Annotated in this window: 48 protein-coding genes, 1 tRNA gene and 1 pseudogene; 25 read left to right on the plus strand and 25 right to left on the minus strand. The window is 67.0% G+C overall.

Features of this window, described 5'->3' with window-relative positions; all coding sequences use genetic code 11:
* Nucleotides 1–78: 78 nt before the first annotated feature.
* Both D3654_RS16815 and D3654_RS16820 read right to left on the minus strand, forming a co-directional pair.
* Entirely contained in the window at nt 79–1002 is a 924-nt protein-coding gene (locus D3654_RS16815) for a carbohydrate kinase family protein (protein WP_120522609.1), read from the minus strand.
* Nucleotides 999–2123, minus strand: coding sequence for a LacI family DNA-binding transcriptional regulator (locus tag D3654_RS16820; RefSeq protein ID WP_245413297.1), 1125 nt, complete (start codon nt 2121–2123; stop codon nt 999–1001). Before D3654_RS16820 ends, D3654_RS16815 begins: the two co-directional genes overlap by 4 nt.
* Nucleotides 2124–2261: 138 nt before the next feature.
* Between D3654_RS16820 and D3654_RS16825 the strand changes: the two genes are divergently transcribed.
* On the plus strand, nt 2262–2678 hold the full coding sequence (locus D3654_RS16825; RefSeq protein WP_120522611.1) for a metallopeptidase family protein: 417 nt from the start codon (nt 2262–2264) through the stop codon (nt 2676–2678).
* Nucleotides 2679–2710: 32 nt separating this feature from the next.
* A complete protein-coding gene (locus D3654_RS16830; protein ID WP_120522612.1) occupies nt 2711–3631 on the plus strand; it encodes a cation diffusion facilitator family transporter in 921 nt (306 codons plus the stop codon).
* 19 nt (nt 3632–3650) lie between these two features.
* Here D3654_RS16830 and D3654_RS16835 read toward each other — a convergent pair whose 3' ends face one another.
* The 6 genes from D3654_RS16835 to D3654_RS16860 form a co-directional block, all read right to left on the minus strand.
* Nucleotides 3651–3995 (minus strand): DUF6510 family protein, encoded by a 345-nt coding sequence (locus tag D3654_RS16835; protein WP_245413298.1) that lies wholly within the window; start codon nt 3993–3995, stop codon nt 3651–3653.
* Nucleotides 3992–4729 (minus strand): FAD-binding oxidoreductase, encoded by a 738-nt coding sequence (locus D3654_RS16840; RefSeq protein ID WP_245413299.1) that lies wholly within the window; start codon nt 4727–4729, stop codon nt 3992–3994. The genes D3654_RS16835 and D3654_RS16840 overlap by 4 nt, the downstream gene beginning before the upstream one ends.
* Before the next feature lie 10 nt (nt 4730–4739).
* Nucleotides 4740–5243, minus strand: coding sequence for a molybdopterin-dependent oxidoreductase (locus tag D3654_RS16845; protein ID WP_245413300.1), 504 nt, complete (start codon nt 5241–5243; stop codon nt 4740–4742).
* A gap of 206 nt (nt 5244–5449) precedes the next feature.
* Nucleotides 5450–5833, minus strand: coding sequence for a carboxypeptidase-like regulatory domain-containing protein (locus D3654_RS16850; RefSeq protein ID WP_162943773.1), 384 nt, complete (start codon nt 5831–5833; stop codon nt 5450–5452).
* Nucleotides 5834–5856: 23 nt separating this feature from the next.
* Entirely contained in the window at nt 5857–8586 is a 2730-nt protein-coding gene (locus tag D3654_RS16855) for a PEP/pyruvate-binding domain-containing protein (RefSeq protein ID WP_120522616.1), read from the minus strand.
* Nucleotides 8587–8632: 46 nt separating this feature from the next.
* The gene (locus D3654_RS16860; protein WP_120522617.1) at nt 8633–9649 is read right to left on the minus strand and encodes a universal stress protein; all 1017 of its coding nucleotides are present in this window, start codon (nt 9647–9649) and stop codon (nt 8633–8635) included.
* 329 nt (nt 9650–9978) lie between these two features.
* On the opposite strand from D3654_RS16860, the gene D3654_RS16865 reads away from it, so the two are divergent.
* The 3 genes and pseudogenes from D3654_RS16865 to D3654_RS16875 all read left to right on the plus strand — a co-directional run.
* On the plus strand, nt 9979–10614 hold the full coding sequence (locus D3654_RS16865; RefSeq protein ID WP_120522659.1) for an NAD(P)/FAD-dependent oxidoreductase: 636 nt from the start codon (nt 9979–9981) through the stop codon (nt 10612–10614).
* Nucleotides 10615–10807: 193 nt separating this feature from the next.
* Nucleotides 10808–12568 carry a hypothetical protein gene (locus tag D3654_RS16870; RefSeq protein ID WP_162943774.1) on the plus strand — a complete coding sequence of 587 codons (1761 nt, stop codon included), beginning with the start codon at nt 10808–10810 and terminating at the stop codon, nt 12566–12568.
* A gap of 144 nt (nt 12569–12712) precedes the next feature.
* A pseudogene (locus D3654_RS16875) lies at nt 12713–13331 on the plus strand (transposase); the annotation flags it as partial.
* A 50-nt stretch (nt 13332–13381) separates the two neighbouring features.
* Here the strand turns inward: D3654_RS16875 and D3654_RS16880 are convergent.
* The gene (locus D3654_RS16880; RefSeq protein ID WP_120522619.1) at nt 13382–13978 is read right to left on the minus strand and encodes a copper resistance CopC family protein; all 597 of its coding nucleotides are present in this window, start codon (nt 13976–13978) and stop codon (nt 13382–13384) included.
* A 133-nt stretch (nt 13979–14111) separates the two neighbouring features.
* Here D3654_RS16880 and D3654_RS16885 point away from each other — a divergent pair, with 133 nt between their 5' ends.
* The 5 genes from D3654_RS16885 to D3654_RS16905 all read left to right on the plus strand — a co-directional run bounded on the left by D3654_RS16885 (nt 14112) and on the right by D3654_RS16905 (nt 19859).
* Nucleotides 14112–15554, plus strand: coding sequence for an NCS2 family permease (locus D3654_RS16885; RefSeq protein ID WP_120522660.1), 1443 nt, complete (start codon nt 14112–14114; stop codon nt 15552–15554).
* 87 nt (nt 15555–15641) lie between these two features.
* Nucleotides 15642–16601, plus strand: a complete 960-nt coding sequence (gene hutG / locus D3654_RS16890) for a formimidoylglutamase (protein ID WP_120522620.1) — start codon at nt 15642–15644, stop codon at nt 16599–16601.
* Nucleotides 16602–16717: 116 nt separating this feature from the next.
* Nucleotides 16718–17548, plus strand: a complete 831-nt coding sequence (locus tag D3654_RS16895; protein ID WP_120522621.1) for a ribose-phosphate pyrophosphokinase — start codon at nt 16718–16720, stop codon at nt 17546–17548.
* A complete protein-coding gene (locus D3654_RS16900; protein ID WP_120522622.1) occupies nt 17545–19116 on the plus strand; it encodes a nicotinate phosphoribosyltransferase in 1572 nt (523 codons plus the stop codon). Before D3654_RS16895 ends, D3654_RS16900 begins: the two co-directional genes overlap by 4 nt.
* A gap of 50 nt (nt 19117–19166) precedes the next feature.
* A complete protein-coding gene (locus D3654_RS16905; RefSeq protein ID WP_120522623.1) occupies nt 19167–19859 on the plus strand; it encodes an NUDIX hydrolase in 693 nt (230 codons plus the stop codon).
* Nucleotides 19860–19913: 54 nt separating this feature from the next.
* Here D3654_RS16905 and D3654_RS16910 read toward each other — a convergent pair whose 3' ends face one another.
* The 6 genes from D3654_RS16910 to D3654_RS16935 all read right to left on the minus strand — a co-directional run bounded on the left by D3654_RS16910 (nt 19914) and on the right by D3654_RS16935 (nt 27390).
* On the minus strand, nt 19914–20669 hold the full coding sequence (locus D3654_RS16910; protein WP_120522624.1) for an SDR family NAD(P)-dependent oxidoreductase: 756 nt from the start codon (nt 20667–20669) through the stop codon (nt 19914–19916).
* 40 nt (nt 20670–20709) lie between these two features.
* Nucleotides 20710–22368, minus strand: a complete 1659-nt coding sequence (locus D3654_RS16915; protein ID WP_120522625.1) for a D-apionate lactonase family protein — start codon at nt 22366–22368, stop codon at nt 20710–20712.
* A 2-nt stretch (nt 22369–22370) separates the two neighbouring features.
* Nucleotides 22371–24137, minus strand: coding sequence for a DUF5605 domain-containing protein (locus tag D3654_RS16920; RefSeq protein WP_120522626.1), 1767 nt, complete (start codon nt 24135–24137; stop codon nt 22371–22373).
* Nucleotides 24138–24177: 40 nt separating this feature from the next.
* The gene (locus tag D3654_RS16925) at nt 24178–25062 is read right to left on the minus strand and encodes a carbohydrate ABC transporter permease (protein WP_120522627.1); all 885 of its coding nucleotides are present in this window, start codon (nt 25060–25062) and stop codon (nt 24178–24180) included.
* Entirely contained in the window at nt 25059–26036 is a 978-nt protein-coding gene (locus D3654_RS16930) for a carbohydrate ABC transporter permease (RefSeq protein ID WP_245413301.1), read from the minus strand. The genes D3654_RS16925 and D3654_RS16930 overlap by 4 nt, the downstream gene beginning before the upstream one ends.
* Nucleotides 26037–26121: 85 nt before the next feature.
* Nucleotides 26122–27390: an ABC transporter substrate-binding protein gene (locus tag D3654_RS16935; protein WP_120522628.1), complete on the minus strand. Its 1269-nt coding sequence runs from the start codon at nt 27388–27390 to the stop codon at nt 26122–26124.
* Between the two features lie 211 nt (nt 27391–27601).
* Here D3654_RS16935 and D3654_RS16940 point away from each other — a divergent pair, with 211 nt between their 5' ends.
* Nucleotides 27602–28636: a LacI family DNA-binding transcriptional regulator gene (locus tag D3654_RS16940; protein ID WP_162943776.1), complete on the plus strand. Its 1035-nt coding sequence runs from the start codon at nt 27602–27604 to the stop codon at nt 28634–28636.
* 17 nt (nt 28637–28653) lie between these two features.
* Here the strand turns inward: D3654_RS16940 and D3654_RS16945 are convergent, their stop codons facing one another.
* The gene (locus D3654_RS16945; protein WP_120522662.1) at nt 28654–29397 is read right to left on the minus strand and encodes a FadR/GntR family transcriptional regulator; all 744 of its coding nucleotides are present in this window, start codon (nt 29395–29397) and stop codon (nt 28654–28656) included.
* 208 nt (nt 29398–29605) lie between these two features.
* Between D3654_RS16945 and D3654_RS16950 the strand changes: the two genes are divergently transcribed.
* From D3654_RS16950 to D3654_RS16990, 9 genes are all read left to right on the plus strand, one after another.
* Nucleotides 29606–30973 (plus strand): MFS transporter, encoded by a 1368-nt coding sequence (locus D3654_RS16950; RefSeq protein ID WP_120522630.1) that lies wholly within the window; start codon nt 29606–29608, stop codon nt 30971–30973.
* 121 nt (nt 30974–31094) lie between these two features.
* Nucleotides 31095–32837, plus strand: a complete 1743-nt coding sequence (locus tag D3654_RS16955; RefSeq protein WP_120522631.1) for a dihydroxyacetone kinase family protein — start codon at nt 31095–31097, stop codon at nt 32835–32837.
* Nucleotides 32834–33304 carry a ribose-5-phosphate isomerase gene (locus D3654_RS16960; protein WP_120522632.1) on the plus strand — a complete coding sequence of 157 codons (471 nt, stop codon included), beginning with the start codon at nt 32834–32836 and terminating at the stop codon, nt 33302–33304. The genes D3654_RS16955 and D3654_RS16960 overlap by 4 nt, the downstream gene beginning before the upstream one ends.
* Complete coding sequence (locus D3654_RS16965; protein WP_245413302.1) at nt 33288–34097, plus strand: triose-phosphate isomerase family protein; 810 nt, start codon at nt 33288–33290, stop codon at nt 34095–34097. The genes D3654_RS16960 and D3654_RS16965 overlap by 17 nt, the downstream gene beginning before the upstream one ends.
* Entirely contained in the window at nt 34094–34906 is an 813-nt protein-coding gene (locus tag D3654_RS16970) for a sugar phosphate isomerase/epimerase family protein (RefSeq protein ID WP_120522634.1), read from the plus strand. The genes D3654_RS16965 and D3654_RS16970 overlap by 4 nt, the downstream gene beginning before the upstream one ends.
* Before the next feature lies 1 nt (nt 34907).
* Nucleotides 34908–35768 carry a phosphogluconate dehydrogenase C-terminal domain-containing protein gene (locus D3654_RS16975; RefSeq protein ID WP_120522635.1) on the plus strand — a complete coding sequence of 287 codons (861 nt, stop codon included), beginning with the start codon at nt 34908–34910 and terminating at the stop codon, nt 35766–35768.
* A gap of 126 nt (nt 35769–35894) precedes the next feature.
* Nucleotides 35895–35965, plus strand: a tRNA-Cys gene (locus D3654_RS16980).
* Nucleotides 35966–36102: 137 nt separating this feature from the next.
* A complete protein-coding gene (locus tag D3654_RS16985) occupies nt 36103–41001 on the plus strand; it encodes an NAD-glutamate dehydrogenase (protein WP_120522663.1) in 4899 nt (1632 codons plus the stop codon).
* 101 nt (nt 41002–41102) lie between these two features.
* Nucleotides 41103–41324 carry a hypothetical protein gene (locus tag D3654_RS16990; protein WP_120522636.1) on the plus strand — a complete coding sequence of 74 codons (222 nt, stop codon included), beginning with the start codon at nt 41103–41105 and terminating at the stop codon, nt 41322–41324.
* A gap of 143 nt (nt 41325–41467) precedes the next feature.
* Here the strand turns inward: D3654_RS16990 and D3654_RS16995 are convergent, their stop codons facing one another.
* Complete coding sequence (locus D3654_RS16995; protein ID WP_162943777.1) at nt 41468–42574, minus strand: LacI family DNA-binding transcriptional regulator; 1107 nt, start codon at nt 42572–42574, stop codon at nt 41468–41470.
* A gap of 260 nt (nt 42575–42834) precedes the next feature.
* Between D3654_RS16995 and D3654_RS17000 the strand changes: the two genes are divergently transcribed.
* From D3654_RS17000 to D3654_RS17015, 4 genes are read left to right on the plus strand one after another with little or no spacing between them, the layout of a single operon-like run.
* Nucleotides 42835–44115: a sugar ABC transporter substrate-binding protein gene (locus D3654_RS17000; protein WP_120522638.1), complete on the plus strand. Its 1281-nt coding sequence runs from the start codon at nt 42835–42837 to the stop codon at nt 44113–44115.
* Between the two features lie 2 nt (nt 44116–44117).
* Entirely contained in the window at nt 44118–45065 is a 948-nt protein-coding gene (locus D3654_RS17005) for a carbohydrate ABC transporter permease (protein WP_120522639.1), read from the plus strand.
* Nucleotides 45066–45073: 8 nt separating this feature from the next.
* Entirely contained in the window at nt 45074–45970 is an 897-nt protein-coding gene (locus tag D3654_RS17010) for a carbohydrate ABC transporter permease (RefSeq protein ID WP_120522640.1), read from the plus strand.
* 30 nt (nt 45971–46000) lie between these two features.
* Complete coding sequence (locus D3654_RS17015) at nt 46001–47866, plus strand: glycoside hydrolase family 3 protein (protein ID WP_245413303.1); 1866 nt, start codon at nt 46001–46003, stop codon at nt 47864–47866.
* A gap of 51 nt (nt 47867–47917) precedes the next feature.
* Here D3654_RS17015 and D3654_RS17020 read toward each other — a convergent pair whose 3' ends face one another.
* The 8 genes from D3654_RS17020 to D3654_RS17055 form a co-directional block, all read right to left on the minus strand.
* Nucleotides 47918–48331 carry a (R)-mandelonitrile lyase gene (locus D3654_RS17020; RefSeq protein WP_120522641.1) on the minus strand — a complete coding sequence of 138 codons (414 nt, stop codon included), beginning with the start codon at nt 48329–48331 and terminating at the stop codon, nt 47918–47920.
* Entirely contained in the window at nt 48288–49529 is a 1242-nt protein-coding gene (locus D3654_RS17025) for an MFS transporter (protein WP_120522642.1), read from the minus strand. The genes D3654_RS17020 and D3654_RS17025 overlap by 44 nt, the downstream gene beginning before the upstream one ends.
* Nucleotides 49526–50449, minus strand: coding sequence for a helix-turn-helix transcriptional regulator (locus tag D3654_RS17030; protein ID WP_120522643.1), 924 nt, complete (start codon nt 50447–50449; stop codon nt 49526–49528). The genes D3654_RS17025 and D3654_RS17030 overlap by 4 nt, the downstream gene beginning before the upstream one ends.
* Before the next feature lie 151 nt (nt 50450–50600).
* Nucleotides 50601–50849, minus strand: a complete 249-nt coding sequence (locus tag D3654_RS17035) for a hypothetical protein (protein WP_115787121.1) — start codon at nt 50847–50849, stop codon at nt 50601–50603.
* A gap of 193 nt (nt 50850–51042) precedes the next feature.
* Complete coding sequence (gene hutH, locus D3654_RS17040; RefSeq protein WP_120522644.1) at nt 51043–52635, minus strand: histidine ammonia-lyase; 1593 nt, start codon at nt 52633–52635, stop codon at nt 51043–51045.
* A 9-nt stretch (nt 52636–52644) separates the two neighbouring features.
* A complete protein-coding gene (locus tag D3654_RS17045; protein WP_245413304.1) occupies nt 52645–54444 on the minus strand; it encodes a urocanate hydratase in 1800 nt (599 codons plus the stop codon).
* Between the two features lie 226 nt (nt 54445–54670).
* Nucleotides 54671–55477 (minus strand): IclR family transcriptional regulator, encoded by an 807-nt coding sequence (locus tag D3654_RS17050; RefSeq protein ID WP_120522645.1) that lies wholly within the window; start codon nt 55475–55477, stop codon nt 54671–54673.
* A gap of 160 nt (nt 55478–55637) precedes the next feature.
* Nucleotides 55638–56027: a hypothetical protein gene (locus tag D3654_RS17055; protein WP_120522646.1), complete on the minus strand. Its 390-nt coding sequence runs from the start codon at nt 56025–56027 to the stop codon at nt 55638–55640.
* Nucleotides 56028–56188: 161 nt separating this feature from the next.
* On the opposite strand from D3654_RS17055, the gene D3654_RS17060 reads away from it, so the two are divergent.
* Complete coding sequence (locus D3654_RS17060; RefSeq protein WP_120522647.1) at nt 56189–57667, plus strand: amino acid permease; 1479 nt, start codon at nt 56189–56191, stop codon at nt 57665–57667.
* Nucleotides 57668–57671: the final 4 nt, after the last annotated feature.

A 57671-nucleotide genomic window follows, 5' to 3' on the forward strand; every position in this document is an offset into this window, starting at 1 on the left:
ATGTCAGATACCTCCACTAAGCCCCGGAGGTCCTCCTCACTTCAAGACTTCTGTCACCAACGTCATGGCCGAGTACAGCTAGCGCGCCATTCCGGCGAGCAGTTCACGGTGCGTGGGTGGGTTCGCGCCGGGCCGGCTGACGGTGATGGACGCCGCCATTGAAGCCGTCTGGCCGATCCGCTCCAGCACGGTCGGGGCGAGCCCTTCGCTGCCGCGCAGCAGCAGGCCCATGATGAGGGCGGACATGTAGGAATCCCCGGCACCGATGGTGTCGGCCACCACCGAACGAACGGCCGGCACGGTGAGCTGTGTGGCCCGGGTGGCCATGAGCGAGCCGCTGCCGCCGCGGGTGACCACGGCCAGGTCCGCACCCAGGCCAAGGATGCGCTCGGCGGCTTCCTCGAGGGACTTGCCCGGGTAGAGCCAGCCGGCATCGTCTTCGCTGAGCTTCACGACGTCGGACAGCGGAACGAGGCCCTCGAAGATTCCGAGCGCCTCGGCGTGGCTGCCGAGGAGGTCGGCGCGGATGTTCGGGTCGAAGGTGACCATGCAGCCACCCTGGGCCTGTTCCAGCAGGTTCCGCACCACGCGGGCCCCGGGCTCCAGGAACGCTGCGATCGAGCCGGTGTGCAGGATCTTCGGCGCGTACGGCAGGGTGGCCGGGGGAAGCGCCCATTCGATCTCGAAGGTGTACTCGGCTGAACCGTCGGCCGCGATCTCGGCGGTCGCCGTCGCCGTCCGTGCCAGCGACTGGGAGCCCGGCAGCAGCACGACCCCCGCGCTGCCGAGGTGCGCCGCGATGGCCTCGCCGCGGGAGTCGCGGCCGACGGCGGTGAGCAGGCCGACGCTGACGTCGAGCCGGCCCAGGCCGTAGGCGACGTTCGCCGGGGAACCGCCCGGGTATTCGGTCTGGCCGTCGGGCGAGTCGACGATGTCGATGAGTGCTTCGCCGACCACGACGACGTCGAGCGGCTCCGGCGAAACGGCTTCGGTGGGGTTCATGGCTTCCTTCGTTTTTCGGGTTTCCGGTTGCGCGGTTTGTTGGGGGGCGCGACCGACTGGCGTTCGATCAGGGGGCATTCCAGGAGTTCTGTGCGCGGACCGCCGGCTCGCGGACCGGCCGCACCCGATCCAGCCGCGCCCGATCCTGCCGCGCCCGATCCAGCAAGGACCAGTTCGACGGCGCGCCTGCCCATCTCCACGAAGGGCAGTTCCAGCGTGGTCAGGCCGGGCCGCAGGTTCGGGGCGAGCGTTTCCTGGTTGTCGAATCCAACCACCGAGACGTCGTCCGGAACCCCGAGTCCCAGCGAGTCCAGGGCTTGGTACGCGCCCCAAGCGGTGCGGTCGTTGGCGCAGAAGACCGCGGTGGGCGGCTCGTCCAGGGCCATGAGCTCCAGCGTGTTCGCGTAGCCGCCGGCCACCTCGCCCTCGCCGTTGCGCTGCAGGCGCGGATCGGGCCCGACACCGGCGTCGGCGAGCGCACGCAGGTACCCGTTGCGGCGGCCGGCAGCGGCCGGCAGCGCGTCGTCGTCGGGAATCCCGATGTTGATCATCGCGATCCGCCGGTGCCCGGCGTCGAGCAAGCGCCTGGTGGCGGTGTAGCCGCCCAGCTCCTCATCGGGGGCGATGCTGGGGAGCCTGCCGCTGCGGTCGCGCGAGTTGAGCACGACGGCGGGCACCTCGCCCAGCGCCTCGGGCACCTCGAGCACGCGGTGGTACATCCCGGCATAGACGACGCCGGCCACCTTATAGGACAGCATGGTCTCCAGGGAGGACTTTTCGAGCGCCTTGTCCCCTCCGGTATTCACGGTCAGCAGGAGCAGCCCCGCTTCCCAGGCCCGGCCCTGCGCCCCTTCGATGATCTTGCCGGCGAACGGAGCCGTGGCCACGAAGTCCCCCACGAAGCCGATCATTCCCGCGACGCCATCTCGCAGCACCTTGGCGTGGGCGTTCGTGCGGTAGCCGAGCTGCCTGGCCGCGTCCTGAACGCGGTGCCGGGTCTCTTCGGAAAACCGGGTTCCGGAGGCGTCGTTGAGCACGAGGGAAACCGTGGCCTGCGAGACTCCGGCGGCGGCCGCGACGTCATGCATCGTGGGGCCTGTCCTGTTGCCGGCGCGGCTCATGGGGCTACCTGTCTGCGGAGTCCGCGGGGCTGGGAAGATGAAGTTTCAAGGCTTGGGTTATACGCATAACTCGAGCCTCGAAAACTGTATCCTCCGTCACTCTGCAGCGTCAACGGCCGCAGCGGTTAGAGTCGAAGAATGTCCTCCCAACTGCCTCCCGGCCTGCCGATCCGCCCCGACGGGACGCCCTTCGACATGTCCGAGGAAGACTTCGAGGCGGCGGTGAGCGATGCCCTGCTCCTGATCCCGCGCAGGCTCGCCCGGGCCATGGACAACGTGGCGGTCTTCATCGAAGATGACTACGTCCCCGGGCCGGACGAAGACCCGGACACCGTGCTTCTCGGGCTCTACGAGGGCGTGCCGCTGACCGAACGGGACTCCTGGTGGGAGGCCGGTTCCCTGCCGGACCGGATCACGATCTTCCGGCAGCCCATCCTGGACATCTGCTCGTCCCGGCAGGAAGTGATCGATGAGGTGGCGGTCACCGTGGTCCACGAGATCGCCCACCACTTCGGCATCAGCGACGAGCGCCTGCACGAACTCGGCTGGGACTAAGGCGTCCGACAGGCCCGCGCTAGCCTTAGAGCATGGGGCACGACCACAACCACGCGCACGGCATCACGGCAACGGGGAAGCACCGGAAGCGGCTCATCGCTGTCCTGGGCATCACCCTGGCGGTGGTGCTGGTCCAGGTGGCGGGCGCCGTCGTTTCCGGTTCGCTGGCGCTGCTCGCAGACGCCGGCCACATGCTCTCGGACGCGGCGGGCGTCTTCATCGCGCTGATGGCGGCGTGGGTGGCCACCCGCCCGCCCAGCGATCAGCGCACTTATGGCTACCAGCGCGCCGAGGTGCTGGCGGCCCTGGCGAACGCGTTGATCCTCCTCGTCATTTCCGTGGTGATCCTCATCGAGGCCATCCGCCGCTTCGGCGACTCCCCCGAAATCCACACGGACACCATGCTCTATGCAGCGATCCTGGGCGCCGTGGCAAACCTGGTGTCTCTGCTGATCCTTCGCGGTTCCCAGGAGGAGAGCCTCAACCTGCGCGGAGCGTACCTCGAAGTGCTCGGTGACCTGCTGGGATCCATTGCCGTCATCGCCGCGGCCGTGGTCATCATGTTCACGGATTTCCAGGCCGCCGACCCCATCGCGTCCATCCTGATCGCGCTGATGATCCTGCCCCGGGCCTGGCACCTGCTCCGCGACGTGGTGGACGTGCTCCTGGAGGCCAGCCCCAAGGGCGTGGAAGTCAGCATGATCCGCGAGCACATCCTCTCCGTGCACGGCGTGGTGGGCGTGCACGACATCCACATCTGGACTATCACCTCCGGTGTCCCGGTGTTCTCGGCCCACGTGGTGGTGGAGGACAGCATCCTCAACGCCACCAGCACGGACCGGCTCCTGGACCAGCTGACCTCGTGCCTGGGCTCGCATTTCGACACGGACCACTGCACCTTCCAACTGGAGCCCGCCAGCCACTCGGAGCACGAGGCGCACCAGCACGCCTGAGGGGCACGCGTGGGAGCGCCTAGCCCTCGCGGTCGATCTGCAGGTAGCTGAGTCCGCTCACATCAAGCCAGTACCGGGTGGGGGTCTCCACCAGGCGCAGCAGCACGCCCTCGCAGGAATCGCAGCGCACAACGATTCCCGGGCCGTCGGCGTACACCGTTGCCCGGGCAACGACGCTGACGGCGCCGCAGTGCTTGCACCGCCCGATCGCTTGGATGATGTCGAAGCGGAACAGCTCCCACAGCGCTCCTGCGGCCGCGTTTCCGTCAAGATGGGATATCGGATTGCCCGGGACCCCTGCGATGTCCTGGTCCTCGAAGCGCGGGTCTTCGGAGCCCGAAGCCGCACTGCTGTTGCCGCTCATCGCGTCCCTCCCGTCCCGCCGAAGCGCTCGGTCTTGATCGTGGCGGCTGGATACCCGGCCTGCACGAGCCATTCTGCGACTGTTTCGACAAACACCGTCTGGCCGCACACGAAGATGTCCGGGGCGGCATCCACTGGCAGGATGTTCGCCAGGAGGGTTCCTGCGGTGAGCCGCGCCGGAGCGCTTGGCCAGCCCGCGGGCACGCTGCGGGTGTAGACGTAGTCGACCGAGAACCTGGACGATTCGGCACCCAAGGCCCGCAGTTCCTCCTGGTAGAAACCCGCCTCCGGTGATTTGAGTGAGTACAGCAACCGGAACTGCGATGGATTCGACGATGCCTCGTGCGCCCGGACCATCGACATGAGCGGCACCACGCCGGACCCACCGGCGATGAGCTGGACCGGGTTCGGGTCCGAGGGCCGCCAGACGAACCAGCCGCCCACCGGGCCACGGATCTCCAACTGGTCGCCTACCGCCAGGTCCCTGACCAAATACGGAGAGACCTCCCCGTCGGCCAGTTCCGCGACCGTGATCTCGAGGACCTCGTCCATCCGCGCGGTGGCCACGGAATAGGACCGCACCGCCGTGTATCCGTCGTCGGCGGTGAGCCTGATGTCGATGTGCTGGCCGGCGAGGTAGCCGTCCAGGCCGGCCACCCGCAGCCCTATGGTCCTCGATGTCTCGGTTTCGGGAACCCCGCTGACCACGTCCGCGACCCGCCACATGGTGCTCATCGGGCGGGCCTCACGAGTAGCGCTCTTCCCGCCACGGATCACCGTGCAGGTGGTAGCCGTTGGATTCCCAAAAACCCGGAACATCGTCCTGCGTCAGCTCGATGCCGTGGACCCACTTGGCGCTTTTCCAGAAGTAGAGGTGCGGCACGAGCAGGCGGGCGGGACCGCCGTGGGCCCGCTCCAGGGGCTCGCCGTCGAATTCCCAAGCGACCCAGGCACGTCCGCCCAGCAGGTCATTGAGCGGCACGTTGGTGGTGTACCCGCCGTAGGAGTGGGCTGTCGCGAAGCCGCTCCGCGTGTCCACGTCCTCGAACAAGGTATCCAGGGACACTCCCCGCCAGGAGGTGCCCAGCCGGGACCAACTGGTCACGCAATGGATGTCGGCGTGGATCTCGGCCTGGGGAAGCGCCATGAAGGACTCCCACGACCAGGCATGGCGCTGGCCCGTCTCCGTGGTGATGAAGAATTCCCAGTCCGCCAGGGGAATGTTCGGCGCGGGCCCGGCGGTGAGCACCGGAAAAGTTTCCGTCTGGTGCTGCCCCGGCGGTAACGCCGGATTGCCGCCGCGTCGTCTCCCGTGAAAACCGGACGAAATGATTCCCATCATGCACCTCCACTGCGGAAGCTCCGGCCGACTGTGATCGGTTCCCTCACGATAGGGCAAGCGCCCGGCCGGGTCCAGAAGTCCGACCGGTCCAGAAGTTCGCGCCCGGAAAAGGCTCAGCGGATTCCGCTGTCCACAATCAGGGTGATCTGGACTGGACGCTCCGAGATGACCACGTCCTGTGAGGCCACCGACGCGTAGCCGCCGGCGTTCGTTGCCCTGATGACGTAGTTGCCGTCGGGCAGCGTCAGGCTGAAGGCGCCCGCCGTATCGGTGGCCGTCGACCCGCGGACAGTGTCCCCGGCCAGGGCGACGACAGACGCTCCGGACACCGGGCGCGGCGCGCACTCCATGCCCGGGCGCTCCACCGGGCACACCGGTGCTGTGAGGACGTAACCGGTGACCGTGCCGGAGTGGCCGGCCGGCTGCCCGGAGTCGCCGGCGCAGCCACACAGCAATGCGGCAGCTGCGGCCACCAAGGCCAACCCGATCCGTGCCACGACGCCCACCAATCCGAACCGCGTCAGCCTTCCGGCGTCACCGTTCCGGACGCGCCGTCCACGGTGATGGTCTGGCCGCTACGGATCCGGTTCGTCGCGTCCGGAACACCGACGACGGCGGGAATCCCGTACTCGCGCGCAACGACAGCCCCGTGCGAATTGGCTCCGCCCATTTCCATGACCAGCCCGCCGGCGGTCAGGAAGAGCGGGGTCCAGCCAGGGTCCGTGGACGGCGCCACGAGGATCTCCCCGGGCTCCAGCCGGGCGCCCACCGGGTCCAGGATCACGCGGGCCACGGCGGTGACAGTCCCGGCCGAGGCCGGGCTTCCGGCCAAGGTCCCGCCGGCAGCTGCTCCGTCAACAGATGCATGGCGGGCTGCCACGGCTTCGGGTTCGGTGCCGTCTGACAGCAGCACGCGGGGCACGTGGCGTCGCCTGAGTTCAAGTTCGTAGGCCTCGCGCCGCTCCGCCACGAGCGCGCGCAGGTCCGCTCCGTCGAGGGCCCTGTGTGCCTCCGTGAAGTCCAGGAAGAACACGTCCCCGGCGTCGGAAATTCTGCCCCGCTCCGCGAGTTCCCTGCCCACCAGGACCAGCTGTGCGCGGGCCGCGGCAAGGCCCTCCACCAGCCGGTACTTGGGCAGTTCCCGCATGCCCGCGAACGTCCGGGTCCGCGCCAGAGCGCCCTTGACGATCCTGGCGTGGAGCGGCCCCTTCTCCCGCGCGCGCCTGACGAGGACGGCGGCTTCGGCGTCGGCTTCCCGGGAGGCCTTCGCGAACTGCCTGTCCGGCGCGAACTCCGGGTCTTCCAGGCGGAGATAGTTCGCCAGGACGCCGATGATGTGGGTGGGGTCGTCGGCCCAGCGGGGCATACCCAGGTCGATTTCGGCGACGGCCCGGTGGCCGTACTCGGCCAGGAACGCGGCCAGGCCCGAGTGCGCAGCGGCCGGCAGTCCGCCGTCGTGATACTGCCTTGCGAGGTCCTGCGGCGGCATGGAGGAGAACGCCTCCGCGGAAGCGGGGTCAGCCTTGATCGCTTCGGCGAGGTGCCACAGGGCAAGGTCCATCTCGGTGGTCACGTTGTTCGGCAGGCCCCGGATGACCAGCTGCAGCTCATCCCAGGGGGCCTTGTCGCCGAGGATCCGGCGGACAAGTCCCAGCATCGCGAAGCCGGCGAGCGCGGGCGGCAGCGTATTGGGCAGGATGCGGAAGAGTTCACGGCCCAGGATGCGTTCGGCATGCTCGAGCCGTTCACGGGGGCTCGCGTCCGCCGGGACGGCCAGGTGGTCCTGCAGCGTCTCGCCGAAGCGGCGCGCCCGCTCCAGCGCGGCGTCGGGCCGGAACAGGGCGCGCAGCAATGTTTCCGGAACCCTGTACTTGGCGATCACGGGGGCAACATGGCGGATGAGCCGGAACGGGGTCCTGCTGGTGACGGCGAAGCGCGGATCGTCGAACAGGCTGCGCATCACCGCCGCCGAGCGCGCCTCCATCACGTCGAAGACCCGTGGAACGATCTTCCGGCCGGTGCCGCTGCGCAGCACGGCGCTCAGATCGAAGTAGATACGCTGGCCGGCCTCGTAGAACGGCGGGGGCCCGTTCCGCGGCTCCGGCACGTCGAAGCCGGCGGCCTTCGCCACCGACGCGCCGATGAGCCGGATTCCCGCCAGCCCCATCGGGGTGATCGGCCGGGTGAGGCCCTGGGCGAGGCTGAAGCACAGGTACGCGTGCGCTCCCGGCGTCGACGGCGGCCTGGTCACCTGCGGGTAGAGCGTGGTGATCGGGCGGGCCTGGGTGAGCCACAGCTTCCCGTCGCCGTCGATCGCCCATTCGGTGTCCTGCGGGGAGCCGTAGTGGGCCTCCACCCGGCGGCCGAGGGCCGCGAGCGCCCTGACCCGGGAGTCGTCGAGGCAGGCCCCGTCCTGGCCGTCCACGCCAGCCGCGCCGGGAGCCTCCACGCGTTCCGTGCCGCCGCCAGGCAGCGGGCGGATCAGCAGGGTCCGCTCCCCCGTGCGCCGTTCGGTGATGCTTCCCGTCACCGAGTCCACCACGAAATGGTCCGGATTCACGGCACCGGAAACCACGGCCTCGCCCAGGCCCGGGCTGGCGTCGATGACGGCCTCGTGCCGGCGCCCGGTGACCGGGTTGGCGGTGAACAGCACGCCCGCCGTCGCGGCATCCACCAGCACCTGCACGACGACGGCGAGGCTCACCGCGGCGTGGTCGATCCCGTTGCTGGCGCGGTAGCTGACGGCGCGGTCGGTCCAGAGCGAGGCCCAGCATTTGCGGACCGCTTCCAGCACTGCGTCCGCGCCGACGACGTTGAGGTAGGTGTCCTGCTGGCCGGCGAAGCTGGCGAACGGGAGGTCCTCGGCCGTCGCGGACGAGCGGACCGCCACGGCGGCGTCCGGTCCGAGGCTGAGGTACGCGTCCCGCACGGCGGTTTCGACGGCGGCCGGCATCCCGGCGTCGAGCACCGCGGCACGGGCGCGGGCGGCGAACTCCGCCAGGGTTTCGAGGTCTTCCGGCGGCACCGCTTCCAGGGCGGCCAGGACGGCGCCGATCGCGCTGTCCGGCTGCCCGGCCCGCAGGGCCTCGCGGTACGCCTCGGTGGTGAGGCAGAAACCCGGCGGAACCGGCAGGCCCGCCCCTGTCATCTCGCCGAGGTTGGCCGCCTTGCCGCCCACCTCGGCGAGCATGCCGGCCCGGATGTCGTCCAGGCCGAGGATGAACCCGGGAGACGTCTTCGCTTCAGCCATGGTGTCCGCCTTGGGACTGTCCGGAAAAGTCCGTGGCCCGGGAGACCTACGCGGCGCCGAGCATGGGGCCGAAGTCCGCCCGGTCGGCCAGGCGCGGATCCTCGCGGTCCGGGACCACCATGACGGGGCCCTTGGCATGGTGCAGCACGCCGTCCGAGGTGGAGCCCAGAAGCATTCCGGTAAAGCCGCCGCGGCCGCGGGTGCCCAGCACCACCAGTTCCACGTTCCTGCTTGCCTCCACCATCACGTCCACGGGGGAACCGTCCAGGAGTTCGGTTTCGATTGTCAGGCGCGGGAAATGGCTGCGGATCCAGGCCAGTCCGGCGTCCAGCTGGACCCGGATGTCCTTGAAGAGGGCCTCCCGGTCCAAGGGTGCGGGCACCCAGGCGAGGGAGCCGCTGTATTCGGGAACGGCGCAGATGACGCGCAGTTTGGCGCCCATGCGCTCGGCGGCTTCGGCGGCGTCGAGCACAGCCACGCGGGCCTGTTCGGAACCGTCCACGCCCACCGCCACGACGTTTTCGATGGCGCGCTTTCCGGACTTGGCCCGTTCGGCCTTGACGTGCTTGTCCTCCGTGGCCTCGCCGAGCCGGTCCCCGCAGTAGAGCGGCACGGTCACGGTGGGGCACTTGGAGTGGGCCGGGAGGGCGCTGCTCACGGAACCAAGGAGGCGGCCCACGAAGCCGCCGCGGCCGCGGGTGCCGAAGACGAGGAGGTCGGCCGAGGCGGAGAGCTCAAGGAGCACACCGGAAGCGTCGCCGTTCTCCACGGAGCCGTCCACATCGATCGGGTAGACGGCGACCTTCGCCAGGGCCTGGCGCACGATCTCCTCGGCGCCTTCCCGGATCACGGAGTCATCCACGGTGGCGTAGCCGCCGTCCAGGCCGGAGGCGGCGAAAATCGGCACCGAGTAGGCGGTCACAACGTGCAGCGGAAGGTTCCTGCGTTCGGCTTCCCGCGCCGCCCATACAAGGGCGCACTGGCCGTGCTCGCTACCGTCGACACCCACCACGATGCCGCCCGGGGCAATGGTGGGTTCCTGATCGCTCTCGTGCTGGTCCATGGGGCCCGCCTCCTCGCACTGCTGGCTTCTTGTTGCCGTTATTCTGCCAGAGGCCGCTGCCCTGGCTTGCCTTCCCCGGCAGGCCGCGGGTCGGGGCCTCCAATGCTCACTATTCTCGGTTCCCGGTAACGAATCAAGCGGGCTCCCGGGGGCCTCCAGGGCGGCTACCCACGGGCCGGAAAGTTCTGTAGTGTTCGATGCACGGCAAACGGAAATGTGTCCTGGGGCACACTCCGTTTTGTCTTGTGCGGCCGCTTGGGGAAACCGGACGCCACCCCCTGACTGCCTGCGGGCGGGCATTATCCAAGGAGGAACCAAGCGTGCAGTTCATGCTTGCCCCGAATGCGGAGCGCACCACTACCGTGGTGATCGGCGCCGGGATGCCAGGCCTTGCCGTCGCGAGCGAGCTCAGTCGCCGCGGCGTGAACGCCATCGTTGTCAGCGGCCTCAACGGCCAGGCCTTCCCGTTCGCCGGGGCCTCCACGCACACAGGCAAGCTGGGCCGCTGCGACGGTCCGGACGCAGCGTCCCTGCAAGAACGCAACGAGATCCTCCGCCACCTGCGCAACTACGCCGCCAGCCACCACCTGGACGTCCGGACCACCACCCCCGCCGTCCGACTGGACCGGCTGGCGCACCAGCGCCCCGTCGAAGAGAAGGTGTGGGCGATCCACACCGAGCAGGGGGTGCTGCTGGCGGACAACATCGTGCTGACGCGCTGCGGGCAAAGCCAGCTGCGCCGCATGCTCGCGGAGCTGGGCATAGCGATCGGCCAGAACATCACGGCCGCGCTGCGCGCCATGGGCATGTACCTGGTGGGGGTGGGCGAACTCATCAGCCCCACCCCGAAGGAAGTGCTTCGCCAGGCCAAGGTGGTGGGGCAGGCGATTTCGGCGAAAGTGCACCCGGATAATGTGCATGCCGCCCTGACCGGCAGCTTCCCCGCGGTATCAGCGCTGGCCTAAGCGCCGCCCAACTAGCTCGCAGTTGTTGACGCTTCTTGCCGGGGCGGCTTAGGTGACCGGCCAGCGACCCCTCTCCCCCGTTGTTTTGGCTGCTGACGAAGCTTCCCCCCGTTGGGTCTTTCGACGAGACCCTTCTCCCAGTAACGTCTCCCGCAAATGCTGTCTTGGCCGGGCGCAACTTGGGGGGAACACCGTGAAAGCATCGGAACACGAGCGGGCGGCAATAGCCTCCAGGATCGCAGCCGTGGTGCGCGCCGACCCGCGGGCGGATGCTCAGGAACCGGACAAACTGGACGCCTCCCTGGCGCGCCTCGAACAACTCAGCCCACAGACACTGCAAATGCTGGAACTCGAACTGGCCAAGGCAGACAGCATCGTCGCCGAGGGATCAAAATTCTGGGGATTCTCGGGGGCGAAAGGCGGGCCGGCGGAGTTCCTCGTCCGCTTTTGTTCACCGGTCACCCGCCAAGGCACGGAGGTTCCAGTAGCGGAAAATGATGCCCACCTCCTCGACACCTTGGTATTCGGGATCATTCTTGCCGCGCACAGTCCTGTCATGTATGCCAGGGCAGTCTCCCGTGTCAGGAACCTGTTTGGTTTAGGTCCCGATGAGAGCCTCGCCGGCACTGCCGGCGCAAAATACGGGACGGCAAACGTCTTCGCTGTCCTCGATGTTGCCGTTTGCATTGCCACGGTTCAGCTCAGCAAGACTTCCAGCCACATTACAGCCGGGATGGGGCGCGCCGGAGTGGATGCCTACGCTGACGCCCTGGACGCCTGCCATTTCATGACTGCCGTTTTCGCTAACTTCATCATGAGGCAGCGGCCGACACCGGAAAAGCTTGCTTCCTTGATGCGAACCGGGCGACTGTCCCGCTTCGGCATTTCACCCACGGACATCGATCTGCAGCGACTCCGGTCCGAGCTTTCCAAGCTCTCCGCCACCCATCCCACACACTTCCCGGCCCCCGCAAAACTGCTTGAACTCCAGTCTCCCGCGGGCGAGTGCACGGCAGAGGCGGGCCAACCCTGCTACGCCATCTCAGGAATTGCCAATCCCCGGACTGCCGGCGATGCCCTGGAGAGGCACCTTACGCGTCGTAAGACAGCTGTCCGGGCGGCCCGAATCAAGAAGTTCCTAGCGGTGATCTCCCCGTTGGCTGCCATCGGGATTTCCGTGCGGATGTGCTGGCCGTCCCTGGTGACATTGATGGCCCAGCGGCCTGTCCCTGGCCTTCTTGTATTCGCTTCGCTGGTTTTCGTCGAGGGCGTCTGTGGCTACTGGATTTTCCGCTGTGCGGCGGCGCTTCATGACCTGCGCGGGGTGACTTTCTTCCAGCAGGCCAGGGACCTGACGAACTACACGGTCATCCAAGGCAGACGCGACCGGTCTTTCCTCCAATCCTTGCGGCAATTACGGCCAGCGGCATTCGATCAGTCCGCCTCAGCCGGGATTCCACGGCACTTCTCGCTGTTCGCCGACAACCAGGGGGTGATGATTCTCGGCAAGGGATCCCGACCAAGGATAGTGGCGTCGTTCCACTGGTCTCATGTCATTGATACCGACCCCGACGCTGTGGGCCACCGGATCGTCCTCACTATCCAGCAAGACGAGCCTGTACAGGCGGATGAGCGAACGGTTCAACTCGCTTTCGAAGTGACGCGGGCGAAGGTGGCTTGGTCGGAACTGTCATATGTGCAAGAGAAGCCTCTTGAAGCCATGCTTGCCATGTACAACGGTATGAAAGTCCTCGGACGGTTCGAGACGCCTGCCGGCAGTCCGGGAGATGAGGCCCAGGCGGCTGAAGCCTACGAATCCCGAAACCCAGCCCCGCTTTTCTTTGCCGGCACGGCAGGGATTCTGGAACGTCGGCGCGTTCTGCTCCGGGGTCTGTTGCTCACACCCCTGATTTGCGCCTTGATGCCGGCCCTGCCCGGGATCTTGATCGCATGATGGAGGGCCTGAGTGTCCGGTCCGATGTCCCATGATTTGTGCAATCGACTTCGGCCAGTCGACTTCGGAAAATGACAACGTGCCCGGCTCCAGATGAGCCCGATGGAATGTCATCGAAAAGCTGTAGTTTTCCGACGCGCCTTTCTGACCCGGGCCCGGAGGATCATCACCGGGAACGCGCCCGGGAGATACAGCGGCTGGAGAAACTCCTTGAGGACGCGTTCATCAAGCTCTCCTCCGTGGCCTCGAATATTAACGGAGTCTCGGGACGGCTGATGCTCCAGGCCCTGATCGATGGCCAGGACGACCCGGCTGCACTGGCGCAGATGGCCAAGCGGAAACTGCGCCAGAAGATCCCGGAACTCACCGAAGCGCTCAACGGCCGCTTCAAGGACCACCACCGCTACCTGGCAGCCTTGTTTCTGCGCCGGATCGACGCGCACACCGCCGACATCAACGACCTCAGATCTCGCATCGAGGCGGCGATCGACCCTTTCGCCAGGCCCGGGAGCTCCAACACCTATTTCTCAGCGAAACACCGGCGCATCCTCGCCGACGGGGACCCATGAAGGCACTCGTCGCCGTCGAACACGCCATGCTCACCGCGGCCTGGCACATGCTCACCACCGCCGAGCTCTACCAAGACCCCGGCGCCGACTACTTCACCCGACATAGCCCCGGCAGAGCAAAGGCCCGAGCGCTCGGACAGCTCGGATCCCTCGGCTACCACGTCACGCTCGAACCCCTGCGCCAGACCGGATAGACCACCGCTGCCTCGCCGAACTTTCATGTCAAAACGACATCTACTGCCAGTCAGTTGGACTCGGATGCCTCCGGTTCGTCGCTGTTCTCCTCGTCGCGGCCGGCGGCCAGCTTGCGGCGGGCTGTCACGCCCAGGAACACGAGCAGTCCAAGGGCGACGACGGCGAAGCCGACAATGCTCCACGGGAACGGCTCGGACGCGGCGGGCGCCTTTTCGGGCGTCGTGGAAGAGCCGGGGGCGGCCGTGCCTGCCGATGGAACCGTGCCTGCCGCCTGGACAGTGAAACTGAAGGTGCGATCGAGTCGGTGCCCGTCTGAGCTGGCTACACTCCAAACGACCGTGTACTTGCCGGCCGGTGCGTCGGAACGCATTCCCCGCGAGACCACGGTGTCAACGATCTCCACCGGCCCGTCGCCCCAGTCCTTCCCCGAGGCATCGTTTACTGTGATCGACGGCTTGACCGCGAGCGGCCGGTTGTTGAAGGTGACCGAGACCGTGTCCGGGACTTTCGCCACCGTGGAGCCATTGGCCGGCGACCTGGACACATCGGTGTCGTGGGCGGAAGCCGGGGCGGCCCCGAAAAGCACCGTGGCGGTGAACAAAAGAGCGGCAACGGCTGTGGCCACGAGCTGGCGGACGGGACGCATGGTCAGATAACTCCCTTGTGTTGGATTCCTTACAGACTAAGTGAATTTCCTGGGGCTCTTTGCCGAGCGGGCTTAGGATTTGAGAGCACACCCCCACCACTTCCCGGAGATCTCCATGCTCAACCAGGGTTCACTGCTCAAACAGGGTTCGGCCATCGACCGCTATTTCAAGATTTCGGAGCGCGGTTCCAACTATTCGCGGGAAATCCGCGGCGGCTTCGCCACGTTCTTCGCCATGAGCTACATCGTGGTCCTGAACCCGCTGATCCTCTCCGGGGCCGACTCCAACGGCAACAGCCTCGGCTTCACCGCCGTGGCTGCCACCACCGCGTTCGTGGCAGGCATCCTGACCATCCTCATGGGCGCCTGGGCCAAGCACCCCTTCGCGGTGGCCACCGGCCTGGGCGTCAATGCCTTCGTGGCCGTGACCGTCGCCTCGCACCCGGGCCTGACGTGGCCGGACATGATGGGCCTGGTGGTGCTCTCCGGCCTCACCATGCTGATCCTGGTCCTCACCGGCTTCCGCACCGCGGTCTTCAAGGCGGTCCCGGCATCGCTGAAGACGGCGATCGTGGTGGGCATCGGCCTTTTCATCGCCCTCATCGGCCTGGTGAATGCCGGCTTCGTGCGCCGCATCCCGGACGCCGCCGGCACCACCGTGCCGCTGGGCCTGGGCGTGGACGGGAAGCTGCTGGGCTGGCCCACCCTGGTGTTCGTCGTCGGCCTCATCCTGACCATCGCCTTGGTGGTCCGCAAGGTCCGCGGCGCCATCCTGATCGGCATCGTGGCCTCCACCGCGCTGGCCGCCATCCTCGAATTCACCCTGCACATCGGCCCGAGCTTCGACGGCACGAACGTCAACCCGCGCGGTTGGTCCCTCGTGGCGCCGAAATTCACGGAATGGGGCGCCCCGGACCTGTCCCTGATCGGCAAGGCCAACCCGTTCGGCGCCTTCGAGCACCTGGGCGTCATCGCCGCGTCGCTGCTGGCGTTCGTGATCCTGCTGAGCATCTTCTTCGACGCGATGGGCACCATGGTTGGCCTGGCCAACGAGGCGGGCACCGTGGACAAGAACGGCGACATCCCCAACGTGGACCGCGTCCTCCAGGTCGACGCCCTCGGTGCGATCGTGGGCGGCGGAACCTCCGTCTCCTCCAACCAGATCTTCGTGGAATCCGGCGCCGGCATCGGCGAAGGCGCCCGCACCGGCCTGGCCTCGATCGTCACCGGCCTGCTGTTCCTGGTGGCCATGTTCTTCACACCGCTCATCAACCTGGTGCCGTTCGAGGCCGTGGCCCCGGCGCTGGTGGTGGTGGGCTTCATGATGGTGTCCCAGGTGGGCAAGATCGACTGGCAGGACTGGGGCGTGGGCATCCCCGCCTTCCTCACCATCGCCCTGATGCCGTTCACCTATTCGATCGCCAACGGCCTGGGCGCCGGCTTCATCTCCTACGTGCTGATCCGTACTTTCCAGGGCCGTGCCCGCGAGGTGCACCCGCTTATGTGGGCGGTTGCCGCGGCGTTCCTGCTCTTCTTCGGCATCGGCCAAGTGGAGGAAATCCTGGGCATCAAGTAGCCCGCAGAATTGCAGCCGTCCGGGATTCCGGACACGGCTCCGCAGGCCGCGCTGTTTTCGGGGCGTGGTCTGCGGTGTGCTTAAAACATGCAAACGAACACCCTCCCTGTTGATGTCCGCCCCGAGTCCTGGACGGGCCGCTTCGACGGCGACGGCGCCGAGCACCGCCGCTGGTGGCAGGCCATCGCGCCTTACGATGCAGCGGCCGACGGCGACGCAACCGCCCGCACCCGGCCCGCCGTCGTCGTGGGCTTCTGCAGCGACGAAGGTGTGCGCCGCAACAAGGGACGCACGGGTGCCGCGGCCGCTCCGGCCGCGATCCGCGCCGCGCTCGGACCGCTCGCCTATCACCTGGACCGCAGCGTCTTCGACGCCGGCGACGTCGTGGTGGAGGGCGAGGCCCTGGAGGAGGGCCAGCAGCGTGCGGGAACCGTTGTATCCGCACTGCTCGACGCCGGCAACCTCACCGTGGTGCTCGGCGGCGGCCACGAGACCGCGTTCGCCAGCTACCTGGGCGTGGCCGGCTCTTCTTCGGTGACTTCCGGCAAGCGGCTGGGCGTGCTGAACCTGGACGCCCACTTCGACCTGCGCGACGCAGCCGTGCCAAGCTCGGGCACTCCGTTCCTGCAGATGGCCCGCGCGGAAGCTGCCGCCGGCCGCGAACTGCAGTACGCCGTCGTCGGGATCTCGGAGGCGAACAACACCCGCACGCTCTTCGACACGGCCGACCGGCTGGGTGTGAAGTACCTGCTGGACGAGGACTGCTCGGCGGAGGCCGTCTCCGAATTCGTGGCGTCCTTCCTGGCCGGCATCGACGTGCTGTACCTGACGATCGACCTGGACGTGCTGCCCGCGGCGACGGCGCCCGGCGTCAGCGCCCCGGCCGCCTACGGCGTGTCCCTGCCGGTGATCAGCGCCGTGTGCCGCCAGGTGGCCGCGAGCGGCAAGCTCCTCCACCTGGACGTCGCCGAACTGAACCCGGAGTTCGACGTCGACTCCCGCACCGCGAAGGTGGCCGCGCGGCTGGTGAACACGCTGCTCGGCTAGGGGACCCCGCACTCCGGCCCCGCCTGGCGACTCTGCCAGGCGGGGCTTTTTGGCGTTATCCACAGGCACCGGAACATTATTCGTCACTTGACGATTATTTTGTTACCGTGGATCCCATGATCACGATGTTCTCGAAGTCCCGCCAAGGATGGGTCACCCACTCGCGGGCCACGGAGATGCGGTTCCCCGCCGGGGAGTGCCACATCAAGACTGACGCCACAGCGGAGGAAACCCCGCTCTACCTGTACCTCACCGGAACCGACGCCAACGACTACGTCACCGCGGGCATGTGGATCGACTACGCGCACGCGGCCGGCCACGAGGTCAAGGCCCTGATCCCCTACCTTCCCGGAGCCCGCCAGGACCGCGGAGTGCCGTTCGGCGCCAAGGTCTATGCACGGCTCATCAACGCCATGGACGCCGACGAGGTGGTCTGCTTCGACCCCCACTCCGAGGTCATGCCCGGCCTGGTGGAGAAGCTCCGGATCGTCGACTCGGACACCGTCATCGCCCAGGTCCTCCGCAAGCGCATCGGCGACTACGCAGGCGTCATCTGCCCCGACCAGGGAGCGCGCACCCGGACCGAAAAAACCGCGGCCACCCTCGGCCTGCCCGTCTACTACGCCAGCAAGCGCCGCGACTTCGCCACGGGCAAGCTGTCCGGATTCGAGTGCGAAGCCCTGCCGGACACCGGCAAGTTCCTGGTGGTCGACGACATCTGCGACGGCGGCGGGACCTTCCGCGGCCTCGCCGGCGCCACCGGGCTCGGCAAGGAACGGCTGGACCTCTGGGTCAGCCACGGCGTCTTCTCCGGCAACGCGGCGGCCTTGAACGAGCACTACGGCACCATCTTCACCACTGATTCCCACCCCGGCGCCGCCAACCCCGGGGTCGGCGCCCACGTCACACCTTTGATCCCGTACCTCCTGGAAGGCAGCACGCGATGACCACCACCACCTCAGCACGCATCACGGCCCCGGCAATCACCACACCGTCCATCACCGGCGCGCTGTTCGAAACCGACGCCTACAAGCTGGGCCACCGCGAGCTGTACCCCGAGGGCACCACCGGCATCCTGAGCAACTACACCAACCGCGGTTCCCGCATCGAGGGCGTCACCAAGGTGGTCCACTTCGGCCTGCAGGCCTTCCTCCAGTCGTACTGCACCGAGGCCTTCGCCCCGTTCTTTGCGGCGGACGAGGACGAGGCGGTCGCCGAGTACGAGGCAGTCCTCGAGTCGATCCTGGGCCCGAACCACATCGGCTCCGAACACATCCGGGCGCTGCACAGGGTGGGCTACCTGCCCCTGGTCTTCCGGGCCGTCCCGGAAGGCACCCGGGTTCCGCTGCGGGTACCGAGCTTCACCATCGAAAACACCCGGCCCGAGTTCTTCTGGCTGGTCAACTACATCGAAACCGTCCTCTCCGCCGCCGTCTGGCACCCGTCCACCACGGCGACCATCGCGGACCACTACCGCGGCATCCTGGACCAGGCAGCAGACACCACCGGCGTGGACCGGGCCGCGGTGAACTGGCAACTGCACGACTTCTCCTACCGCGGGATGTCCGGCACGGCCTCGGCTGCCGCCAGCGGCGCCGGGCACCTGCTGTCCTTCACCGGCAGCGATTCATTGGCCACGATCGACTGGGTCAACCGCTACTACCCCTCCAGCGCGGGCACGGAGAACGGCCTGGTCCTCGGCTCGGTCCCGGCCACCGAGCACTCCGTGATGTGCGCGGGCATCAGCGAATCCAGCGAACTGGAGACCTTCGAACGCATCCTGGACAAGCACCCGTCCGGCATCGTGTCGGTCGTCTCCGACACCTTCGACTTCTTCCAGGTGCTCAACGGCATCCTGCCGGTACTGAAGAACCGGATCATGGAACGGGACGGGAAGCTCGTGATCCGCCCCGATTCCGGTGACCCTGCGGACATCATCTGCGGGACCGCGTCACGGCCCGGTTTGGCAGACGCTGTTGCAGTCCCCGACGGCGGTGCCCGCACCATGGAAGGCGACCCCGAATACTTCGGTGCGGTGCAGTTGCTGTGGAACGTCTTCGGCGGAACCGTCAACGCCAAGGGATACAAGGTCCTGGACCGGCACATCGGGCTGATCTACGGCGACTCCATCACCATCGACCGGGCCAGGGACATCTGGACCCGGTTGGAAGCCTTGGGCTTTGCCTCCGAGAATGTGGTCTTCGGCGTCGGGTCCTACTCCTACCAATACGTCACCCGGGACACCTTCTCCTCGGCGGTCAAGGCCACCTGGGCAATGATCGACGGCGTCGGGCACAACCTGCTAAAGGACCCCGCGACGGACAACGGCACCAAGAAGTCCGCCACCGGCCGCCTCGCCGTGACCCGCGGCGACGACGGCGAACTGGTCCTCATCGAAAAGGCCACGCCTGAGCAGGAAGCCGCATCCCTGCTCCAGCCGGTCTGGGCGGACGGCGCGTTCACCACCCGCCAGTCCTTCGCCGATGTCCGCGCCGTCCTGGGCAACCTCGCCTGAGCGGTGGGCCAGGCTCGCGATCGTCCCGGGGCTCAGGGAAGAATTGGACCGTGAACTCCGGGACCGCGACCACTGAACTGCCCAAACAGCCGCTGGTCTCCATCGACACCGTGCCGCTGCTCGTCCGCGACGGGCGGCTGCACGTTGTCCTTGGCGAGCGCCTGTTCGAGCCGTTTATCGGGGAGGCCGCGTTGCCCGGCGTCCTCCTGCTGAGCGACGAGCGCATGCACGAGGCCGCACTGCGGGCCCTTGAGTCGAAAATCGGCGTGCGCCCGGCGGATGTCCTTGCGGTGAGCGGCGCCGGCGTTTTCGACAATCCGGACCGGGACCCGCGCGGGCCCACTATTTCGATCGTCCACACGGCCGTCCTCCGCCCGGGCCTGGCCCTTGCGGAGGACGGCGTGCACGCGGTTCCCCTGGAGCAGGCCACGCGGCTGCCGTTCGACCACGAGGCCATCATCCGCAGGACGGCCGGGACGGTCCTGGATACCCTGTGGCGGGACATTCCCCTGACCCGGGCCCTGCTAGGCGAAACCTTCAGCACGGCCGACGCGGCGCGCCGCGAACGTGAGCTGGCCGCCGCCGCCGGCCGGCCGGAACCGGATACGTCCAACCTTGGCAGGGCCTTCGCGAAAAGCCCCCTGCTGGCGAAGGCCGCCGCGGCTGCCACGCCGAGCGGGAAGGGCAAGCCGCCCGCCCTGTGGGCGTGGACGGAGGTTCCAGCCGTCCAAACAGAGCAGTGACAGCCCGACGTCGGGGGTCACCTGAGCCGGATCGGCGCCACCCGGCGCGGGCCGCTACAAGGCGGTCAGGCCGCCGTCGACGGTGAAGATCCCACCGGTGGCGTACGCGGCGTCGTCGCTCGCCAGGTAGACCATAATGCCTTCGACGTCGGCCGCCCGGCCGGGCCTGCGCAGCATGGTGGCGTCGACCAGGCCAGCCCGTTGTTCAGGGTTGTCGGCGATCGTCTGCACCAGCGGAGTTTCGGTGTATCCGGGCACCACGGTGTTGACCCGGATGCCCTCCGCGGCGTAGTCGGCGGCGACCACACGGGCCAGCCCGTGTACCCCGGCCTTTGAACTGGTGTAGGCCGTGAAGGTCTGGCCGCAGGCGACGACGGCGGTGGGGCTCCCGGTGCAGATGATCGATCCGCCGCGGCCGCTCAACGCGCGGACGGCGTGCTTGAGCGTCAGGAATGCGCCCCTCTGGTTGATGCGCACTGTCTTTTCCCAGACGTCGAGGTCGAGTTCGCCCACCCTGGCGTCCTGCCCGAACAGCTGGACTCCGGCGTTGGCCACGACCACGTCCAGGGGTGCTGTTTCGAGGGCCTTGGCGTAGGCGGCCTCAACGCTGGATTCGTCCGCGACGTCCATGAGCAGCGGGATGGCGGCATCGCTCCCGGTGTCCTTCGCCGCTGCTGCCGCCGCCTCGAAGTTGAGGTCCGCGAAAAAGACGGTGGCCCCTTCGGCGACAAACCGAGTGGCGACTGCCTTTCCGATGCCGGACGCAGCGCCCGTTACGAGGGCGGTCTTGGCTGGGAGACGGTGGGACATGGAAGGAATTCCTCTCGGGGGTTGAAGTTCGGTGAAAGTATCAGGGCAACTGCACGGCCACGGTCTGCCATGCGGACAGGTCGAGGTCCAGGGTTGTGCCATCCGGAGCAGCCACGCGGACCGGGACGGGCAGGGGGGTCAGGTTGGCCACGTGGGCCACGAGGCCGTGGCCCCGGCCCTGCCGCACCGGATACACCGCCAGCCCGCTGTCCGGGCCGGTTTCGGCGGCCAGGACCTCCGCGCCGCTGAGTTCCGCGAGCTGCTGGAGGAGCAGTCCGGCCGGGAAGCCGACCTCCGCGACAGTGGCGTAACTGACGGAAGCGATTCCGGGAACGCTCAGGGCGGCGACGCTTCCGAGGAGCCAGGCCGCAGCGAACTCACCCTCGCCGAGGGGATCCGGGGCAGTCGGCTCGCCGTCGGCCGCGGCCTCGATGGCCACGGCGTTGAACCTGGGCGCCAGCATCACGGGACCGACATGCACGGGACGGCCCTCCGCAATGCGCAGCGCCTCGGCCGCGGTAAGGGTCTGCATGGGCAGGGTCTCCACGATGGAAGCCGGCTCCACCGCGTGCATCTTAGGCGTGATCGAGTAGCTAATGCCTGCGGCAACCGCCAAGGCGCTTTCCCGGTTCCGGTTCAGCTCCGTGAAATGGCTGCGCGCTCCGGCCACGAACTCCCCGGCAAAACCCAGCTCCTTGGCTTCCCGGACCAGCGCATACCAGAGCGCCGGCAGCGTCACGTGGCTGCCGCCGTCGTACACGCCCAGGCGATCCACGCGCCCAAGCGGCAGCGAACGCAGCACCTCAACCACCTCCCCGGGCGAACCGGCCACGATCCTGGCATCCAGGCTGGTCCCCAGGGACCCGGCGAGCGCGACGGCTTCGGCCGCTGAGATGGTCGCTGCCGCTGCGCTTGGCCGGACGGCGACCTCAACGAGCAAGGGGCCGAACCCCCGGGGCAGGGACCCCGCGTTGACGGCGGAAGTCCCTGCCGAGGTGCCCAACTGCGGCACGGTTGCCGTGACCTCGTCGCGGATGCGGACGATGCGCCTGGCGCTCAGCCGGATGCTTTGGCGCACCTCGTCGCCGGGGGCGTGCGCCACCGGGAAGGGCCTGGACAGCGGCGTGCTGTACGTCTTGAACGAGGCGTCGGTCCAGTTGCGCTGGTCCTCGGTCTCGAAGACCTCGCCGTCAAAGTCGAGCCGGAACGCCGTGCCGTCCCGTTCCCAGTCCATCGCCGCGATGTCCATGAACGGCTGGTGCGGACTGATGCTGCGGGGAAAGGCGCCGGCGGTGGAACTGCCATCGGGTGAGGTAACGGTCAGCTGCCGCCCGGCGTCGTCGGGCCGGTGCAGCACCACCAGCCCGATGCGGTTGGACGAGAAGTCCTCCATGGCGGTCCCGTGGAAGGTGATGGTGACGGCGGCCGCGTCGAAGAGCAGCGTTGCGGTGCCCTTGTAGCGCGAGGGATCGTTGTGCCATACGGTCTCAAGGACGAGCCTCAGGCCCTCCGGGGTCTCCTCGCTCGCCGCGGACACCATTTCGGGTGCGAGGGTGAGCCAGTTGTGGTCCCGCACCACCGCCCGCAACCCGCGCAGCACCGGCCTGCCGAGGTAGCGGATGTCGGCCAGTTCCTCGCCCCGGAGTTCGGCTGACCACGGCCCGTGGTGGAGGTACCGGGTTGCGGACGGTGTGTGCATGTCTACTCCCCGGCCACCGCAACGGCGCGCAGCCGCAGCGCGATGTACTGGCGCCCCGGCAGCTCGACGCGGAAGCGGCCTGAGTAGGTGCCCGGCAGGGTTTCGACGGTCATGTTCCAGGTGTCGATGACGTCGATCTCGAAGGTCACGTCCTGGGGTTTCACGAAGCGCCGGTACGTGGGCTGGAAGAAGCCGAAGTAAATGAGCTCGTACTCGTTCTCCAAGCCGGCACTGACCACGTCCCAGTGGCCGGGAAGGGGTTCGAACCGGCCGCCGGGGGCTTCTTCCTGGATGCGGCGCAGGAAGCCGATCCGGTCCGGGCTGGTTCCCTTGAACGATCCGCCCTTGGCCCACCACAGCACGTCCTCCGGGTCCATGTAGGTTTCGCCGTGGCCCACGTAGCCGCCGCGGATGGCGCCTTCCCAGAAGCGGCGGGTCATTTCCTCGCCGGTGATGTTGCCCCAGCCCTGGTCGATGTTGCCCTCGTAGGCGCATTCGTCGATGACCACCGGCTTGCCGTACTGCCCGCGCCATTCGGTGGTCATCTCGGCGGTCTTGTAGATGTCCCGGCGCTGGATGCTGCAGTGGGTCACCCACGGGCGGCTGTGGTCGTAGAACTCACGGCAGTTGTGGATGGACAGCAGGTGCGCGTTGGGGTCGTTGGCGGTCACGATGTCCGCGAAGCGTTCCCAATCCTCGGTGGACTTCTCGAACATGAGGTCGTACTCGTTGGCCAGCGACCACCAGATGTTCCGCTTGGACGCGAGCCTGGCGACGGCGTACTTCACGAAGAGGTCGTCCTGGTCCTGGCTCATGGTGGAGAAGCCCCAACGGTCGTAGGCGTGGAAGAGGATCAGGTCCGCCTCGATGCCGAGTTCCTCGAGCTGGTCGATCCGCCGTTCCAGGTGGGCCCAGAATGCGGGGTTGGGGCGCAGGTAGTCGAAGCCCGCGTTCGGCGATCCTTCGTAGGGGTAGAGCTCCGGCTCGTTTTCGTTGAACAGGTAGGACTTGGGGAAGACGCACATGCGCATCTTGTTGAAGGGTCCCTTGGCGAGGGTGGCCAGCGTTTCTTCCTCCAGGGCGTCGCCCTGATGGGTCCACACGTACGAGGTGGTGCCGACCGGCAGGTACGGCGTGCCGTCGTCGTACGCGAAATGGAACTGCTCGGCCACCCGGACGACCCCGCGGGAGACTGCCTGGCCGGCGTCGAACGTCCCGGTGATCGCGTTCAGCGAGCGGGCGTTGCTGGCCGTGGTGAAGGTCCAGGTTCCCTCCTCCGGAACCAGCAGGCGGATGCGGTAGCTGCCGCCGCCGTCGTAAAAGCCCGGGACGGTGAGCTTGGCGCCGCTGCCGCTGCGGAATTCGGCGGAAAGCTCGACGTCGGTGAACGGGTTTCCGTGCTCCGGCCCCTGGAGCTCGATTTCGAAGGGTGCCCACTTGGCGGTCTCCGCCGGGAAACTCACCTTCGCGCTGCCCTCCCGGGTGCTTTCGGCTTCATAGTCCGGTTCGGGGCGGGAGACGTTCGACGGCGGCACGGCCGGCGCGTGCGACGGTTCGATCGCGGTGAGCCGGGCCAGAATTTCGGCCCGGCGGGCGTCGTCGCCCCGGAGCCGTTCTTCCGTGCTCAGGATCAGCCCGAGGGGGTAGTGGTACAGGGTGTGCAGGATGGGGTTGGCCGCAAGTTCCGGAATCTCTGCGGAGATGATTTCGTGCGCAGAAGGGTCGCGCATGACGTCGAACAAGGGCGTCGTCGGAGTGAAGGTAGGCATCTGTTCCTCTCTGGTACTGCAATGGATCGTGTAGGGGTGCTCAGCCCTTGACGGCGCCCGTGAACATGCCCTGGACGAAATAGCGCTGGAACAGCAGGTAGATGATCAGGACCGGGAGGATGGACATGATCGTGAAAGCGTTCAGGGGTCCGTACGAACTGGTGAACTGGGACTGGAAGGACTGGATGGCTAGCGGAACGGTCTGCGACGCCTTGTTCTGCAGGATCACCAGCGCGATGGCGTATTCGTTCCAGGTGGCCACGAAGTCCAGGATGAACAAGGCGGCCAAGGCCGGCTTGGACAGCGGCAGGATGAACTGCAGGAAGAGGCGGAGGTTGCCGCCGCCGTCCACGCGGACGCTCTCGTCAATTTCCTTGGGCACCTGGGTGAAGAAGCCGTGCAGGATGAAAACCTGCATGGGCAGGCCGAAGCCGATGTACGGGAGGATGACCCCGAGCGGGTTGTTCAGCAGGCCCATGTCGAGGATGGTCTTGAACAGCGGGCCGAGGGCCACCTGGATGGGAACCATGGAACCGAGGGCGAAGGCCCCGAGGATCAGGGTGTCGTACTTGAACCGGATCCGGGAGAGTGCGAAGGCCGCTGCTGCGGCGATGAAGAGACCCACCGGCACCTTGACCAGGGCGATGAGGAGGCTGTTGCCGCCGGCTGTCATCAGGTTGCCGGTTGCCAGGGCCTCAGCATAGTTCTGCCACTCCGGTGCTCCGGGAATGGCGAACGATGAGGTGGAGAAGATGTCGGCTTCGCTCTTGATGGACGTCAGGAACACGAAGACCATGGGCATGGCCCAGATGACCATGACGATTGCCAGGGCGATCCAGAGCCCGATGCGGACGTAGTCGCGGGGGTTCTTGGGTGCTTGGACCCTGCTGCGGGATCGGGTACGGGGCAGTGTTGCGGTGCTCATCGGTGGTCGTCAGCTCCTTTGGTGGACCAGATCAGGTAAGGAACCACGAGGATGAGGGTGACCACCAGCAGCACCGTTGCCACCGCGTTGCCGAGGCCGAAATCGTGGTTGAGGAAGGACTGGGTGTAGGACCAGAGGGCCAGGACCTGCGAGGACTGGGCCGGGCCTCCGCCCGTCATGCCGACGATCAGGTCGAACACCTTGATGGAGTGCACGATCGTGAGGACCATGACGATGACGACGGTGGGGCGCAGGGCCGGCAGGGTAACGTTCCGGAACACCTGCCAGTTGTTGGCACCATCGAGGCGGGCCGATTCGACAAGTTCCTTGGACACGCCCTGCAGACCTGCCAGGAAGAGCACCATGTTCAGGCCGGCGATCTGCCAGACGAACGCAGCGAACACCGCGTAGATGGCCACCTTGGGGTCGCTGAGGAAGGTCACTCCCGATCCGTCGCCGATGTGGAGAGTCTTGGAGATCTCGCTGAAGACGCCGTAGTTGGGGTTGTACATCCACCGCCACATGTTGGCCACGGCGATGGGTGCGAGGACGCCCGGAATGTAGAAGACCGAACGGAAGAGGTTCCGGCCTACCAACGGCTGATTCAGGGCCAATGCCATGACCAGGCCGAGGCTGGTGGGAATGATGATGGACAGGACCACCCAGATGACCGTGTTCTGGACGGAGGTCCAGAAGACCGGGTCCTGGGTGAAGAGCCGGACGTAGTTCTTGAAGCCGACGAACACCTGGGGATCGGTGTTGTAGCCGGACCACTGGTAGAGGCTGAGCCGGACGGCGCTGATCATCGGTGCGATGACAAAGACGACGTATGCTGCCAGGGCCGGTGCGAGGAACGGCAGGGAGGCGATGAAGCCGCCCTTGCCGATCCGCTGGACCAGATTCTTCTTCTGGTGTGGACGGCTTCGCGGCGCCGGCGGCTGGGCGGTGAAGCGCGTATCTGTGAGCTTTGTCAAGGGATTTCGCCTTTGATCTCTTGTCGATGAGTTGGCGGGTGCGGCCGCCGGAAGGAATGCGGGCGGCCGCACCCGGGAGGCCGTATTACTGGCTGGATTCCAGGAACTTCTGCATGTCGGCGCCTGCCTGCTGGGGGTCCAGGCCGCCGGTGGCGACGAGGTTCTGGATCCGCCAGTATTCGCGGGTCTGCGACTGGTTGAAGTTCTGGTCGTTGTTCATGTACAGGCCCTTGGCGTCCTTGAAGATGCCGTCCCAGTCCTTGGTCAGCTGCGTGGCCTTTGCCGCGTCCGCCTTGACGTCCTTGTTGACGGACTGGACGGCGAACAGGCCCAGGGTCTCCTGCTGGACTGCCTTGGAGGTGAAGTAGTCCAGGAACTTGGCTGCGGCGTCCTTGTTCTTGCTGTCCTTGGTGATGTACTGGGCCTGCTCGAAGCCGTAGAGGCGGCTGGTGCCGGTGGGCAGGCTGAAGACTCCGACGTCGGCCAGGTTCATCTTCTGGTCTTCGATGCTGGCGTTGAACCAGTCGCCCTCCAATGCCATGGCTGCCTTGCCGCCAAAGAACAGCGCGGAGGATTCGTCATTGTTGATTCCGATGAAGCCCGGGTTGAAGTAGTCCTTGGACCACGTCTGGAGCTCGGTGAAGGAGTCAGTGACGCACTGTTCCTGGCCCCAGTCGGCCTGCTTGGTGACCAGTTTGTCGAACGTCTCCGAGCCGCATTTTCCTTCGAGGAAGGTGTCCAGGAGGCGCATGACGTGCCAGTTGACGGTGCCGCCGAACTGGATGGGGGTGATGCCGGCGTCCTTGAGTTTCTTCGCGGCGGCGCCGAGTTCGTCCAAGGTCTTCGGCGTTTCGGTGATACCGGCCTGCGCGAAGAGCTTCTTGTTGTAGTAGAGGGCCTCGCCGTTCAGCTTCCACGGAACACCGTGGTAGCCGCCGTACTGCTTGACCGGGGCAAGTGCCGCGTCGGAGAAGCGCTCGTCCCACTTGTACTGCTTGTAGTACTCGGTGAGGTCCGCGCTGGCGTTGGCCTTGACCAGCTCGCCCCCGAGGCCCGGCCCGGCCCAGTAGTCGTAGATGTCGGGGGCCGCGGAGGTTCCGATTGCGGTGCGGAGCGAGTCCTTGTGGGCGTCCACGGCGCGCGGAGTCCGTTTGACCTTGATGCCTGGATTGTCCTTTTCGAAGTCGGCAATGATCTTGTCGACCGCTGCGTTGGCCGCCGGGGCCGTCAGGTTGATGGTCCACCACTCCAAGGTGGTGGTTCCGCTGCCGGCGGCGTTGGACCCGCCACCGCTGCATCCTGCGAGAAGTGCTACCGCGGCGACGGCGGCAGCCGCCTTTGCGAACAAACGCATCTTCGCGTCCTTTCGTCGTTTGTTGGGTGAGGGTGCCTTCATCACGGGAGCTGCGGCGTCGTCCGGAGGACGCCTCCAATGTGATCTGGCCCATAACGAGTATGTGGGTTTACGATAACTTACGTCAACCGGTTGACCAATTATTGGGAAAAGTTCTTCGGCGGGTGATCGTAAACTTGCAGTGGACACCGTCCGGGAAGGGGGCCGCTCCGTGGCAGCAAAGGCGAGGGTATCGCGCCCCAGCATGGCCGACGTCGGCAAGCGGGCGAACGTCTCCGCGCAGACTGTGTCGCGCTACTTCACGGGGGTCGGCTATGTTGGCGCCGAAACCCGCGAGCGGATAGCGGCAGCCATCGAAGAACTAGGCTACGTGCCGAACCAGTCCGCCCGCACGCTTCGCACCAGCAGGACCAATTCAGTAGGGGTCCTCGCCATCGGCGCCTTCAATTACGGGAGCGCCAGCGTCCTCACCGGCCTGGGGCTGGCGGCCCGCGAGGCCGATGTCACGCTGACCATCGCCCAGCTGGATCTCGACTTCGAAGCCAAGGGCTGGGAACCCGAAGCCCGGCGGGCTCTGAGCCACTTCAAATCGGTCCAGGTGGACGGGGTAGTGGTTTCCACGCCGCTGCCCGGCGTGGACAGGCTCCTCCAGGACTGGGATCAGTCGACGCCGTTGATCACGGTGTCCGAGCTCCCCTCCTCGGACGAAGGCACCGCGGGCACACACTCCTACGCCGCCGGCCACGAAGCGACCCTCCACCTCATCGGGCTGGGACACCGCGAGATCCTGCACGTGGCCGGCCCCGTCACCCGGAACGAAGCCCTCGAGCGCGAGCGCGGCTACCGGGCCGCCATGGAAGGCGCAGGCCTCAGCCCCCACGTCCTCCACGCCGCCACGGACTGGTCCTCAGTGTCGGGTTTCCAGGCCGGAGAACTCGCCGACCCCGCCACCTTCACGGCCGTTTTCGCCAGCAACGACGAGATCGCCCTCGGCTTCCTGAGTGCCATGGAGCGGCGCGGCGTCCGCGCGCCCGGGGACTTTTCGATCGTGGGGGTCGACGACATGCCCGCGGCCGCCTACTTCTCGCCGCCCCTGACCACCATGCGCCTCGATTTCCGGGCCCTCGGCATGGCAACGTTCAAAATGCTCCACCACCAGATCGTCACCGGCGAGCGCGGCCAGCATTACGTCGTGGAGCCCGAACTCGTGCTCCGCGAATCGACGGCACCGCCCGCGCGTACCTAAGCGCTACTGGGCTGTCCTTACTGCGCGGCGTCGAAGCCGGCGAGCAGCCGCTTTGAGGCGGTCTCCATGTGTGAACGCATGGTCTTGGAAACCGCGCCGGAATCCCGCGCCTTGAGCGCTTCGTAGATGGCGGTGTGTTCCTTCAGCGCTGCCTCGGCGTGGCCTTCGTCGGTCAGCGCCCGGTCCACCCAGATGCGCAGCAGCGAACGGATGCTCTGAAGGAGTTCCTCGAGGACCATATTCCCCGAGGCCGCGGCGATCTCCCGATGGAACGCGGCATCCGCCTCGACAAAGACCGCCAGGTTGTCCAGGTTCTTTTCCATCAGGGCCAGGTCCGCGCGCATGCGCTCCAACGCCTCGTCCGTGACGCGAAGCGCCGCCAGCTCGACAGCCTGGATCTCAAGGCCGCTGCGCAACTCGACCAGCTCGCGGGTCCTGGGCTCCCCCAGCATGAGTCCCCAGCTGAGCGTGCGCGGCAAAAGTTCGGAGACGCCGTCGCGCAGGTAGGTCCCTGATCCGGGTCGCACGATGACGATGCCCAGTATTTCCAGGGCTGCCAGTGCCTCGCGCACTGCCGAGCGCCCGACGCCGAGCGAGGCCGCCAACTGGCGTTCCGCCGGGAGGCGGGTTCCAGGGGCGATGTCTCCGCTCGTGAAGTAGGCCAGGAGCCGTTCCGCCACTTCGGACACGACGGAGCCCTGCTCCATGGGGGCAAGAGCTGCCGTCATGTGGGCCGCGGCTGCGGCGGAATTCGCTGACACCCTCACAGCGTAGCAACCGGATGACCAATTTTGCGGTCCCGCCGTGCGGTCCGGAATCAAACTCATCAACCGGTTGACCAATTTAGATTCCAAGCCTATGGTTTAAATCACAAGCTTCGCCATCGCCCCCTCCCAAGCGGCGATGCCACGAGTCAGCCCGGCGCATCCAGTGCAGGATCCGCAGGGACCCCAACATCTAGGAGTCAATGTGGACACCACACAATCGGTGGTTGAGAAATCCGCGATCAGGAAAGTGGCGATCCGGCTGGTGCCGTTCGTCGCCCTGATGTTCTTCATCAACTACTTGGACCGCACGGCCATCTCCTTCGCCGGCCCCAACGGCATGAACACCGACCTCGCGCTCTCCGCGGCGCAATTCGGCTTCGCGTCCGGCGTCTTCTTCATCGGTTACATCCTGTTGGAAGTTCCCAGCAACCTGGCCCTCCACAAGTTCGGGGCACGCCGCTGGCTGGCCCGCATCATGGTCAGCTGGGGCATCGTGTCCCTGCTGTTCACCTGGGTGGGCAACGTTGAGCAGCTCTACATCCTGCGCTTCATTCTGGGTGTGGCCGAAGCCGGCTTCTTCCCGGGCGCCATCCTCTTCCTGAGCCTCTGGGTGCCGTCCAAGCACCGCAGCAAGATCCTGGCCCTCTTCTACCTGGCACAGCCGCTGACCACCGTGATCGGCGCTCCCCTCGCCGGTGCACTCATCCAGCAGCACGGCGTCTTCTTCGGCCTCGAAGGCTGGCGCTTCATGTTCTTCGGCGTGGCAGTCCCCGCCATCGTGATCGGCGTCATCGCCTGGTTCTACCTGGCAGACAACCCGGCCAAGGCCAAGTGGCTCACTGCCGAGGAAAAGACCTGGCTCACCGGCGCCCTGGAGAAGGAAAAGAACGCCACCACCGCCAGCAACAAGCACGTCAGCGTCCGCACGGTGTTCGGCAATGGCCGCGTCTGGATGCTCTCCCTGATCTACTTCGGCTTCATCTACGGCCTGTATGCCCTAGGCTTCTTCCTGCCGACCATCATCGCCGGCTTCGAAGGCCTCTACGGCGCCAAGTTCGATGTCTTCCAGAAGGGCCTGATCACCGCCATCCCGTACCTGCCGGCGGCCTTCGCCCTGTACTTCTGGTCCAAGGACGCCACCAAGCGCGGCGTCAAGACCTGGCACATCGCGCTCCCGGCCCTCGTGGGCGGCCTCAGCATCCCGCTGGCGCTGTTCGCCGGCTCCCCCGCGGCGACCATCGCGGTCATCACCATCACGGCCATGTCGATCTTCGCGGCCCTGCCCAACTTCTGGACCGTTCCCACCCAGTTCCTCACCGGCGCAGCAGCCGCGGCAGGCATCGCCCTCATCAACACCGTGGGCAACCTGGCCGGTTTCAGCGCCGGCTACATCACGGGCTGGCTCAAGGACTGGACCGGCAACTACACGGTTCCCATGTTCGTAGTGGGCGGCTTCATGTTGCTCTCCTCGATCCTCATGGTGGTCCTCAGCCGCCGCGGCAAGGCAAGCGAAGGCACCCCGGCCGAGGCCCTTGACCCCGCTGGCGCCGGTCACCACGCCGAACCGTAACCCCGTTCCGCCCAACTAACTCGCAGTTGTTGTCGTTTTGAACGCCCATAACGACAACAACTGCCAGTCAGTTGGGTCCCCGCCCCCCCATTTCCAGACCAAGAGCTCCAGGAGCCTCCGCATGACCCGCTTGTTCAACGAACCCGCAGCCTTCGCCGACGAGATGATCGAAGGATTCGTCGCCTCGCACGGCCGCTGGGTACGGCGCGTCTCCGGCGGCGTCGCCCGCAGCACGAAGAGCATCCCGGACACGGTGGCGCTGGTGATCGGCGGCGGCTCCGGTCACTACCCCGCGTTCGCCGGCCTCGTGGGCCAGGGCCTGGCCCACGGCGCCGCGATGGGAAACCTCTTCGCTTCCCCCTCCGCGCAGCAGGTCTACAACGTGGCCAAAGCTGCTTCCAACGGCGGCGGCGTGCTGCTGGGCTACGGGAACTACGCCGGGGACGTCCTGCATTTCACCCAGGCCCAGGACAAGCTCCGCGCCGAGGGCATCGATTGCCGCAGCATCGCCGTGACGGACGACATCTCCTCCGCACCGCTGGCCGAGAAGCACAAGCGGCGCGGCATCGCCGGCGACCTGACCGTGTTCAAGGTGGCCGCAGCGGCCGCCGAAGCCGGCTACTCCCTGGACGCCGTCGTCGGGATCGCTGAACGCGCCAACGACCGGACCCGCTCCTTCGGCGTCGCGTTCACCGGCTGCACCCTGCCGGGCGCCCCGGAGCCGCTGTTCACCGTCCCGGCGGGTCGGATGGCCGTGGGCATGGGCATCCACGGCGAGCCGGGCATCGCCGAAACGGACATCCCGACGGCGGACGAGCTCGCCGAACTGCTGGTCAAGGACCTCCTGGCGGAGGTCCCCGAGGGCCTGTCCGTGGAGGGCGCCCGCGTTGTCCCGATCCTCAACGGGCTGGGTTCGGTGAAGTACGAGGAACTCTTCGTGGTCTACCGCCGGGTGGCGCAGCTGCTGGCCGAGGCCGGGATCGAGGCCGTGGACCCGCAGGTAGGCGAGCTCGTCACCAGCTTTGACATGGCCGGCACCTCCCTCACCCTGTTCTGGCTGGATGCCGAACTCGAGGAACTCTGGCTGGCTCCCGCCGACGCCCCGGCTTTCCGGCGCGGCGCCGTCACCGCCCAGGCGCTCGACGCCGACGAACTCGCCGCCGGCGCGGAACAGGAAGCGGTCATCCCGGACGCCTCGGACGAATCCCGGGCCGCGGCCCCCGCCGTGCTGGCCGCTCTGGACGCCGCGAAGGCCGTGATCGACGCGAACGTGGCCGAGCTGGGACGGATCGACGCGATCGCCGGCGACGGCGACCATGGCATCGGCATGGAACGCGGAGTCCACGCCGCAGCAGCAGCCGCTGCGGACGCCGTCGAACGTGGCGCAGGTGCCGGGACCACCCTGTTCCTGGCCGCGGACGCCTGGGCCGACAAGGCCGGCGGCACCTCCGGTGCGCTGTGGGGCATGGCCCTGCGCGCCGTCGGGCAGGCAGTGGGCGACACGGAGGCCCCGAACGCCGCCGCAGTGGCTGCGGGCGTGGCCGAGGCCAAGCGCTCCATCATGGACTTCGGCCGGGCCAAGGTGGGCGATAAGACCCTCGTTGACGTGCTGTCCCCGTTCAGCGACGCCCTCACCGCCGCCGTCCAGGGCGGGGCCTCCCTCCGCGAATCCTGGGGCGCCGCCGCGGCCGTCGCCGAACAGGCCGCCGAAGCCACCGCAAACCTGCTGCCCGTCATGGGCCGCGCCCGCCCGCACGCCGAAAAGAGCCTCGGAACGCCCGACGCCGGAGCCGTCTCGATGGCGCTGATCGTCCGGGCCATCCACAACACCCTCGTAGAGAACACTGTTAAGGAGAACGCATGAGCGCCAAACTGCGCCTGGTCATCGGATCGGACGACGCCGGATTCGAATACAAGGAAGCCCTCAAGGCCGACCTCGAAGCCAACCCCCTGGTGGAATCAGTGACCGACGTCGGAGTGGACGCCACCTCCCACACCCCCTACCCGTCCGTGGCGATCGCCGCCGCTGAGCTGATCGCCGCCGGCAAGGCCGACCGTGCCCTCCTGGTCTGCGGCACCGGCCTGGGCGTGGCGATCGCGGCGAACAAGGTCCCGGGCATCCGCGCCGTCACTGCCCATGACTCCTTCTCCGTGGAACGGTCCGTCCTGTCCAACAACGCCCAGGTGCTCACCATGGGCCAGCGCGTGGTCGGCCTGGAACTGGCCCGCCGCCTGGCCAAGGAATGGCTCACGTACACCTTCGACGAAACCTCTGCCTCGGCCGGGAAAGTCACGCTGATTAAGGACTACGAGGGTGTCACGTCCTGCTAAGCCCCAGGGCCCCGGCGCGGTGATCGGCGTCAGCCTGAAGATGTACTTCGGCTACCAGCGTTCGGTGGACTACTGCCGCGAGGTCGCAACCATCGCACTGAAGCATCCGGCGGTCGCCAGCGGCGACATCGAGGTGTTCGTCCTGCCGGTCCTGCCTGCCCTGCCCGAAGCGGCCCGGATCCTGGGCGCGGCCGGCGTGGGCACCGGGGCGCAGGACATCTTCTGGGAAGACGAAGGCGCCTACACCGGCGAAGTCGGCGGCACCACCGTCGCTGAGCTGGGTGGGCGGTATGTGGAAGTCGGCCACGCGGAGCGCCGCCGCATCTTCGGCGAGGACGACCGGATCATCGGGCTCAAGACTGCCGCGGCCTACCGCAACGGCCTCACCCCGGTCCTCTGCGTCGGCGAACTCACCGCCGGCTCCCCCGAGGAAGCCATTGCCCAGTGCACCGCGGAGATCGACGCCGCCCTCAACCGCGCGGCAACGCTCGGCCCCGTCGGCCGGACCATCGTGGCCTACGAGCCGCAGTGGGCCATCGGGGCACCCGAGCCGGCCACACCGGATTACATCAGCGCCGTGGTCCGCGGCCTCGACGAGCACCTGCGCTCCCTGCCGGGACAGGAAGACAGCCGGGTCATCTACGGCGGCAGCGCCGGACCGGGCCTCATCACGGAACTGGACACCGCCGTCGCCGGCTTGTTCCTGGGCCGCTTCGCGCACGACCCCGCCGCGCTGAAGGCCATCCTGGACGAAACCGCCGCACGGCTGGCCGCGAAGCAGGTGGCAGCATGAGCCGGGTCGGCCAAAGCAGGATCGGGCTCAGCAGCTACGCGTTCTTCTGGCAGCTCTCGGACCAGGTCAGCGAACCGCTGAGCATCCACGATGCCCTGCGGAAAGCGGCAGGGCTAGGCGTGGACCTGTTCCAGATCTGCGACTACGCACCGCTGGAAGGAATGGACGACGCCGGCCTCGCCGCCGTCCGCGCGACGGCCGACGAACTGGGGATCACCCTGGAAGTCGGGACGAAGGGCATCCGTCCGGAACACCTGCGCCGCTTCCTGCACATCGCACAGGTCCTGGGTTCGGACATCCTCCGAACCATGTTCAACGTCCCCGGCCACACCCCGGACAACGAGGAAGCCACCGCCATCTTCACCGAGGTTCTTCCCGCGTTCGAGGCAGCCGGGGTGCGGATCGCCGTCGAAACCTATGAACAGGTCCCCACGGAACGGATCCTCGCGGTGGTGAAGCAGGTCAACAGTCCGTACCTCGGAATCTGCAGCGACCCTGCCAACACGGTCGCTGCGCTGGAGATGCCGCGTGAGGTGATTGACGCCGTCGGGCCTTATGTCCTGAACATGCACATCAAAGACTTTGCGTTCAGCCGCAAGCAGGGATGGGTCGGGTTCACGTACTCGGGCGCACCCCTGGGCGAAGGCCTTCTCGACTACGACTACATGGTCGAAAAGATCCAGCCCAAAACCAGAAACATCAACCAAATCGTCGAGCACTGGCTGCCCTGGCAGGACTCCGAAGCGGAGACCATCCGCCTCGAAAACCAGTGGACCCAACAAAGCCTCGATTTCCTAAGGAGCAAGTGAAATGTCAGCAGAAACTTTGACCGTCGCCGTCATCGGAGCCGGAGGCAAGATGGGGATGCGCGTTTCCCGGAACCTCCAGAAGTCCAACCACACCGTCTTCTACAGCGAGAACTCCCCCGCCGGCCAGGAGCGCGTCCAGGCCGAAGGCCGCGACATCACCGCCACCGACGACGCCGTGAAGGGCGCCGACGTCGTGATCCTCGCCGTCCCGGACACCGTCCTGGGCGTCGTCTCCGAAGGCGTGGTCCCGCAGATGAAGTCCGGCGCGATCCTCCTGACCCTTGACCCTGCCGCCGCCTACGCCGGCCTGCTGGCCAAGCGCGACGACGTGGTGCAGGCCGTCGCCCACCCGTGCCACCCGTCCGTGTTCCTGGAGCGCACCACCAAGGAAGAATGGGCCGACACCTTCGGCGGCGAAGGCGCACCGCAGAACGTAGTAGCAGCCATCGATGACGACGCCCCCACCGCAACCCGCGACGCAGCCGAAGCCGTCATCCGCACCATCTACGCACCCGTCATCGACGTGCACTGGGTCACCGTCTACCAGCTCGCCGTCCTGGAACCCACCCTGGTGGAGACCGTGGCCTGCATGATCGGCACCCTGCTCAACGAAGCCCTCCACGAGACCGTCCACACCGTGGGCGTCCCCGAGGAAGCCGCCAAGGCCATGCTGTTCGGCCACGTGCAGATCGCCCTCACCAACGCCCTGCGCGGTTCCAACCCGTTCTCCGAGGCCTGCGAAATCGCCATCCAGTACGGCAAGGACACCATCATCAAGGACGACTGGAAGAAGATCTTCGACGACTCCGAACTGGACAACGTCATCGCCAAGATGCTGAAACTGGACGCCGTCAAGCGCTAGCTCCACCGCGTCACACGGCGCAAAGCAAGGCAACATCGGGACATTCCGGGCAACCCGGCGTCGCGCTTCGAAAGGCGGCGAAAACAATGTTGGCCGGGCCCCACGGGCCTGCCTAGTCTCGATGCACGTGGTGTACCCAAGAGGCCAGGGAGCTGCCTGCAAAGCAGCGCACGCGGGTTCGAATCCCGCCACCACGTCTCAGGCGTCGCAGCGGCAACGCCCCCATTCCGGAAGCCTTTACCGCCGCCCCGGCGCCAGCCATCATGAGATGAGGCGCAAGGACTTCGCCGACCGCAAGCACGGCCGCTCCTTTGCGCGTCGGAGGCGCAGCGACATGGCATCCAGGATCGAGCCGGCGGACGGATTCCTGACCGACTACTACGAGCATGTCGCCGACGACGACGTCCGCAACTACACCCCGGAAACCCTGCTGGAGCGGGCCCGCTACCACCGCTCCCTGGCCGAACACCGCGAGCCCGGGCAGACGGTCATCGGGGTCCTGAACGAGACCGACGCGAGCCTCGTCGCCATCGTCACGGACGACTTGCCGTACCTGCTCCCCTCCGCCACCGCCGAAATCGCGCGCGACGCCGCGGCCATCCGGCTGCTCGTGCACCCGGTGTTCAGCGTCGTCCGCGACCCGGCCACGCACCGCCTGGCCGAGGTCCGCCGGGGACCTCACCGCAAGGGGCTGCCGGCCGGCGTCGAACCTTCCGTTCCGCCCGCCGGGCCGGAGGCCGCGGAAGAAGACGACGACGGCGGCCACCTCACCGAAGCATGGGTGGCGATCGAGATCCCCCGGCTCGCGGACGAACAGCGGGCAGAGCAGCTCACGCAAAGGCTGCACGCCGTCATCGAGGACGTCCGCGCCGCCGCTGAAGACTCGGCCGCCATCCACGAAGAACTGGCCGGCGAGATCCGCCGGCTGGACGGCGTGCCGGACGGCCGGGAGGCGCAGGAGCTGCTGCATTGGCTGAACGACGGCAACTTCATCTTCCTCGGCTACAGCGGGAAGCGCGGCCTTGGGCTGCTCCGGAAGGTACCTGCCGGCGGGCCCGTGACCACGATTGGCAGTCCCACATCCGACGCCGGCCAGGGCCGTGCCGGCGTCCTCACCCTTACGAAGTCCGCCCTCCGCTCCACCGTGCTGCGCCGCGCCTACCTCGACGAAATCAGCCTGGCCGCGGCTGACGGCGACGGGACGGGCTGTACCTTCGTGGGCCTCTTCTCCCCCGGCTCGGCGGCGCGCTCCGCCCTCGACATCCCGGTCATCAGGGACACCGTGGCGGAGGTGCTGCGGGGCGTCGGCTTTCCGCCCGCATCGCACCACGGCAAGGAACTGCTGTCCGTCATCGAGGCGTACCCGCGCGACGAGCTTTTCCACATCGACGCCGCACAGCTGGCGGCGCACGCCCGGGACATCCTGCGCCTCCAGGACCTGCACAGCACCCGCCTGTTCCTTCGTCCGGATTCGTATGGCCGGTTCATGACCGCGCTGGTGTTCCTGCCCCGCGACCGCTACAGCACCGCGGTGCGGCTGAACATCGAGCGTGAACTGCGGGAGGCTTTCGGATCCGAGGCCATCGAGTTCGAACTCCGCCTGGGGGAATCGGCGATGGCCCGGGTCTTCTTCCGGATCCTGCTGCCGGACGCCGGCAGCCCCGGCGCGAGCGCCGGTACAACAGCCTCCGGCGCCGCTCCGGCCCTCATCGACTCCGCAGCCCTCGAGCAGCGGATCATCGCCGCCACCCGCTCCTGGGCGCAAGGCCTGGACGAGGCGCTGCAGGCGCGGTTCCCCGCGGGCGAGGCCTCGCGGCTTTCGCAGCTCTGGGCCGCAGCCTTCCCGGCCAGCTACAAGGCCGACTACGAGGTCGAGGACGCCGTGGGGGACATCGCGAAGTTCGAGAGCTTCCCGCCCGACGACGGGGAAACACCGGACCCTTTGCTGACCGTATACCGGCGCGCGGGAACGGCGGTGCTGTCCGAGGATGCGCGGATCCGGCTCTACACCACCAGGCCGCAGAGCCTCACCGAAATCCTGCCGTTCTTCCACAACCTCGGCCTCAAGGTGCTGGACCAGCGGCCGTTCGCCGTGCTGCGCGCCGACGGCCGGCAGTTCTTCCTGTACGACCTCGGGCTCAAGTATCCGCGCGGGGTGGACCCCCTGGCCACGGGCGACCTCCTGGCGGGCTCGTTCTCCGCGGCCATGCGCGGCGATTCGGAGTCGGACGCCTTCGACGCGCTGGTCCTCCGGGAAGGCCTCGGATGGCGCCGGACCGCCATCCTGCGCGCCTACGCGAAGTACCTCCGGCAGCTCGGCAGCACCAACTCCTACGGCTTCATCGCGGATACCCTCCGGGAGAACTCCAAGGCAACGCACGCGCTGCTTGACCTGTTCGAGGCAAAGTTCGATCCCGACACCTTCGCCCCGGACCTGTTCGAGCCCGAACTCATCCACCCCGGACCGGCAGGCGGAGACGTGTTCGAGGGGGACGTGTTCGAGGGGCATGACAGCGAGTTCAGCCACCGCACCCAGGCCGTGCACGCAGCCCGCACGAAACTGGCCAAAGCCATCGACGCCGTCCCGGGCCTGGACGCGGACCGCCTGCTGCGCTCCCTGGCCAGCCTGGTGGACGCCACGCTGCGCACCAACTTCTACCTGGGCAAGCCGTACATGAGCTTCAAGCTCAGCCCCGCCGGCATCCCCGCCGCCCCGGAACCCCGGCCGAAGTTCGAAATCTGGGTCTACTCGCCGCGCGTGGAAGGCGTGCACCTGCGGTTCGGCGCGATAGCCCGCGGCGGCCTGCGCTGGTCGGACCGGCGCGAGGACTTCCGCACCGAAGTGCTGGGGCTGGTGAAGGCCCAGACGGTCAAGAACGCCGTGATCGTCCCCACCGGGGCCAAGGGCGGATTCTTCCCCAAGCGCCTGCCGGACCCGGCCGAAGACCGCGCGGCCTGGCTGGCCGAGGGCCAGGAAAGCTACCGGACGTTCGTCCGCGGCCTGTTGGACCTCACGGACAACCTCCTGCCGGACGCCGACGGCGGCAACGGCAGTGTGGTGCCGCCGCCCCGGGTGGTGAGGCACGACGGCGACGACTACTACCTCGTGGTCGCCGCGGACAAGGGGACGGCCGCGTTCTCCGACATCGCCAACGCTCTCGCCGCAGAGTACGGATTCTGGCTCGGCGACGCCTTCGCTTCCGGCGGCTCGGTGGGCTACGACCACAAGCAGATGGGCATCACCGCCCGCGGCGCGTGGGAGTCCGTGCGGCACCATTTCAAGGAACTGATGATCGACTCCGGAAGCGAGGACTTCACGGTGGTGGGCATCGGCGACATGAGCGGCGACGTCTTCGGCAACGGCATGCTCCTCTCCCGCCACATCAAGCTCGTGGCGGCGTTCGACCACAGGCACATCTTCCTGGATCCGAGCCCGGACCCGGCCGTCTCCTACGCCGAACGGCAACGGCTCTTCAAGCTCCCCCGTTCCTCGTGGGCCGACTACAAGGCCAAGAAGCTCAGCCCCGGCGGGGGCGTGTTCTCCCGCGCGGAGAAGTCGATCCCCCTCACCGAGGAGGTCCGGCTCGCCTTGGGCCTGGAGGAAGGCACCGCGGCGATGAGCCCGCCCGATCTTCTCCGCGCCGTCCTCATGGCCCCGGTGGACCTCCTCTACAACGGCGGCATCGGCACCTACATCAAGGCGTCCGCGGAGTCCCACACCGACGTCGGGGACAAGTCCAACGACGCCATCCGGATCGACGCCGCACAGCTCCGCTGCCATATCGTCGCCGAAGGCGGCAACCTCGGCATCACGCAGCGGGGCCGGGTGGAGGCGGCCCTGGCCGGGATCCTGGTGAACTCCGACGCGATCGACAACTCCGCCGGCGTCGACTGCTCGGACCACGAGGTCAACATCAAGGTCTTCCTGGACCGGATGATTTCCGCCGGCAGGATGTCCGTGGCCGAACGGACCGGGTTCCTTCATTCGCTGGAGGACGAGGTGGGCCGCCTCGTGCTGAAAACCAACCACGACCAGAACACGCTCCTCCTCAACGACAAGCAGCTGGCCCTTGAATGGAGCCCCAGCTTCGAGCGGACCATGGACTGGCTGGAGGGCGCCACGGACCTGGACCGCGGCCTCGAATGCCTGCCCAGCAACGAGGAACTCAGGGAACGCGTCGTCCAAACCGGCAAAGGACTGACGACGCCGGAACTCGCCGTACTGGCGGCCTACGCCAAGATCGAACTCGCCCGCGAACTCACCGAGGGCGGCCTCTCCGACGATCCCTGGTTTTCACAGACCCTCCAGGACTACTTCCCGCGGCAGGTCACCGAACGGTTCGGCGAACACCTCTCGACCCACCCGTTGATGCGCCAGATCGTGGCCACCGTGGTGGCGAACGACATGATCAACATGGGCGGCACCGCGTTCGCCTTCCGCGCCATGGAGGAGACCACGGTGTCCGCGACGGCGGTTGCCCGCGGGTTCGTGGTCATGCGGCAGATCTGGGACTTCGACGCGATCACGGACGCCATCGCCCAGCTGCCGGCCGGCCTGGCGAGCGAGCACGGCGCCGCCGTCGCCCTCGACATGCGCCGGCTCCTGGACCGCTCCGTCCGCTGGTACGTGACCCACGACTTCCGGGACAAGCCGGTGGCCGATGCGCTGGCCCGCCTCGAAGGGCCGATGTCGCTGCTGCGGGCCAGTTTCACGGGTTTCCTGCACGGCATCAACCTCGCCCATTCGCTGAAACGGCTGGCACACACGGATTCGGTGGGCGTGCCGCACGAGCTGGGGATCCGGGCCTCGGAAATCCTGGTCAGCTACGGCCTGCTGGACATCACGGCCATCGCCGAGGAACTGCAGGAACCGGCCGAGGCCGTGGCAGAGGTCTACTTCGCCGTGTTCGAGCGCATCTCGGCCATCCCCCTGCTGGAGCACATCACCATGCTGCCGCGAGCAACGCACTGGGAGTCCTTGGCCCGGGCCGCACTGCGGGACGACATGTACCTGGTGCTGGCGGACATGACCAAGGCGGTGGTGCGGCACACCTCCCGGTCCACGACGTCGGCCGCCGATCCGGTGGAGCGGATCACCGATTGGGAGCGCGGGAACATCGAGCAGCTGTCCCGGATCCAGGAGACCATCCAGGAAGCCATCAAGCCCGGACCGGTGGACATCGCGGCCCTTTCCGTGGCCGTGAAACTGCTGCGGGCCATGGTCCGCCGCTGAGACCGGGATCACAGGCTGACAGTCATCTTACAAATTTTGGCCTCCGCCCTTTATGATTTATAAGCCGCCTTCGCATGCGGCAAGTATTAGGAGGCCCCCAAATGACCCCTGCGATGACTGCAGAACGCGAAATCCACCTGACCTTTTCCAATGGCCAGGACATCCACGACGGCCTGGACCAGGCAGTCAACACCCTGATCGAGGACGCCGCGGCACACGCCGACTGCGGCATCCTCGTTACCCGCCACAAGCCGGGTAGCTACACCGTTGCCTTCGACGAGTCCGTGCCCTTCGGCCAGACCCGCGAAGCAATCGCAGCCTGAGCCCAGCGCGGGGCACAGGAGCAACCGGCAGAAAAGCAGCCGGCACAGCAAGCAAACACAGGGACGGCCCCTGAGCTACCGTTCAGGCTCAGGGACCGTCCCTTTTGTGTTGCCCGGGACGCTTGCGTAGCCGGGAGCGCCGCCTACAGCGTGCAGCCGCAGCTTTCCCGAAGCATCACCTGGACAGGAAGGACCCGCTGCTCGCAAGCCGATGGGACCTCTGCCATCCGTTTGCTCAGGAGTTCGACGGCGACCCGGCCCAGCAGGTCCATGGGTTGGCGGACCGTAGTGAGAGCCGGCCGCATGAACCGACCTGCATCGATCCCGTCGAAGCCGGTGACCGCAACGTCTTCAGGAACCTTGACCCCGGCCTCGGTGAGGCCCTCGATGACGCCTAAGGCAGTCTGATCGTTCGCGCACACAATCGCTTCGGGCAGCTGCGACAGTCCTGCCACGTCGGCGAGCATGGCTGTGAGGGCTTCCCGCGCGTCTGACCTGCCCGTCGTGCCGCCCAGGACAACGCCGTCCGGGGCGGCAAGACCGGCTGCCTGGAGAGCGTGGAGGAACCCTTTGTGCCGCGCGAAACGGTCGTAGTCATCGACGGGCCCGGCGAACCAGAAACTCCTGCGCCCGTGGTCTTCGATCAAGTGCTGGACGAGCCGGCGCATCCCGGCGTTGTTGTTGACCGTCACGGAGGACATTACCGCGGGGTCTTCCGGGAATTGGGCAACCAGGACGATGGGCTTGGTCCGGGCCAGGTGGACGAGCGTTGACTCGGACATCACGTGGGGGAGCACCACGAGGCCGTCTACGCGACGGGCGATCTCATCCAGGGCAACGCCGCCGGAGTCCAGCTTCTGCCAGCCAACGGCGAGCGGGAGGCCACGCACAGTGCATTCGAGCTCGACGCCCCGGAGCACCTCGTCGGCGAAGAGCGGGTAGAGCCTTGGGCTCGTCGACGATTCGCGGACCAGGGGGACGTCGTCCTTGTCGAGCCGCTCCGGCATGGCCAGTTCGTCGGGCTCATGGCCGCTGAACGAGTACATGCCGACGACGCCGCTGTGGCGCTCGGCCAGGCCCCGTGCGAGCCCGCTAGGGGTGTAGCCGAGCGTTTCAACTGCCTTGCGTATCGCCTCCTGCGTAGAGGGCCGCACCTTGTCCGGGGTGCGGAAGAACCTGGAAACGGAGGCCGTGGAAACGCCCGCGGCCGCCGCGACGTCGTAAACCGTTGGCGTGCTGTTGGTAGGCACAGAATCCCCTTTCCCCGGGCGTTCGACCTCGAGGTCACAAGCCCGGCCAATCGCCGAGGCTATCACAAACTGTACGCGCATACATCGTTGAAATAAAAGGGGACGTGACCCTTGCCACAGCAAAATGTATGCGCGTACACTCGATAACGCGGGCCGGTCGTCGACGCCGAGCAGCACCAATGCTCTCTTCCCCACCCCTCCCCCTTCCTTTGAGAGGAACAATGATGTTTAAGAAACGGGCAGCCCTGCCGGCACCGAGAATGCTCCATCCCAAAGCTACGAAAGCAGCGGCAATCGGCCTTGCAGCGGCCCTGCTCCTGACTGCTTGCGGACGCGACAATGGATCCGCCTCCGGATCCGCTGAATCAGCTTCGCCAATTGCCTCGGGCCCCGCGACCGGTACAGTCACGGTGTGGGCGCAGGGCGCCGAGGGCGCCGCACTGCCTGCCTTGGCAAAGGAATTCGAGGCAGCCAATCCCGGCGTGAAGGTCAACGTCACGGCCATCCCCTGGGATGCCGCCCACAACAAATATCAGACGGCCATCGCCGGTGGCACCACCCCCGATATCGCCCAAATGGGCACCACCTGGATGAGCGACTTCAGCGATGCCTTTGACGCTACGCCAGGCACAATCGATACCGGCGACATTTTTCCCGGTTCCGTGAAGTCGACCGACGTGGGCGGGACCACGTATGGCGTCCCGTGGTACGTGGATGCCAATGTGGTCTTCTACCGCAGCGATCTTGCAGCAAAGGCCGGCCATAAGACCTTCCCCACCGACTGGAATGGCTTCAAATCCTTGGCCAAGGACCTCCAAAACAAGGCCGGGGCCAAGTATGGGGTGGCCCTCCCCGCGGGCGGAACGGACTCTTTCCAGCGCATTCTCCCGTTTGTCTGGTCGGCCGGGGCTCAGTTGGTGAACCAGGACAGCACCAAATGGACGCTGGACACATCGGAGCTAGCTGAAGCCCTCAACTACTACAACAGCTTCTTCACCGAAGGCATTGCCAACAAGAACCCCGCCACCGGTGCCGGAGCGGCCGAGTCCGCGTTCGTGGACGGATCCGTTCCCATGTGGATCGGCGGTCCGTCCGGGATCGGCGAGCTTGAAAAGGCCGGCGGCGCGGGATTCGCCGACAAGTACAAGGTGGCCATGGTCCCGAAGCAGAAGTCTGCGACCTCCTTCGCAGGTGGCTCCAACCTGGTCGTGTTCAAGAAATCCCAGAACCGGGACGCAGCATGGAAGTTCATCCAGTGGCTTTCCCGGCCCGACATCCAGGTCAAGTGGTACAAGGCGACAGGGGACCTGCCCGCATCCCAGTCTGCGTGGAAGGACCCGTCGCTCTCCGGTGACTCCAAGCTTGCCGTCTTCGGCGACCAGCTCAAGGACGTCAACTCCCCTCCGTCCCTGACCACCTGGACCCAGGTGTCTGCCGCCGCCGACACCCAGCTGGAACAAATCGTGAAGGCCGGAAAAGACCCGGCTTCGGCCCTGAAGGAACTGCAGTCCACGGCCGACTCAATCGGGACAGGCCGCTGAACATGAGCACTACGTCCAGCCGCACCCCGTTGCCTTCCGCATCCCGGTCACCCCGGGGTGCGGCCGGACCCTCCTTGCGCCGCCGCAGGCAGGCAGTCGTCGCGTGGATGTTCGCGGTCCCGTTCGTGGCGATCTTCGCCGTCTTCATGCTGGTTCCGCTGGTTTCCTCCTTCGCGATGTCCTTCACCGACTTCACCAGCCGTGACGTCCAGAACCCGGCCGCGGTCGGTTTCGTCGGCATCAAGCAGTACGCGGCGTTATTCGCCAACGCGCAGTTCGTCCATTCAATGCTCAACACCGCCTATTTCGTCGTCGTCGGCATGCCACTGACCATGGCTGTCGCGTTGGCCCTCGCTGTGGCACTGAACAGCGGAATCAAACGCTTCCGGACGGCCTTCCGCGTGGGGTTCTACACCCCCGTGGTCACCAGCATTGTTGCAGTGGCTGTGGTGTGGCGGTTCATCCTGCAGCCGGACGGCCTGCTGAACACCATCCTGGGCGCTGCGGGAATCCACGGCCCTGACTGGCTCAACAGCACCACATGGGCCATGCCGGCCATGATCCTGATGGCCGTGTGGCGGAACATGGGCACGCTGATGATCATCTTCCTGGCGGGGCTGCAGAACGTATCGGTGGAAATGCTCGAAGCCGCCGAAGTGGACGGTGCCAATGCCTGGCAGCGGTTCACCAGGATCACGCTGCCCACCCTCCGGCCCACCCTGCTGCTGGGCGCGGTGCTGCTCTCCGTCGGCTACCTGCAGTTCTTCGAAGAGCCGTTCGTGATGACCAAGGGCGGGCCGCTCGATTCGACCCTGTCCATCAGCTACTTCACTTACAACCAGTTCGGATTCGGCAAGTACGGCTTGGCATCTGCCGCCAGCTATGTGCTCTTCGTCGCCATTGCGCTGCTGAGCCTCATCCAATTCCGTGCCCTCCGGTCGAAGGACTAAGCACTGCCATGACATCTCCCACAGAAACCCTCACACCCGGACCCTCGCGGACCGAATCCGGTGAACCTGCGCGCCGTCCCCGCCGACGCGGTCAGCGCGGCCGGACTCTCGTATATATCCTGCTGCTGCTCGCCGTGGCCGCCACCCTCCTGCCGTTCGCCTGGATGCTGCTGGGATCCTTTAAGACCCAGGGTGAACTCCTTCGCCGGCCTGTCACGTGGTGGCCACAGGAGGGCACCCTTGCCAACTACATTTCCTGGTTCACTGAGCTGCACATCGAGAAGTTCTTCGCCAACAGCCTCATCGTTGCCGTCGTCACGGTCCTGGGCAACCTGCTCTTCTGCTCGATGATCGGCTACGCGCTGGCGAAGATGGACTTTCCAGGGAAGCGGTTCCTCTTCTTGCTGGTGATGGTGACCCTGATGGTGCCCGGGGTGGTCACATTCGTTCCCCTCTTTGTCATGGTCAGCAAACTGGGGCTGGTCAGCACTTACCCGGCGCTGTTCCTTCCGTTCCTGGCCTCGCCAGTAGGCGTCTTCCTGATGCGCCAGTTCATGCTGGGCATCCCGGATTCAATCATTGAAGCGGCACGGATCGACGGAGCCAGCGAGTTCCGGATCTTCGCCCGCGTGGTGATGCCCCTTTGCGGGCCGCCTTTGGCAACGCTGGGGATCCTGACTTTCCTGGGCTCGTGGAACAACTTCCTCTGGCCGCTCGTCGCGGCCCAGAGTGAAGACATGTACACCCTGCCTGTGGCGTTGTCCCTTTTCTCGACCGGGCAGAATGCCACCAACTACGGCCTGCTGCTGGCCGGATCGGTCCTGGTCATCACCCCGATCGTTGCCCTTTTCGTTGCACTGCAGCGCTTCTTCATCCAAAGCGTCGCCGCCACCGGCATCAAGTAACGCTTTCACCGAACAGCCGAGAGGTACCACGTGAACCACCTGCAAACTTCCCTTGCGCCCAACGGCACCCTTTACCGGGACTTGAACGGCAACGGAGTGATGGATCCCTTCGAGGATCCCTCCCTCAGCCCTGGAGAACGGACGGCTGACCTCCTGCCCCGGCTCAGTCTCGAAGAGAAGGTGGGCCTGCTGTTTCACACAGTCATTGAGACCGGACCGGACGGGACCCTGTTGGAGCATCCCGGAAATATCAGCAAGTCCGGAACGTCGGTTGTTGTCGGGCAGAAGTTCATGAACCACTTCAACGTGCACGCCCTGGGAACTCCACGGCAGGCGGCCCGCTGGAGCAACGCGATCCAGAAACTCGCCGAATCGAATCCACACGGCATCCCGGTCACCATCTCCACGGATCCAAGGCACGCCTTCATTGAAAACACCGGCGTCTCCTTTAACGCGGGCCATTTCTCCCAGTGGCCCGAACCCATCGGCCTCGCCGCCATCGGCAGCACAGAGCTGATCCGGCGATTCGCCGACATCGCGCGGCAGGAATACACCGCCGTCGGGATCCGTGCCGCGTTGCACCCGACAGTGGACCTAGCCACCGAACCGCGCTGGGGCCGGCAGGCCGGCACCTTCGGCCAGGACAAAGAGCAAACCTCGCAGTTCGCCGTCGAATACCTCAAGGGACTCCAAGGCGAGTCCCTTGGCCCGGGCTCCGTTGCCTGCACCACCAAGCACTTTCCCGGCGGCGGCCCGCAACGCGACGGCGAAGACCCGCACTTCCCGTACGGCCGTGAGCAGGTCTACCCCGGGGGGCGCTTCGAGGAGCACCTTGAACCCTTCCGGACCGCCATCGCCAACCACACCAGCGCCATCATGCCGTACTACGGAATGCCCGTCGGCCTCGAACTCGACGGTGAACCCGTCGAAGAAGTCGGTTTCGGCTACAACCGGCAGATCATTACCGGGCTCCTGCGGGAAAAGCTCGGCTACGCCGGGGTGGTCCTCAGCGACTGGGAACTCGTTAACGACAATGTCGTGGGGGACAAAGTACTACCCGCCCGCGCTTGGGGGGTCGAGAACCTGACTGCAGCGGAACGCATGCAGAAGATCCTGAACGCCGGCGTGGACCAGTTCGGCGGGGAAGAGTGCACGGAGCTGCTCCTTGGCCTGGTCCGTGATGGCATGGTCAGCGAAGGCCGGATCGACGAATCCGCGCGCCGGCTGCTGCTGGTGAAGTTCCAGCTGGGCCTCTTCGACAACCCCTACGTTTCGGAGGACGCGGCAGCCGTCCTCGTTGGCAACGATTCCTTCCGGGCCGAAGGGCACCGCGCCCAGGCACGTTCAGTGACAGTGCTGGCTGACGGAACCTCAGACGGAAGCCGCCTGCTGCCGCTGTCCGGCAAGCCCCGGATCTACGTCGAAGGCCTGGACCCGGCAGCCTTGGCGGGCACTGGATTTCCTGTTGACGTGCCCGAGGACGCCGACGTCGCCATCATCCGCCTCCACGCGCCGTGGGAGCACCGGCAGGATTTGTTCCTGGAGGAGGGCTTCCATGCCGGTTCCCTGGACTTCCCGCCCGGGCTCATTTCGCGACTGGCCGCGCTTTCCAAGAAGGTTCCATTGATCATTGACGTCCGCCTGGACCGCCCCGCGATCCTCACCCCGCTGGCCCGGTTCGCCGGCGCGCTGGTAGGCACGTTCGGCGTTTCCGACGCTGCCCTGTTGGACGCACTCACGGGGCGGATCCTCCCGTGCGGGCGGCTGCCCTTCGAGTTGCCATCCTCGATGGACGAGATCCGCGCCTCGCGGCCCGATGTGGCATCCGACACCCGGTCGCCGCTCTTCGCCAACGGGCACGGGCTGTCCCTGCTCCGGGGCACCGACACCGACTGATCTACTGTCGACGGCGGGCCGTCCTATTGCCGTCTTGCTAACGCGCCGCGGTCAAAAGTTCCTGGCTGCTCCGTATTCCTCATCGCCCACGTGCCCGGCCCACTCCGTTTCGGGGCCCTCCTGGTCCTCGGCGAGCCCTTCCCACATGGCCAGGTGGCACATGAAATCCCCGGACGTGGCGCCGTGCCAGTGCCACTCCCCCGGCGGCGTGTAGACGGTATCGCCGGGCTTCATCACGATGACGTCGCCGCCGCGGGACTGCACCAGGCCGACGCCGTCCGTGACGTGGAGGGTCTGTCCGTTGGCGTGCCGGTGCCAGGCGGTGCGGGCGCCCGGGGCGAAGCGGACCAGGTTCACGCGGAGCCGCGAGGGTGCTTCGCCCTTGGCGATGACGTCGAAATGGACGTCGCCGGTGAACATGTCAGCGGGTCCCTTGGTGCTGGGGGTCTTGGACTGGAGTTCCATGGCGTCCTTCCGTGGAGGGTTGGTGGTGGTGGTCTGGTTCCGGCGCCGCCGGCCGGATGGCGCGGGCCCTGAGGGTGAGGACGAGCAGGGCGACGGCGGTGAGCCCCGCCGAGCAGGCGAAGACGCCGTGGTAACCCAGCGCCGTCGTGGTTCCGACGCTGATGACGACGCCGGAGACCACCGCGCCGAGGCGCGCCGTGTTGCTCCACAGCCCGGAGGCGAGGCCCGGGCGCGGAATGATCTGCTGGAAGAGGGTCAGGCCCACGCCCGCCACGGTGCCGAAGAACCAGGCGTTGAGCGGCTGGAGGCAGATGAGGACCACAGGATCGGCCGCGAAAGTCATCGACGTGTAGTAGGCGATGCCCGCGAGGCAGCCGGCGGTGATGAGGACCCCGCTGGGGAAGCGGCGGCCGAGCCGCGCGATGATCAGGAGAGCCGGAACCTCGAGGGCGGCGCACGTTCCCAGGGCAAGGCCGGCCCAGAAGACCTCGCCGCCGAGGCCCTGGCTGACAAACAGTGCCATGAAAGACACCGCTGCGGTGTTGCTCGCCTGCAGGGCGACGAAGCCGAGCACGACGGCGGCGACGGCGGCCTTGCGGACCGGCGGGCCGGCGTCGGGCTTCTTCGACGCGGCACCGTGCCCGGCGTCCCGGCGCGCGATCATGGCCGCCGTGGTGCCGATGTTCAGGACGGCGATCGCAGCGATCGCCGCGAGCACTGCCCGTTCCCCGAAGGCCCCGATGATCAGGGTCGCCAGCGGCGGACCCGCCACCCATGCGATGGCGATGTAGGCCCGGGTGTTCACGACCTCGGCCACCTCCGCGCCCGAGTGCCGGAGGTGCGCGAACAGCAGGGACGTCCCCACTCCCGCAGGGGCGCCCAGGACGATCAGGGCGACGACGGCGGCCGGCAGCGTGGTTGCGGCCGCGAGCGCCGCGGCCAGGGCCAGGGTCAGCGCCCCGCACGCGAGCATGGGGCGCAGGTAGCTGCTCCTGCGGTCGGCGTAGGCCGGAAGCAGGAGGGAGGCGGCGAAGCCGCTGGCGTTGTAGGCGGCCAGGACCCAGCCGACGTCGGCCGCCGTCGCCCCGAACAGGCCCGTCAGCAGCAGCGCCAGCACAGGGTTGAGGAAGGCGAACTGCAGCCCCCAGAGGAGGGCGGAAGACGGAACCAGGAGGCGCGGCAGTGGCCGGGCCGTCACGGGCGCTTTCCCGAGGGGGAATCAGTGGCCGCGGTTTCGGAGGCGGAATCCAGGCCGTTCCCCGCGGCGTTCAGTTCCTGCGTCTTCGCCCAGCTGCCGAGCAGCTTCAGGGCATCCGCGGTGGGGGTTCCGGCGGCGGCGGTGTAGACAAGGAGGGTCAGGCCGGGCTCGGACGGGAACTCCATCGCCTCGAAGTTCATTTCGAGGTCGCCCACCACGGGGTGGTGGAACCTCTTGAAGCCCGTGCGGTGGAAGCGGACGTTGTGCTTGGCCCAGCGCTGCCGGAACACCTCGCTGCGGGTGGAAAGTTCGCCGATCAGCTCACTGAGGGCCTTGTCATAGGGGTTCCTGCCGGCTTCGGAACGCAGCATGGCCGCAACGTCGTCCGCAGCACGGTCCCAGTCCACGAAGAACTCCTTGGCAGCCGGATCGAGGTACAGGAAGCGGGCCGAGTTGGCGGGTTGTTCCGGACCGTTCATCATGGGCGCGTACAGGGCCCGGGCCATGCTGTTGCTGGCCAGGTGGTCGTATCGGGCGTTGCGGATCCAGGCGGGAGCCTCCGTGATCGCGTCGAGCAGCTGCTGCATGGAAGCGCTGACTTGTTTCGGCGCCGCGTGCCGCTGCCGGGACGGTGCCGGGGTGGCGCGTTTCGCCAGGTCGAACAGGTGCGTTTGTTCGGCTTCGTCGAGCTGCAGGGCACGGGCCACGGCGTTGAGCACGCTCTCGGAGACGCCCCCGAGGTTCCCGCGTTCCATGCGGACGTAGTAGTCGATGCTGACCCCGGCCAGCAGTGCCACCTCTTCCCGGCGGAGCCCCTGCACGCGGCGGTTGCCGCCGTAGGCGGGCAGCCCTGCCTTCTCGGGGGTGATCCGGGCCCGGCGGCTGCTGAGGAATTCGCGGATTTCGCTTCGGTGGTCCATGTTTCCGACAGTACGCCTGGACCACCGGCGCTGGGAGGCACTGCCGTTACCTGTAAAGACAGGTACTCCCGCGCACAAAAAACCGGGGCTTGTCCGCGATTCCCGCGCGGACAAGCCCCGGTTTCGGGAGCCTCAGTCTTTCAAGCCCAGTCTATGCCCGGCGCAGCTCCACGCCGTCGGACTTCATGAAAAGCTGCTTGGCGGCCGCGTCGGCACCGGGACCGGCAGGCTCAAGCCAGACGACGTTTCCGCTGACGGAAACTTCCTGGACTTCCCCTGCCGCGATCACGTGCGCGTGCTTGACGACCTCGATCCGCTCCCCTGCAGCCAGGCTTGCCCAGTCGGCAACGGTGGCGGCATGTGCGATTCGCCTGGACAGGACGGATCCGCGTGACTTCATTGAACTTCTACCCCTTTGTGGATGTTCGTATCTTCGGTTATGTATTTTTTCGTCCGACAGGCCCGCGACATCGTCGGCGCGGACATGCCGTACCCCATAAGTTCTACTACACGAAAGGCGCCCCGGAGGCGGCTGTTGCCTAACATTTCCGGGGCGCCTTCCAATGTTTACCTGCGCTGCATTTTCTTCGCGATCAGGCGAGGATTCCTACAGCGGATTCGGCGGCTTCGCGAACCGCACCGGAGCCCACCAGGCGGTCCGCTGCTTCCAGCTCCGGGGAGAGGAAACGGTCGGTGCCGGGACCGGCGACGACGGCGCGGAGCACCTCGAGCACGGCGGCACCGGCGGGGCCGGGGGTCAGTTCGCCGTCGGACAGTTTGGTGCGGATGTCGATGGCGCGGGCGCTGGTGACCAGCTCCACTGCCAGGACGCGGCGGAGGTTCTCCACGGCCTTGCGCAGCTTCCGGGCGGCGTGCCAGCCCATGGAGACGTGGTCTTCTTGCATGGCGGAGCTCGGGATGGAGTCCACCGACGCCGGAACTGCCAGCCGCTTGTTGTCCGAGACGAGCCCGGCCTGGGTGTACTGGGCGATCATGAGGCCGGAGTCCACGCCCGGATCGTCGGCCAGGAAGGCCGGCAGTCCGTGCGAGCGGGCCGGGTCCAGCATGCGGTCCGTGCGGCGCTCGGCGATGGAGGACAGGTCCGCCACGGCGATCGCCAGGAAATCCAACACGTAGGCCACGGGGGCGCCGTGGAAGTTGCCGTTGGAGGACACGCGGCCGTCCGGGAGGACCACCGGGTTGTCGATCGCGGCAGCCAGTTCGCGGGTGGCCACGAGCTCGGCGTGGGTCACGGTGTCGCGGACGGCTCCGGCAACCTGCGGTGCACAGCGCAGCGAGTAGGCGTCCTGGACCCGGGAGTCGCCTTCGCGGTGCGAGGCCACGATCGGCGAGTTGGACAGCACCTTCAGCATGTTGTCGGCGCTGGCGGCCTGGCCCGGGTGCGGGCGAAGGGCGGCGTGCAGCTCGGGCAGGAACACCTGGTCCGTGCCGAGCAGCGCCTCGACGCTGAGCGCGGCGGTGATGTCCGCCGTCGTCATCAGGTTGCGGAGGTCCGCGATGGCCATGAGCAGCATGCCGAGCATGCCCTCGGTGCCGTTGACCAGCGCCAGGCCTTCCTTCTCGGCCAGGGTCACCGGCTCGATGCCGTGCTGGGCGAGCAGTTCGGCGACGGCGGGGCGGCCGGGGACGCCGTAGAGCTCGCCGTCGGGGCCGGTGGCTTCGCCTTCACCCATGAGCACCAGGGCGCAGTGGGACAGCGGGGCGAGGTCGCCGGAGCAGCCCAGCGAACCGAATTCCTTGACCACCGGGGTGATGCCGGCGTTGAGCAGCTTGACGAAGGTCTCCAGGACCACCGGGCGGACGCCGGTGCGGCCCGAGGCCAGGGTCTTGGCACGCAGGAACATGATGCCGCGGATGACTTCGCGTTCCACGGCCGGGCCCATGCCGGCGGCGTGGCTGCGGATCAGCGACTTCTGCAGCTGGGTGCGCAGCTCGTTCGGGATGTGGCGGTTGGCGAGGGCGCCGAAACCGGTGGACACGCCGTAGGCCGGGGTCTCGCTGTGGGCGAGGCCGTCGATGTGGGCGCGGACCTTGGCCACCGTGTCCAGGGCTTCCTGGGAGATGGTGACCTTCGCGTCATGGCGTGCGACGGCGAGGACGTCCTCGGCGGTGATGCCGCTTGAGCCGAGGGTGACGGTCAGCGGTTCGTGGGTAATGGTGGTCATTCTTGTTTCCTACTTCTCTGGGGCCACGCCGGCGAGGGACCCGGCCTGAGCTTGCGAAGGCTGGGAGCCGGTGGGGATCATGGGGATGCGGACGCCGCGTTCGTTGGCGACCTCGACGGCGCGGTCGTAGCCGGCGTCGACGTGGCGGATGACACCCATGCCGGGGTCGTTCGTCAGCAGGCGCTCGAGCTTCTGGGCCGCGAGTTCGGTGCCGTCGGCCACGGAGACCTGGCCGGTGTGGATGGAACGGCCGATGCCCACGCCGCCGCCGTGGTGGATGGACACCCAGGTCGCACCCGAGGACGCGGCGGTCAGGGCGTTCAGCAACGGCCAGTCCGCGATCGCGTCCGAACCGTCCTTCATGGCCTCGGTCTCCCGGTACGGGGACGCCACGGAACCGGAGTCCAGGTGGTCACGGCCGATCACGATCGGAGCCTTGACCTTGCCCTCGGCAACGAGCTTGTTGAACAGCAGGCCGGCCTGGTGGCGTTCACCGTAGCCGAGCCAGCAGATCCGGGCCGGCAGGCCCTCGTACTCGACCCGTTCCTGGGCGGCGTCGATCCACTTGTGCAGGTGCTTGTTCTCCGGGAACAGCTCCTTGATCGCCTCATCGGTGACGCGGATGTCCTCCGGGTCCCCGGACAGTGCCACCCAGCGGAACGGGCCCAGGCCCTCGCAGAACAACGGACGGATGTACGCCGGAACGAAACCCGGGAATTCGAAGGCCCGGCCGTAGCCGCCCTTGCGCGCCTCATCCCGGATCGAGTTGCCGTAGTCGAAGACCTCGGCCCCGGCGTCCTGGAACTCCACCATGGCCTGTACGTGGCGGGCCATGGACGCCTGGGCCTTCTTCGTGAACCCTTCCGGATCGGCCTCCGCCTCGGCGTGCCACTCCTGAACGGTGATGCCCTCGGGCAGGTAGGACAGCGGGTCATGGGCACTGGTCTGGTCGGTGACGACGTCGATGGTCAGCTCGCCGTCCCGGTGGCGGCGCAGCAGCTCCGGGAACACCTCGGCGGCGTTGCCCACATAACCCACGGACCAGCCGCGGCGCTCGGCCTTGGCCTTGTTCACCTTGGCGATCGCGGCATCCAGGTCGGTCTCGACCTCGTCCAGGTAACGCTTGCCCACACGGCGGCGCAAACGGGTCTCGTCCACGTCCACGATCAGGCACGCCCCGTCGTTCAGGGTCACGGCCAAAGGCTGGGCCCCGCCCATGCCGCCGCAACCACCGGTCAGGGTCAGGGTCCCCGCCAAAGGCCCTTCGGTGGAGCCTTCGACGGCCGAACCCTCCAAAGACGCAGCCGGGTGGCGGCCCTCGGCGGCCAGCTTGTTCCCCACGGCGGCGAAGGTTTCGTAGGTGCCCTGCAGGATGCCCTGGGTGCCGATGTAGATCCAGGAACCGGCGGTCATCTGCCCGTACATCATCAGGCCCTCGGCCTCCAAGCGGCGGAACTCGGGCCACGTCGCCCAGTCGCCCACGAGGTTGGAGTTGGCAATCAGCACCCGCGGGGCCCACTTGTTCGTGCGGAAGACACCCACGGGCTTGCCGGACTGGACCAGCAGGGTCTCGTCCTCTTCCATGTCCTTCAAGGTCGCCGAGATCGCGTCGAACGCCTTCCAGGACCGGGCGGCACGGCCCGTGCCGCCGTAGACCACCAGGTCCTCCGGGTGCTCGGCGACCTCCGGGTCCAGGTTGTTCATCAACATGCGCAGCGGCGCTTCGGTCTGCCAGCTCTTCGCGGACAGCTCCGTACCGCGGGGCGCCTTGACCGGGCGGGTTCCGGTAGTGAAATCGGCGGGTGCCATGGTGGCTCCTTCGTCTCTGGAGGGGTGGTGGGGGAAAGATCTTCTGTATCCAGTAGAGCCTGTCCACGGCTGCCGCGGAATGGCTTTTCTGGGGGTGGTGTCCGGGATTCCAGACTGGCGCGGGAGGCCCTCGGCTGCTTGCCCCCGGCCGCCCAACTAGCTCGCATTTAATGTCGTTTTGAGGCTCCAAAACGACATCTATTGCGAGCTAGTTGGGCGAGCGTGTCTACTGGGCCGGACGGCCGTAGATGCGGTTCGAGAGTTCGTCCGCGGCCTTCTGGATGCGCCCGGCGAGCGCCGGCCACTCGTCCGCCGCCACCTTGTCTTCGAGGAAGGTCACGGCGACGGCCGCCGTCGGCCATCCCAAGTGGTCAGTGACCGCGGCGGCGACTGACCCAAACCCGGGCGTGACCTCGCCATGTTCGGTGGCATAGCCGCGCTGGCGCACCTGGTCCAGGTGCGAGGACAGGGCCGAGTACTTCATGATGGGCGATTCCATCTCGTGCCGGGCCGTGAAGGCGGCTGCGTTCGGGTAGAGGGCGCGCACCTGCGACTTGGGCAGCGCGGCAAGGATGGCGCGGCCGCTGGCGGTGAGGTGGCTGGGCAGGCGGACGCCGACGTCGGTCACCAGGGACGGGCGGTTCTTGGCCCGTTCTTCCACGATGTAGAGCACGTCGCGGCCGTGCAGCACGGCAAGGTGCGCGCTCTCGCCGATCGCGTCCACGAGGGAGGCGAGCATCGGGCGCCCCAGGCGGGAGAGCGGTTCCTGCCGGGAATAAGCCGAGCTCAACTCGAAGGCGCTGATGCCCAGGCCGTAGCGCTGTTCCTCATGCAGGTGCATCACGAAGCCGTTGGCCTCCATCACCCCCAGCAGGTGGTAGACGCTCGATCGCGGCAGGCCCAGGGACGTGGCAATGTTCGACGCCGCCATCGGGCCCCGGCGGGAGGCCAGCAGTTTGAGGATGCGTAGGGTGTTCTCGGCTGCGGGGACTTTGGAAGTGGCTTTGCCCGGCGCCAGCGGTTGTGCGGTCATGGTTCCTCATCAGAAGGGTAAGTGTCCGGTATCCCGTACTTAAGCTTGCGCCCGCTGCCCGGGATTCCGAAGACCGCTCCGGCGATGCGTGTCCGGTATTCCAGACAACGACGGCGGCATGCCCCCTCCCGCTCATCCCCCACCGGCCAGCTCTCCCCGCTCAGCCCTTCCCGGGGCGCGCGAAACCGGCGTGCAGTTCACGCACGACGACCGTCCCGCTCCCCAGCATTTCGGCCTTCCTCCTGGAACGGGCCAGCAGCTCTTCGCTGGGGTGACCGAAGATCTCGATGCTCTTCAGCCGGATGAACTGGCCGATCGGTGGGAACTTCGGGCCGGCGACATCCAGATGGAACATGAGCGACTCCAGATCCTCGTGGAAGTGCAGGACGCTCATCTCCGTTCCGTCCTCGGTGAAATGGACGGTGTAGCCAAGGATCCGGGGTTCGTTTTCCTCCACGAACCCGGCCAGTTCGGCCATGGCAGCCTTCAGTTCCTCCAGCTTTCCAGGGAGGACCTCCGAGGTGTCGAGATAGGCAATGAAACCACCCATGGCGCCGTTCCTTTCATGCCGATTGCCCGGGGAGACCTGCCCCTTAATTGTCCTGCCGTCTGAGATGAAAGACACCAATGGCCCGTGAAACCAATCACAGGCCGCCCGGAAATGGTCTGCTGGTTAACGATCCCCCTCCCAAAGACGAGAAGGTTATTCGCATGCAACAAGCACCAAGCGCCGCCCCAACGGCCACTCCCGGTGCGACGGCCGGCAGCGTGGCGACCGCGCTGAACCGCGGCCTCAGCGTCCGGCACATCCGCTTCATGGCCCTCGGCTCCGCGATCGGCACCGGCCTGTTCTACGGTTCGGCCTCCGCCATCCAGAAGGCTGGCCCCGCCGTGCTCTTCGCCTACATGATCGGCGGCGCCGCCGTCTTCATGGTGATGCGGGCCCTGGGCGAAATGGCCGTCCGCCACCCCGTGTCCGGCTCGTTCGGGCAGTATGCCAGCCGCTACCTTGGCCCGTTGGCCGGCTTCGTGACCGGCTGGACCTATGTTTTCGAGATGGCGATCGTGGCCATCGCGGACGTCACCGCGTTCAGTATCTACATGGGCTTCTGGTTCCCGCAGGTGGACCGCTGGATCTGGGTGCTGGCGATCATTCTGTTCCTCGGTGCGTTGAACCTGCTCAGCGTCAAGGTGTTCGGCGAACTTGAGTTCTGGTTCTCCCTCATCAAGGTGGTGGCCATCATCGCCATGATCGCCGGCGGTGCCGCGATCATCGCCTTCGGCTTCCAGGCCGGCGGCAGCAGCGTGGCTCCCGGCCTCGGGAACCTGGTTGAACACGGCGGAATGTTCCCGAACGGTTTCGGCGGGCTCCTGGCCGCGTTCGCCGTCGTGATGTTCGCCTTCGGCGGCATCGAGATGATCGGCATCACCGCCGGCGAGGCTGCCAACCCCAAGAAGGTCATTCCGCAGGCCGTCAACACCGTTCCCGTGCGCGTCCTGCTGTTCTACGTCCTGACCCTCGGCGTGCTCATGAGTCTCTTCCCCTGGAACGAAATCGGCACGAATGGCAGCCCGTTCGTGCAGATCTTCGACGGCTTGGGCATCCCGGCAGCACCGCACATCCTCAACGCCGTGGTGATCACCGCCGCCCTGTCCGCCATCAACTCGGACATCTTCGGCGCCGGCCGGATCCTCTACGGCCTCTCGCAGCAGGGCCACGCGCCGGCCAGCTTCGGCAAGGTTTCCCGGCACGGCGTCCCGTGGATGACCGTGGTGCTCATGGGCGGAATCCTGCTGGTGGGCGTGATCCTGAACGCCGTGATCCCGGAGGACGTGTTCGTCATCATCGCCTCGATCGCCACCTTCGCCACGGTGTGGGTGTGGGTGATGATCCTGGCCTCGCACGTGGCCATGAAGCGCGAGATCGCACGGAAGGGACTGCCGGCGTCGGAGTTCCCCTCGCCGCTGTGGCCCGCCGCGTCGATCCTCGCCATCGCCTTCATGGGCATGGTGATCGTCATCCTGGGTGTCTTCGAGGACACCCGCGTGGCGCTCTACGTCGGTGCGGCCTGGCTCGTCCTGCTGCTCGTGGCCTACCGACTCTGGGTGCGCGGCGGCGGACGCCAGCGTGCCGAACTGGTCGATGAGACCGCGGCGATCCCCGTGGTGAAGGAAACCGCGGCGAAGTAACCCC

The sequence above is a fragment of the Arthrobacter celericrescens genome (assembly GCF_003614925.1).
GTDB classification, from domain to species: domain Bacteria; phylum Actinomycetota; class Actinomycetes; order Actinomycetales; family Micrococcaceae; genus Arthrobacter; species Arthrobacter celericrescens.

Excerpts from the sequence above, each read along its gene's own strand:
- D3654_RS16815 (WP_120522609.1), bottom strand. The coding sequence starts at position 1,002 with ATGAACCCCACCGAAGCCGTTTCGCCGGAGCCGCTCGACGTCGTCGTG.
- D3654_RS16820 (WP_245413297.1), bottom strand. The coding sequence starts at position 2,123 with ATGAGCCGCGCCGGCAACAGGACAGGCCCCACGATGCATGACGTCGCG.
- D3654_RS16825 (WP_120522611.1), top strand. The coding sequence starts at position 2,262 with ATGTCCTCCCAACTGCCTCCCGGCCTGCCGATCCGCCCCGACGGGACG.
- D3654_RS16830 (WP_120522612.1), top strand. The coding sequence starts at position 2,711 with ATGGGGCACGACCACAACCACGCGCACGGCATCACGGCAACGGGGAAG.
- D3654_RS16835 (WP_245413298.1), bottom strand. The coding sequence starts at position 3,995 with ATGAGCGGCAACAGCAGTGCGGCTTCGGGCTCCGAAGACCCGCGCTTC.
- D3654_RS16840 (WP_245413299.1), bottom strand. The coding sequence starts at position 4,729 with ATGAGCACCATGTGGCGGGTCGCGGACGTGGTCAGCGGGGTTCCCGAA.
- D3654_RS16855 (WP_120522616.1), bottom strand. The coding sequence starts at position 8,586 with ATGGCTGAAGCGAAGACGTCTCCCGGGTTCATCCTCGGCCTGGACGAC.
- D3654_RS16860 (WP_120522617.1), bottom strand. The coding sequence starts at position 9,649 with ATGGACCAGCACGAGAGCGATCAGGAACCCACCATTGCCCCGGGCGGC.
- D3654_RS16865 (WP_120522659.1), top strand. The coding sequence starts at position 9,979 with ATGCTTGCCCCGAATGCGGAGCGCACCACTACCGTGGTGATCGGCGCC.
- D3654_RS16880 (WP_120522619.1), bottom strand. The coding sequence starts at position 13,978 with ATGCGTCCCGTCCGCCAGCTCGTGGCCACAGCCGTTGCCGCTCTTTTG.
- hutG (WP_120522620.1), top strand. The coding sequence starts at position 15,642 with ATGCAAACGAACACCCTCCCTGTTGATGTCCGCCCCGAGTCCTGGACG.
- D3654_RS16895 (WP_120522621.1), top strand. The coding sequence starts at position 16,718 with ATGATCACGATGTTCTCGAAGTCCCGCCAAGGATGGGTCACCCACTCG.
- D3654_RS16900 (WP_120522622.1), top strand. The coding sequence starts at position 17,545 with ATGACCACCACCACCTCAGCACGCATCACGGCCCCGGCAATCACCACA.
- D3654_RS16910 (WP_120522624.1), bottom strand. The coding sequence starts at position 20,669 with ATGTCCCACCGTCTCCCAGCCAAGACCGCCCTCGTAACGGGCGCTGCG.
- D3654_RS16915 (WP_120522625.1), bottom strand. The coding sequence starts at position 22,368 with ATGCACACACCGTCCGCAACCCGGTACCTCCACCACGGGCCGTGGTCA.
- D3654_RS16920 (WP_120522626.1), bottom strand. The coding sequence starts at position 24,137 with ATGCCTACCTTCACTCCGACGACGCCCTTGTTCGACGTCATGCGCGAC.
- D3654_RS16925 (WP_120522627.1), bottom strand. The coding sequence starts at position 25,062 with ATGAGCACCGCAACACTGCCCCGTACCCGATCCCGCAGCAGGGTCCAA.
- D3654_RS16935 (WP_120522628.1), bottom strand. The coding sequence starts at position 27,390 with ATGCGTTTGTTCGCAAAGGCGGCTGCCGCCGTCGCCGCGGTAGCACTT.
- D3654_RS16955 (WP_120522631.1), top strand. The coding sequence starts at position 31,095 with ATGACCCGCTTGTTCAACGAACCCGCAGCCTTCGCCGACGAGATGATC.
- D3654_RS16960 (WP_120522632.1), top strand. The coding sequence starts at position 32,834 with ATGAGCGCCAAACTGCGCCTGGTCATCGGATCGGACGACGCCGGATTC.
- D3654_RS16970 (WP_120522634.1), top strand. The coding sequence starts at position 34,094 with ATGAGCCGGGTCGGCCAAAGCAGGATCGGGCTCAGCAGCTACGCGTTC.
- D3654_RS16975 (WP_120522635.1), top strand. The coding sequence starts at position 34,908 with ATGTCAGCAGAAACTTTGACCGTCGCCGTCATCGGAGCCGGAGGCAAG.
- D3654_RS16985 (WP_120522663.1), top strand. The coding sequence starts at position 36,103 with ATGGCATCCAGGATCGAGCCGGCGGACGGATTCCTGACCGACTACTAC.
- D3654_RS16990 (WP_120522636.1), top strand. The coding sequence starts at position 41,103 with ATGACCCCTGCGATGACTGCAGAACGCGAAATCCACCTGACCTTTTCC.
- D3654_RS17000 (WP_120522638.1), top strand. The coding sequence starts at position 42,835 with ATGCTCCATCCCAAAGCTACGAAAGCAGCGGCAATCGGCCTTGCAGCG.
- D3654_RS17005 (WP_120522639.1), top strand. The coding sequence starts at position 44,118 with ATGAGCACTACGTCCAGCCGCACCCCGTTGCCTTCCGCATCCCGGTCA.
- D3654_RS17010 (WP_120522640.1), top strand. The coding sequence starts at position 45,074 with ATGACATCTCCCACAGAAACCCTCACACCCGGACCCTCGCGGACCGAA.
- D3654_RS17020 (WP_120522641.1), bottom strand. The coding sequence starts at position 48,331 with ATGGAACTCCAGTCCAAGACCCCCAGCACCAAGGGACCCGCTGACATG.
- D3654_RS17030 (WP_120522643.1), bottom strand. The coding sequence starts at position 50,449 with ATGGACCACCGAAGCGAAATCCGCGAATTCCTCAGCAGCCGCCGGGCC.
- D3654_RS17035 (WP_115787121.1), bottom strand. The coding sequence starts at position 50,849 with ATGAAGTCACGCGGATCCGTCCTGTCCAGGCGAATCGCACATGCCGCC.
- hutH (WP_120522644.1), bottom strand. The coding sequence starts at position 52,635 with ATGACCACCATTACCCACGAACCGCTGACCGTCACCCTCGGCTCAAGC.
- D3654_RS17045 (WP_245413304.1), bottom strand. The coding sequence starts at position 54,444 with ATGGCACCCGCCGATTTCACTACCGGAACCCGCCCGGTCAAGGCGCCC.
- D3654_RS17050 (WP_120522645.1), bottom strand. The coding sequence starts at position 55,477 with ATGACCGCACAACCGCTGGCGCCGGGCAAAGCCACTTCCAAAGTCCCC.
- D3654_RS17055 (WP_120522646.1), bottom strand. The coding sequence starts at position 56,027 with ATGGGTGGTTTCATTGCCTATCTCGACACCTCGGAGGTCCTCCCTGGA.
- D3654_RS17060 (WP_120522647.1), top strand. The coding sequence starts at position 56,189 with ATGCAACAAGCACCAAGCGCCGCCCCAACGGCCACTCCCGGTGCGACG.